This window comes from Acinetobacter sp. ABJ-A23_2, assembly GCF_044538765.1.
Taxonomy (GTDB): Bacteria; Pseudomonadota; Gammaproteobacteria; order Pseudomonadales; family Moraxellaceae; genus Acinetobacter; species Acinetobacter nosocomialis_A.
In genome coordinates this window covers 1-45,964 of the sequence record NZ_JBIUCP010000034.1, presented here as the reverse complement: position 1 = coordinate 45,964, position 45,964 = coordinate 1, and the positions used below count along the sequence as shown (strand labels likewise).

Annotated in this window: 39 protein-coding genes; 15 read left to right on the top strand and 24 right to left on the bottom strand. The window is 38.6% G+C overall.

The features are described 5' to 3' along the window. Positions 1-228 precede the first annotated feature (228 nt). From ACH63V_RS12550 to ACH63V_RS12540, 3 genes are all read left to right on the top strand, one after another. Positions 229-747, top strand: a complete 519-nt coding sequence (locus ACH63V_RS12550; RefSeq protein WP_396463675.1) for a GNAT family N-acetyltransferase — start codon at positions 229-231, stop codon at positions 745-747. Positions 748-824: 77 nt separating this feature from the next. Next, the gene (locus tag ACH63V_RS12545; protein WP_396463674.1) at positions 825-1,598 is read left to right on the top strand and encodes a tetratricopeptide repeat protein; all 774 of its coding nucleotides are present in this window, start codon (positions 825-827) and stop codon (positions 1,596-1,598) included. 155 nt (positions 1,599-1,753) lie between these two features. After that, the gene (locus tag ACH63V_RS12540) at positions 1,754-2,536 is read left to right on the top strand and encodes an HNH endonuclease (RefSeq protein WP_396463673.1); all 783 of its coding nucleotides are present in this window, start codon (positions 1,754-1,756) and stop codon (positions 2,534-2,536) included. Positions 2,537-2,613: 77 nt separating this feature from the next. Here the strand turns inward: ACH63V_RS12540 and ACH63V_RS12535 are convergent, their stop codons facing one another. Next, positions 2,614-3,456: an SDR family NAD(P)-dependent oxidoreductase gene (locus tag ACH63V_RS12535; protein ID WP_396463672.1), complete on the bottom strand. Its 843-nt coding sequence runs from the start codon at positions 3,454-3,456 to the stop codon at positions 2,614-2,616. Beyond that, complete coding sequence (locus tag ACH63V_RS12530) at positions 3,443-4,399, bottom strand: alpha/beta hydrolase (protein WP_396463671.1); 957 nt, start codon at positions 4,397-4,399, stop codon at positions 3,443-3,445. Before ACH63V_RS12530 ends, ACH63V_RS12535 begins: the two co-directional genes overlap by 14 nt. Before the next feature lie 190 nt (positions 4,400-4,589). Between ACH63V_RS12530 and ACH63V_RS12525 the strand changes: the two genes are divergently transcribed. Then, complete coding sequence (locus ACH63V_RS12525) at positions 4,590-5,612, top strand: AraC family transcriptional regulator (protein WP_396463670.1); 1,023 nt, start codon at positions 4,590-4,592, stop codon at positions 5,610-5,612. A 43-nt stretch (positions 5,613-5,655) separates the two neighbouring features. Here ACH63V_RS12525 and adeT1 read toward each other — a convergent pair whose 3' ends face one another. The 3 genes from adeT1 to ACH63V_RS12510 all read right to left on the bottom strand — a co-directional run bounded on the left by adeT1 (position 5,656) and on the right by ACH63V_RS12510 (position 9,595). Further along, entirely contained in the window at positions 5,656-6,651 is a 996-nt protein-coding gene (gene adeT1 / locus ACH63V_RS12520; protein ID WP_396463669.1) for a putative multidrug efflux protein AdeT1, read from the bottom strand. A gap of 817 nt (positions 6,652-7,468) precedes the next feature. Then, positions 7,469-8,569, bottom strand: coding sequence for an ABC transporter substrate-binding protein (locus ACH63V_RS12515; RefSeq protein WP_396463668.1), 1,101 nt, complete (start codon positions 8,567-8,569; stop codon positions 7,469-7,471). Positions 8,570-8,641: 72 nt separating this feature from the next. After that, positions 8,642-9,595 (bottom strand): TauD/TfdA family dioxygenase, encoded by a 954-nt coding sequence (locus tag ACH63V_RS12510; RefSeq protein ID WP_016145301.1) that lies wholly within the window; start codon positions 9,593-9,595, stop codon positions 8,642-8,644. 221 nt (positions 9,596-9,816) lie between these two features. Here ACH63V_RS12510 and ACH63V_RS12505 point away from each other — a divergent pair, with 221 nt between their 5' ends. From ACH63V_RS12505 to ACH63V_RS12495, 3 genes are all read left to right on the top strand, one after another. Then, positions 9,817-10,638 carry a Crp/Fnr family transcriptional regulator gene (locus tag ACH63V_RS12505; RefSeq protein WP_396463667.1) on the top strand — a complete coding sequence of 274 codons (822 nt, stop codon included), beginning with the start codon at positions 9,817-9,819 and terminating at the stop codon, positions 10,636-10,638. A gap of 117 nt (positions 10,639-10,755) precedes the next feature. Next, a complete protein-coding gene (locus ACH63V_RS12500) occupies positions 10,756-12,420 on the top strand; it encodes an arylsulfatase (protein ID WP_396463666.1) in 1,665 nt (554 codons plus the stop codon). A gap of 212 nt (positions 12,421-12,632) precedes the next feature. Then, on the top strand, positions 12,633-15,113 hold the full coding sequence (locus tag ACH63V_RS12495; RefSeq protein ID WP_396463665.1) for a TonB-dependent receptor: 2,481 nt from the start codon (positions 12,633-12,635) through the stop codon (positions 15,111-15,113). Between the two features lie 66 nt (positions 15,114-15,179). Here ACH63V_RS12495 and mgrA read toward each other — a convergent pair whose 3' ends face one another. The 14 genes from mgrA to ACH63V_RS12425 form a co-directional block, all read right to left on the bottom strand. Further along, positions 15,180-16,178, bottom strand: coding sequence for an L-glyceraldehyde 3-phosphate reductase (gene mgrA, locus ACH63V_RS12490; protein WP_396463664.1), 999 nt, complete (start codon positions 16,176-16,178; stop codon positions 15,180-15,182). Between the two features lie 11 nt (positions 16,179-16,189). Further along, on the bottom strand, positions 16,190-17,518 hold the full coding sequence (locus ACH63V_RS12485; RefSeq protein ID WP_396463663.1) for an LLM class flavin-dependent oxidoreductase: 1,329 nt from the start codon (positions 17,516-17,518) through the stop codon (positions 16,190-16,192). A 62-nt stretch (positions 17,519-17,580) separates the two neighbouring features. Further along, positions 17,581-19,776: a TonB-dependent receptor gene (locus tag ACH63V_RS12480; RefSeq protein WP_396463676.1), complete on the bottom strand. Its 2,196-nt coding sequence runs from the start codon at positions 19,774-19,776 to the stop codon at positions 17,581-17,583. 128 nt (positions 19,777-19,904) lie between these two features. Further along, on the bottom strand, positions 19,905-20,972 hold the full coding sequence (locus tag ACH63V_RS12475) for an ABC transporter substrate-binding protein (protein WP_396463662.1): 1,068 nt from the start codon (positions 20,970-20,972) through the stop codon (positions 19,905-19,907). A gap of 51 nt (positions 20,973-21,023) precedes the next feature. After that, complete coding sequence (locus ACH63V_RS12470; RefSeq protein ID WP_396463661.1) at positions 21,024-21,932, bottom strand: TauD/TfdA dioxygenase family protein; 909 nt, start codon at positions 21,930-21,932, stop codon at positions 21,024-21,026. A 119-nt stretch (positions 21,933-22,051) separates the two neighbouring features. After that, a complete protein-coding gene (locus ACH63V_RS12465; protein ID WP_396463660.1) occupies positions 22,052-22,849 on the bottom strand; it encodes a Crp/Fnr family transcriptional regulator in 798 nt (265 codons plus the stop codon). Positions 22,850-23,005: 156 nt separating this feature from the next. Continuing rightward, positions 23,006-23,413: a biopolymer transporter ExbD gene (locus tag ACH63V_RS12460; protein WP_004925095.1), complete on the bottom strand. Its 408-nt coding sequence runs from the start codon at positions 23,411-23,413 to the stop codon at positions 23,006-23,008. Then, positions 23,413-24,147, bottom strand: a complete 735-nt coding sequence (locus ACH63V_RS12455; protein WP_016145292.1) for a MotA/TolQ/ExbB proton channel family protein — start codon at positions 24,145-24,147, stop codon at positions 23,413-23,415. The genes ACH63V_RS12460 and ACH63V_RS12455 overlap by 1 nt, the downstream gene beginning before the upstream one ends. A gap of 36 nt (positions 24,148-24,183) precedes the next feature. Beyond that, on the bottom strand, positions 24,184-25,026 hold the full coding sequence (locus ACH63V_RS12450; RefSeq protein ID WP_005131891.1) for an energy transducer TonB: 843 nt from the start codon (positions 25,024-25,026) through the stop codon (positions 24,184-24,186). A 12-nt stretch (positions 25,027-25,038) separates the two neighbouring features. Further along, a complete protein-coding gene (locus tag ACH63V_RS12445) occupies positions 25,039-25,854 on the bottom strand; it encodes an ABC transporter ATP-binding protein (RefSeq protein WP_004701568.1) in 816 nt (271 codons plus the stop codon). 9 nt (positions 25,855-25,863) lie between these two features. After that, positions 25,864-27,489, bottom strand: coding sequence for an ABC transporter permease (locus ACH63V_RS12440; RefSeq protein WP_396463659.1), 1,626 nt, complete (start codon positions 27,487-27,489; stop codon positions 25,864-25,866). A gap of 319 nt (positions 27,490-27,808) precedes the next feature. Continuing rightward, positions 27,809-29,005, bottom strand: a complete 1,197-nt coding sequence (locus ACH63V_RS12435; RefSeq protein WP_004701571.1) for an LLM class flavin-dependent oxidoreductase — start codon at positions 29,003-29,005, stop codon at positions 27,809-27,811. A gap of 22 nt (positions 29,006-29,027) precedes the next feature. Continuing rightward, the gene (locus ACH63V_RS12430) at positions 29,028-31,358 is read right to left on the bottom strand and encodes a TonB-dependent receptor (RefSeq protein ID WP_396463658.1); all 2,331 of its coding nucleotides are present in this window, start codon (positions 31,356-31,358) and stop codon (positions 29,028-29,030) included. A gap of 252 nt (positions 31,359-31,610) precedes the next feature. Further along, on the bottom strand, positions 31,611-34,223 hold the full coding sequence (locus ACH63V_RS12425; RefSeq protein ID WP_396463657.1) for a TonB-dependent receptor: 2,613 nt from the start codon (positions 34,221-34,223) through the stop codon (positions 31,611-31,613). A gap of 285 nt (positions 34,224-34,508) precedes the next feature. On the opposite strand from ACH63V_RS12425, the gene ACH63V_RS12420 reads away from it, so the two are divergent. Continuing rightward, positions 34,509-36,092, top strand: coding sequence for an ABC transporter substrate-binding protein (locus ACH63V_RS12420; protein ID WP_396463656.1), 1,584 nt, complete (start codon positions 34,509-34,511; stop codon positions 36,090-36,092). A 64-nt stretch (positions 36,093-36,156) separates the two neighbouring features. On the opposite strand, the gene ACH63V_RS12415 is transcribed toward ACH63V_RS12420, so the two are convergent. The 4 genes from ACH63V_RS12415 to ACH63V_RS12400 form a co-directional block, all read right to left on the bottom strand. Continuing rightward, complete coding sequence (locus ACH63V_RS12415; protein ID WP_001018517.1) at positions 36,157-36,561, bottom strand: biopolymer transporter ExbD; 405 nt, start codon at positions 36,559-36,561, stop codon at positions 36,157-36,159. Beyond that, entirely contained in the window at positions 36,561-37,295 is a 735-nt protein-coding gene (locus ACH63V_RS12410; protein WP_174746288.1) for a MotA/TolQ/ExbB proton channel family protein, read from the bottom strand. The genes ACH63V_RS12415 and ACH63V_RS12410 overlap by 1 nt, the downstream gene beginning before the upstream one ends. A 24-nt stretch (positions 37,296-37,319) precedes the next feature. Beyond that, complete coding sequence (locus ACH63V_RS12405; RefSeq protein ID WP_396463655.1) at positions 37,320-38,147, bottom strand: TonB family protein; 828 nt, start codon at positions 38,145-38,147, stop codon at positions 37,320-37,322. Between the two features lie 190 nt (positions 38,148-38,337). Continuing rightward, positions 38,338-39,471, bottom strand: a complete 1,134-nt coding sequence (locus tag ACH63V_RS12400) for an LLM class flavin-dependent oxidoreductase (RefSeq protein ID WP_396463654.1) — start codon at positions 39,469-39,471, stop codon at positions 38,338-38,340. Between the two features lie 315 nt (positions 39,472-39,786). Here ACH63V_RS12400 and ACH63V_RS12395 point away from each other — a divergent pair, with 315 nt between their 5' ends. From ACH63V_RS12395 to tatC, 7 genes are all read left to right on the top strand, one after another. Further along, the gene (locus ACH63V_RS12395; RefSeq protein WP_396463653.1) at positions 39,787-40,860 is read left to right on the top strand and encodes an ABC transporter substrate-binding protein; all 1,074 of its coding nucleotides are present in this window, start codon (positions 39,787-39,789) and stop codon (positions 40,858-40,860) included. 3 nt (positions 40,861-40,863) lie between these two features. Continuing rightward, positions 40,864-41,706 (top strand): ABC transporter permease, encoded by an 843-nt coding sequence (locus ACH63V_RS12390; protein ID WP_396463652.1) that lies wholly within the window; start codon positions 40,864-40,866, stop codon positions 41,704-41,706. Further along, positions 41,706-42,494 carry an ABC transporter permease gene (locus ACH63V_RS12385; RefSeq protein ID WP_000083104.1) on the top strand — a complete coding sequence of 263 codons (789 nt, stop codon included), beginning with the start codon at positions 41,706-41,708 and terminating at the stop codon, positions 42,492-42,494. The genes ACH63V_RS12390 and ACH63V_RS12385 overlap by 1 nt, the downstream gene beginning before the upstream one ends. Positions 42,495-42,512: 18 nt before the next feature. Next, entirely contained in the window at positions 42,513-43,283 is a 771-nt protein-coding gene (locus tag ACH63V_RS12380) for an ABC transporter ATP-binding protein (RefSeq protein WP_396463651.1), read from the top strand. 96 nt (positions 43,284-43,379) lie between these two features. Beyond that, positions 43,380-43,595: a Sec-independent protein translocase subunit TatA gene (locus ACH63V_RS12375; protein WP_005040670.1), complete on the top strand. Its 216-nt coding sequence runs from the start codon at positions 43,380-43,382 to the stop codon at positions 43,593-43,595. Positions 43,596-43,608: 13 nt separating this feature from the next. Next, a complete protein-coding gene (gene tatB / locus ACH63V_RS12370; RefSeq protein WP_272244793.1) occupies positions 43,609-44,025 on the top strand; it encodes a Sec-independent protein translocase protein TatB in 417 nt (138 codons plus the stop codon). Further along, a complete protein-coding gene (gene tatC, locus ACH63V_RS12365) occupies positions 44,022-44,768 on the top strand; it encodes a twin-arginine translocase subunit TatC (protein WP_272288748.1) in 747 nt (248 codons plus the stop codon). The genes tatB and tatC overlap by 4 nt, the downstream gene beginning before the upstream one ends. 29 nt (positions 44,769-44,797) lie before the next feature. On the opposite strand, the gene ACH63V_RS12360 is transcribed toward tatC, so the two are convergent. Continuing rightward, positions 44,798-45,874 (bottom strand): sigma-54-dependent Fis family transcriptional regulator, encoded by a 1,077-nt coding sequence (locus ACH63V_RS12360; RefSeq protein ID WP_000846949.1) that lies wholly within the window; start codon positions 45,872-45,874, stop codon positions 44,798-44,800. Between the last annotated feature and the right edge of the window lie 90 nt (positions 45,875-45,964).

Here is a 45,964-nt window from a genome sequence, read left to right as displayed (position 1 = left end):
CTATTATATACATATATTTTAACTGGATCGTTTAAAGGATAAAATTTTTTCTTCTAAAGTATATAGAAGCCTATTTGTATAAGTTATGGATACGAGAGATTGCCTAACTACTGATTTCAACAACATCTTTGCTCGAAGAGATTTAACTTTTTCCTACCCATGCTAAATTTTAATTAAAGATTGCTAGTTATCCTCTTAAATTTTACTCAAATCACCTTGAGAAAGTATATGAAAGATATTGAAATTTTAGAAGTTAAAGAAATTGATGACCATGAAGAAGGCTTATCACTACTGTTAGAAGATTCTATCAATAGCGGAGCTTCTATAGGTTTCTTAGCTCCCGTAGAAAAGAATGAAGTCTTAAATTATTGGCGTGAAGTCAACCATAAATTAGCACAAGGTAATAGCCATCTATGGATTGCCATACAAGAAGGAAAGGTTGTCGGTAGTGTTCAATTGTCTTTGGTAAGTAAAAAGAACGGCGTTCATAGAGCCGAAGTTGAAAAACTCATGGTTCTGACAACAGCAAGAAAACAAGGAATAGCGACACTACTAATGAATGAACTAGAAAATTTTTCACGAGAAAAGGATTTACGTTTACTCGTCTTAGATACACGTGAAGGCGATGTGTCTGAACTTTTATATAGCAAAATTGGATTTGTTCGTGTGGGTGTCATTCCAAACTTTGCCTTAAGTTCAAATGGGAACTATGACGGCACAGCGATTTATTATAAGAAACTTGTTTGAATTGTTTTTTGGAAATAAGAGGTAATTCAATTTTATTGGGTTTTTCGGCAAAGGGCTCAAATTCAAAAGGAAGTTCAATGATTTTAAAGAAAATTATAATAATGATCTTTTTATTGATGTTTATGAAAAATGAAGCATTTGCTGGTTCGTCTAATGAAAGACTTCTAGCTGAGGGTAAAGATTATTTTGAAGGTATTAATGGTAAAGAACGAGATTACGATAAAGCTTTAGAACTATTTTTAGTGGCTGCAAAACAAGGAAGTCCTTTAGCAGAAGCTCGAATTGCATATATGTATCAAACCGGAACTGGTGTAAATCAAGACTATACCGAAGCTTTTAAGTGGAATCTTAAAGCTGCAAATAATGGAGAGTTACAAGCACAATATAATTTGGCATTGATGTATAAAGATGGTTTAGGCACAGAAAGAAGCGATTCAAATGCCTTTAAATGGTTTAAACAGACAGCACTTCAAGGTGATGTATCCGCTCAAATAGATTTGGGGTTAATGTATCAAAATGGCGAAGGCGTTGATAAGAATGTAGATAAGGCATTCTTTTGGTATAAGACTGCTGCTGCACAAAATGATTTCATGGCTTTTTATTACATGGGAACTTTTTATGAAGAGGGAATCAGTGTTAAAAAAGATGAAAAGCTTGCATTTGATAACTATCGAAAGGCTGCATTATTAGAGTATGGACTTGGCCAATATGAATTAGCTAGATGCTACGAGTATGGTATTGGAACAGATAAGAACATGAGCAAAGCGATAGAGTGGTATGGTAAAGCAGCTAAGAGAGGCAGTGGAGAAGCTATCAAAAAATTAAAAGAACTAGAAAGCAAAAAATTTTAGGTTTTAATCAATCAGTTAACTTATGTTCACTTAAAGCTAACTTCATGATTGATTTTTAAATTTTTCATATATGATATTTACGCCTGATAAGAGTATGATCGATAAAGTTAATTCAATTTTTTTAATATCTTAAATTGAGTTAGTTAGGAATAAAGATGCCAACAGTTATTGTAGAAAATGATATTTCACAGTGGGATGATTTAACCGGTGAGGTTTATCATTTTCCTAAAAGATATAAGGACTTACTCTTAACTGGTGAAAAAGTTATTTATTACAAAGGCAGGATGAAAGATAAAAATTTTGAATCCCGTCGACTAAGTAAGACTCCTCATTATTTTGGTATCGCTGAGGTAGGAGATGTTATTTCCATCAATAAAGACAAAGAACTCTTGGCGGAAATTATTAATTTTAGGCCTTTTGTTCAAGCAGTTGATTTTCAAATAAATAATGAATATCTAGAAAAAATTCCTAAAAATAAGGAAAAGAATTATTGGAGAGATGGTGTACGAAAGATTGATGACGATACTTATAATGCAATTATAAGCCTTGCGAATTTAGGACCTGTTTCAGAAACAAAAAAACTATTATCTAATGAGGATAACCAGAATTTTGAATCTGGAGTAGAAGGTAAACCAACTCTACAAATTACTACTAAGTATGAAAGAGATCAAAAGCTTAGAAAACAAGCAACTTTAATTCATGGTTATACATGTGTTGCATGTGGCTTTAATTTTGAAGAATTTTATGGTGATTATGCGAAAGGATTTATTCATATCCATCACATAGAGCCGCTTTTTTCAGTAGGTGAAAAAGTAGTAAATCCTGAGACGGATCTAGTCCCATTATGTGCAAACTGCCATGCAGTTATCCATCGAAAAAGAGATAAAACATTAACAGTCGATGATCTACAAAAAATGATTAAGAGGAATGTGGTGTAAGTACATACAGACTCAACTTTATGATCAACGAATAAAATAAACACGAATATCCCAACAATATCCGTGTCCGAAAATACTTAAAATGAATGATGCTTTTTCTCTGCCAATTGCATGGTTTGTTTAAGCTGTTTACGATTAAAACCTAGAAACTCAATCACATTTCTAAACAATGCTGGTGCTTTCGCAATCGGGGTATTTATTTTAGGTACAACAGTCATATCTTTACGCCGTTCTATACTTTCAACTACACCCGAGACAACTTCTTCAATAGATACATACTTCCAAATACCAGAGTTACCTTTCCATACAGCTTTACCCGCTGGGTCATTTTGAATACTGTCCATTAATGGTGTTTTAAAGAAAGTTGGATGAAGGCTACCAACACCTATATTTGAGTATTTTAATTCTAGACGAAGACTATCACATAAAGCCCAAACGCCTGCTTTACTCGAAGTGTAGTGCGTGTTTAATGGGGAGTGGACGAAAGCCGCCATTGAAGACACTGCCAGTAAATATCCCTGAGTTTGTTTTACATAGGGTATAGCTGCGCGGAAAGTACGAAATACTCCAGTCAGGTTAATATCGATAGTTCGTTCAAAGGTTTCAGGAGCCATATGTTCTAGTGCTTCCGTTGAGCCTATGCCTGCATTTGCAATTACCACATCAATTTTACCGAAGTGTTTAGCTGCATTTGCCATAGCAGTTTCTAGGCTTTCCAAAGAACGGACGTCGGCAACCCAACCTGCGGCAATGCTTTTTCCACCTAGCTGTTTTGCCTGACTTTCAACTTTGCTCAGGTCTAAGTCTAATAATGCGAGTTTTGCGCCTTTGGCCTGCAATGCTTGAGCAATCGCAAGACCAAGACCACCTGTTGAGCCTGTAATCACCACAACTTTATCTTTTAATTCATACTTCGCCATTTTTAAACTCCTTTAACTTAAGCTTGAGCTGAGCTACTGGAACAGTACGTTTAAGAAAATCAATTTGATTTTTCACCACATGTTCAAAGGCTTGACCTGTGTAAATGTCAAAATGACCGTATGAATAGGTTTTTATTTCTTTGTGAGGTGTACGCTTGGCATGACGTAGTGTGGCTTTTGCAGGAGCAACAGTATCCGTTTCACAAATACAAAATAGAACTGGAGCTTTAATTTTTGGCGTTTTACGTCCCGGGTAATAACGGATAATGTCCAATGCAAAACGTGCTGCCACGTAGTTTTTGTAATTAGGTTCATCTTTAATTATGGACATAATTCCCGAATAAGCGTCTGGAGCAGTCATTAACGCCGTTTCATGCTCTAGTCCTGCAAGTTTGACCATAAGTGGTTCTTTATTCAGCGCAGCCCCTATACGGTCACGCACAGCCAAAGCCGTAAGTTTTGCTGAAGTTATAGGGCTCATGGCTAAACTAGAAGAAAGGCCATCGGTAAATGGGCATTGTGAAACTACTGCGCAAATGTTGGCATCCTGAGCGGCAGTAGCCAACACATGACCGCCAGAAAAAGAACTTCCCCATAAAATAATCTTGTTTTTATCAATATTTGGTAGGCTACGAGCATATGCAATTGCTGCTTTCCAGTCTTCAAGCTGGCTTTGGATATCTAACAATTGTCGGGGTTGTCCTTCGCTATCACCAAAATAGCGATAATCAAACACTAAACAAGCATAACCCTCTGCCACAAAACGTTCGGCAAAAGCAGTTAAACGCATTCTGCGAGTTCCACCCAAACCATGCGCCATTACAATAATTGGTGTAGTGCTCTCGGTGGCTGGACGATATAAATAGGCACTGCATTTCACGCCATTTGAATCAAACTGAATATCTAGTGGTGTTTGTGGCCCATTCTTTAGATTTTTATTCATCGTGTTTCTCTCAATATTTGCTATAACGCTATCATCTGAAAAATAATGAGATAAGGCTTGATGAAAGCCGCCATATTGCTTGACATTTTGCGCCAAAATTTAGATTGGGCAGGTGTTTTAGTCATTTGCTTTTGCTTAAATGCTTTAAGTACACTACTTGATATTTGACGCCAAATTAGAACTATACGAAATGAATGGATTGAATAAGTCGTTGTATAGAAGAAGGATCCCTGAAACTTATGTTCAGTTATTGTTTGAATATCTCGAAAAGCTAGGACATCAGCCAGAAAAGGTTCTTGGTGAACCATGGCCTAAAACAGATTCAAATCATTTGGAAGGCGTCGATATTGATCATTGGGAAAGTCTTCTTGTTATCGCTAAAGATTATTTAAATGACCCTTTCATTGGCTTACATGTGGGCCAAACAATTACAGCTCAACATCTAGGCGTTTTAGGTTCTGTATTTCTTGCGTGTGAAAATTTGGGAGCGGTTTTAGAAAGATTTGAACGCTACCAAAGGCTCGTATATGACGTGGTGCCAGCATCTGTACATATTTACCCAGAGTATGTAGAGCTTTCATGGGATACCACGGACGATCAAACAGTCGGGGGCTTATCTGATGAAACTGGCCGTACCGTTATAGTTCAATTTTGCCGTAGCCTCATTCGAGGAAAAGAAAAACTAAAAGAAATACATTTTATTCATGAACAGCCTGAAAATGTTCAGCCTTATGAGGAGTATTTCGGTTGTCCTGTGCTTTTTGAACAGCCCGTGGCACTTATGCGTTTTGATAAGGAAATGTTAAGTCTACCGCTTAAAAATTCCGATGCAGCCTTAGTCGCTATATTAGAAAAGCATGCCGACAAGTTACTGGCAAGCTTGCCACATATTGATGAAATTACAGATCAAGTCCGTAAACAGATTGCTTACTTACTTCATCAAGGCGAACCAACTATTGAACAGCTTGCAGAACGATTAAATTATTCACGTAGAACTTTACAACGCCGTTTGACCGAAGCAGGCACCAACTTTCGAAAAGAATTAAATATTGTCCGTTACGAATTGGCAAAGTCGTATTTAAAAGATCCTAGGCTACAAATTGTAGAAATAGCCTTACTGTTAGGTTATGCCGAGCACAGCCCATTTACACGGGCTTATAAAGAGTGGTCGGGTAAAACGCCACAACAAGCCCGTGAGGAAATGAATAACTGAGGGTAGAACTTCTTAAAATAAGATGTGCATATGTTTTGAGTGTTTATTCATCATTTAACGCACATTCAAAGTTACTTGGGTTTTCTTTACATCTCACTTTTTTCAAAAAATTCATCATTTTAGGGTCGTAAATACCTGCTTTGGTCAGCTGTATACGTGCCTCGCGCATCATTTTCATATAGTTTAATTGTTCATTTTTAGGAATATCCATCCAGTATTTTGAAGGAATATCACTTTCATATTTGGCAATAATGCCAAACGTTCTATTGAGTTGACTGGCTACCCAAGTTCGTGACTTTTGCCCAAAACCTGCTGGAAATTGGTCTTTACGGATAATGAAGTTGGCTGAAATTTGAGTCAAAGGAAAACGAACGATAGCGCCTTTCTCACCTAGACCCTTGTGTAGCTCAAAAGGTTTAAATGCCACAATAGGAGCGGGTACAATATCAATTTCATGGTTATTAAACTTTGCACCCGCATTGGTGACGTCTACCGATACAGCCTGACCTCCAACATGTTGAACAAGTTTTGGTTGAGCTTCATCGTATTTAAATACCCCAATTTTTTTACCGGCAGCTTTAGCGAGAGTATTGATACTTCTATCATTTACAAATAAATATGCAGGGCCAATTGTGCCTAAGCCTGCAATTTCGTATGGGCCAACCACCATGTTTTTTGCGGCCACCGGTGAGGACAACAGCTTATAGGCATTAATTGCCGTTTTCATATTTGTTAATGCGCCAACGGCATCTAAAGATCCTGTATATTTATTAAACTGACGGCCACGTAAACCGCTAATAATAGCGCCATCACATTTTCCAACTTTCAAATCTTCAGCAGCTACACGTTCATCAACATATGCTTTTAAAGATAGATCAGCTCCCCAATTTTTGGCTTCAAGTGCATAGTCTTTGGCTAAAGCGAAAGCATCTCCCGACTTACCAATGGGGTCATAGACACAGACAGTTTGTTGTTTTGCATAAATACTTGTGGTTAAACATGTGCTTGTAATCAATAAAATAACTTTCAAACGATCCATATTTAATTATCCATTATTTAAATTATAAAAATTATTGTATGAATCTTGGCTAGATTAGATATGACACTTCAATAAAAATTTAAAGAGAAAAAGTCAAAAGATAGCTTTGAGTTGGATCTTATTTTTTTTGTGATTTAGCTATTGTTTAGATAATTTGAGCACTTATCAGTGAGTTAAAATTAAAGAATAGCTGCACACACGTACTATATCAGTTTTTAAGAGCATGTAAAGAGGGTTTTTAAAAATATTTATATAAATTTCAATAATATAGAAGATTTTTTTCGCATTGCAATTTAGCCTAAGCAAATTAATAACTTTAGTAGCCAAAAGGCGATTTAGCAAAAAATCTCTATAGTAACTAGTAACCACAAATGCAGGTCGTAAATTTAGGATGTAGTGAGTAACTCAGATCGCTAGGGCAAATATAAAAGTGTAATTACATTTTGTAGAAGGCTGCCTAGAGAATTATTCTGACTAAAAATAGAAATAGGGTTGTCAGAATAATTAAGAGCGCTCAGGCTCAGCAGACAGAGGCACAAGCTTAATAATTGACCACAGTAAAGAATAAACGGCGCAGCAACAACCTAGAGTAGCAAGAGTCTTATATAGGTAGATTTCTACATATCTTATTTAACATAATATACATTATACGAACAGTTATATAATTCACTATTAAGTCCTTGATTCTGTTGTTGTACGTTTAGCTATACTTGTTGCCTCTACAAAGAATCATGAATTATTTTAGATGCGTATTATGCAATTTATAAAAAAGACCTTTGTTAAGGTCTTTTTGCACAGTTAAATTAATTTCATAATTTTATTTTGAAGAATTCCAATAATTGACGTAATTCAACTGTTGAATCCCTCGTTCTACAAACTCAGCATTTTGCCATTGTTTTACATCAACATCGCGTTTTATCAGCTTGGCCTTTAATGCAGTCTGCACACCTTCTTGTAGATGCCCTAGATAATATTCATCCAAAAGTGGTGAAAAAACTGTTTTTAAGGCTTTGTCTTGTAGACTCAATGCATAGAGTTCTGTTGGTAATCCTGCATTTTTAGTGACAAGTTGAATGGCATTATCACGGTTTTCAGGCTGTGAAACCCAATGTGCTGATTGTAAAACCGTATTGACCAATGTTTGTACGATTTCAGGATGTTGCTTAATAAACTCACTACGGCCCACCAAACCTGATTGAATTGTTCCAGCACCATCTTGTCTCTGCCTAGTACTCAGTGGAACCTCTACAATTTTCTGTTGTTTGAGCGCTAGAATTGGCATTAAACCCCAGCTAGCATCAATTTGCTTCGCTGCAAGTGCTGCATTGGCCGCAGCAGGATCCAAATTAATAATGCGGAAATCTTTTTCAGTAAAGCCATATCGCTCGATATATTGATCAAACGATAATTGCATAGCAGTTCCTTGAAAAATTGCTATTCGTTTACCTCTTAACTGTTCAAGACTGATATATCCTTTATTTGGCAAAACACCCAAATAAGCATCTATGTGCCGACCAGTTGCTACCAATAAAGTAGTATCGATTTGATTCGATTTACCAATAATGGCTGCTAAGTCACCTAAAAAAGCAAAATCTAATTGCTTATTGGCTAAGGCTTCATTAATTACAGGCCCTGCACCTTTAAAAAATTGCCATTCAACCTGAATGTTTTTCTTTGCGAATTCTTTTTCAAGTAACTGATTTAAATATATATAATCAACTAATGGTGTGCCGCTACTGTGTCTTTCACTACTGCTTAGATCAGGTACAGCAATTCTAATTTTTACAATGTTTTCAGTCTGATTTGTTGTTTTTGATGGTGCTGATGAAGATGGTTTGAAAATAAACAGTAGCAAAGCGACAAAAATAAGTGCAGGAATAATCCAGATAAATCGATTACGTTTTGATAGTGTAGCCATATCGTTTTTCTCAACAACATATACAACGTCACTGCTTAACAACAGTGACGTTTTGCATGTTTAAAATAGTCTTTAGTTGGCATTTAAAACGGCGTGAAGCTTGGCTTTTTCGAGTTGTTCTGCTGATAAATCTTTGGGTAATGTGGTTTTACCTTTTAAGCCATGTACACCAGTCGTTACTTCACCGGCAAGCGTAATTCGGCGTACAACGCGATGTTGATCGCCATAATCGTTAACTGCATAGTGCTGTGTAGAGCGATTATCCCAAATCACCACATCTCCTTCCTGCCATTGCCAACGCACTGTATTTTCTGGACGCGTTACTTTTTCTTGTAAAATATTAAATAAAAGCTGCGAATCACTTTGACTAAATCCTACAAGTCGTTTGAAAAAATGCCCAAGTAATAGGCTTTTCTTGCCAGTTTCTGGATGTAATACGACTACTGGATGCTCTGTCTCATACTTGGTAGATACAAAAATTTTCTTCAGTCTTTCGAGTTGTTCTGGCTCGACATTTTGTTTTGGTCCACCATAGTCATATTCATTTGAATGTACAGCTACCAACTGCTCAGCAAATTGTTTTAAAAGCTCTGGAAGATCTTCATAAGCAGTTTCAGTATTTGCCCAAGTGGTATCGCCGCCTGTTTCAGGGATGATTAGGCTTCTCAAGATACTAATTTTAGGATAGGCATCCACAAAAGTGACATCAGTATGCCAAGAATTGGCGCGTGCACCTTTTTGTGAGTCAAGTTCAAAAATAAAATCTGTGCCATCCACCGCTGGTACTGTTGGATGTTTAACGGGTGAACCAAACAATTCTGCAAATTTCTCTTGTTCGGTGTCCCCCAAATGTTGCTGGCCACGAAAGAACAGTACTTTATGCTCTAGTAGCGCATCGTGTATAAACTGAACTGTAGATGAATCAAGCTCAGAGCTTAAATGAATGCCTGATATTTCAGCCCCAATTCGACCAGTTAATTTTTTAACTTGTAGTTGTTGTGCTGGTTTCTGAATAAATGTAGTCATGTTAATTTCCTGTCGTAATATATGACTGAATTTTTATCAGAAACGGCGGCTTATTCTGTTATTTCAGAGACAATCCATCACGTAAAAAATTATTTTGATATTTAAATAATTAATAACACGCACATATGAAAATTAAATATGAAATTATATTTTTTTGAAATTTGAATAAATTTTAACTCTGATAAGCTGTTTAAAATCTTAGTTTATATCTCTGATTTATCATGAAAGCATCATCAATTATCGAGTTTAGGAATCCTATCTCAAAATATCAGAATGATTTTGACGGCGGACAATCTACTGACCATCAAATTATAACGAATGAATTTATTCATAAAAGTATTCGTATTTTAGAAAATTATCAGGTTATTCAATCTTTATCTAATACAGAGAAATCTACGCTTGTTCAGCATTTAAAAATAAGAAAGTATTATCATAATCAAACGATATACAATCAAAATGATCCGTGTACTGATATCAATATTTTGCTTGAAGGCGCGCTTAAACTTGGCTGGAGCACATCTCAAGGTAAATATCACACCGATATTTTTGTGCCCTCAGGTACATTAATCAATATTGTTCCGATCGTAACGGGTCAACCCCTACTTCACGACCATATTGCACAAGGTAGAACGGTAATTGCCAACCTTCCTGGGCAATTGTTTATGGATGTCATCAGAAATAACGCAGATGCTTTATTCATGGTGTTGAAATTAATCTGTGTAAGAACACAGCTAAATCGTGAACAAAATTTCATTTATTCAACTGAAACATTGCAAACTCGTCTCGCTAAAAAACTAGTTTTTCTAGTGGATTATCATTCCTATCAGGACAAAGATAAAATTTTATTGAATCTCAAATTGAGTCAGGAAAATCTGGCAGAGCTTTTGCAGACTTCAAGACAAAGCATTAATAAAGAACTAGCAGCACTTTCGAATCAAAACATCATTGAGGTTAAATATAACCAAATCTTTATTTTGGACTTTGAAAAACTAAGCGATATTGCTCAGACTCATCAGTTCAACAGTACCACTAAGTTTCTTTGATATATCTGCTTTTGTCATAATGATATGATTTTATTAGGAGATAACTGTCAGAATAGAAACAGAATAAAAATTTGTCATATTTACACTAAGCATTTTAGTCGCTTTGTTGGATAAAACATGACAGATGTAAATATCAATAACCAACCTAATATTTTATTGATTGTGGCAGATGATTTAGGCTTTTCAGATTTAGGTGCTTTTGGCGGAGAAATCAATACACCTCATTTGAATGAATTAGCATTAAACGGCTTAAGACTTACTAATTTTCATACGGCGTCAACCTGCTCCCCCACTCGTGCGATGTTACTTTCAGGCACTGACCATCATTTAGCTGGTTTAGGGACCATGGCAGAGGCCCTTACCCCAGAACTCGAAGGTAAAGAAGGCTATGAAGGTGTATTAAATAACAAAGTTGCCGCATTACCAGAGTTATTAAAAGATGCGGGTTACTACACCATTATGTCTGGGAAATGGCATTTGGGTCTAAAACCAGAATATTTTCCAATTAAAAAAGGGTTTGAGCGTTCTTTTGCACTATTACCTGGTGCAGCTAATCATTATCTATTTGAAGCGGATATTCCAGAAGACCAAATTCCACGCTTACTTAAGTCTACAAAAGGGCTCTATGCAGAAGATGATAAGTTTTCGGAAGAACTACCTCAAGGGTTTTATTCATCCGATTATTTTACTACTCGCCTTCTAGACTTTTTACAAGATGATGAAGCACGTCAAGGACGCCCTTTTTTTGCATACTTACCTTTCTCTGCACCACACTGGCCACTTCAGGCACCTCAGGAAGATATCGATCGATATAAAGGACGCTATGCAGATGGCCCCGTTAAATTGCGTGAACAGCGCCTTGAGAAACTCAAACAACTTCAACTGGTAGATCCGGAAACAACGATTCACCCTGTCCTCGCTAGAACTCCATTCTGGGAGAATCTTACTCAAGAGCAACGTGATAAGTCTTCAAGAATTATGGAAGTCTATGCGGCCATGGTAGATCGTATGGATCAAAACGTTGGACGTGTGGTGGAATACCTCAAAGATCGAGGGGAATTGGACAATACCATTGTTATTTTTCTATCAGACAATGGTGCAGAAGGTGCTCAACTTGAAGCTCTCCCCGTCTTTGGCGGCCAACTTAATGAAATTATCGAGCAATATTACGACAACAGTATTGATAATATTGGACGAGCAAACTCATATGTTTGGTACGGAGAACATTGGGCACAAGCAGCCACCGCTCCTGCCCGTCTATATAAAGCACATACTAGCGAAGGTGGAATTAGAACAGTTTCGTTCATTCACTATGCAGGGTTTAAACGCCAAAATCAGATCAGTCACGAATTTTTGACAGTCATGGATTTACTACCAACCCTACTGGATTATTTAAATATTCAGCATCCCGGTCAGGTGTATAAAGGTCGTCAATTGGTACCACTGAGTGGACGTTCGATCTTACCTTATTTACAAGTACAACAAGACCATATTCACAGTGAAGATCATGTCACAGGCTGGGAGTTATTTGGTCAAAAGGCTCTGCGCAAAGGGGAATGGAAAGCGCTCTTCATCCCTGCGCCAAATGGTCCAAATCGCTGGCAGCTATATAACCTTAAAGATGATAAAGGCGAAACTCAGGATTTGGCAAAACAATATCCAGAAAAGCTCGATGAATTACTCAAAGAATGGGCAACTTATGTGAAAGAAAATGGTGTGATTGAAAATGTGCAACAACGAAGACTATTACAGAATGATCAGTTAGAACCGTTTGAAGCATAAAATAACGAAGAGATTAGTCTTTAGATTGAACTAAGCCAGCACCTCATGCTGGCTTTTATATTTGCTGCCTGAACAGTATTTTAAAAGGCCTATGTTTTAAAAAATTACTATTAGATATAAAGATAAGATCATCAAAATATAAACTTAAGTTTGTACTGATAATGACAGTGTTCAATTACATAAAAATTAAAATCATCACAAAGAAAACACAAATGGAGTCATTAATGTCAGTTCAGAAGCACACCTTTCATTTCAAGAGAAAAAGATTAGTTTTAAATAAAATCACGCAAAGTCTGTTTATTTCATTTATAGGGTGTGCAGGATATTCATCTATTGTCTATGCCGAAGACACTTCTTCTACAGCGGTAACGGAAGCCAGTACGTCAAATTCACAGTCAAACAGTAAAGCAGATGATGTCATTCAGCTTGCAGATGTTATTGTGACTACACGAAGACGTGAAGAAAAAGCACAAAATGTTCCAACACCCATTAGTATTTTAAGTGCTAAAACACTGGAAACACAAAAACTCAGTAAACTTGAAGATCTACAACAAGCCCTACCCAGCCTTAATGTTGCTTTCTTAAACCCACGTCAATCGAGTGTAGCAGTTCGAGGTTTGGGTAATAACCCAGCCAGTGATGGTTTGGAAGCTAGTGTTGGGGTCTATCTGGACAATGTTTACTTAGGTCGTCCCGGCATGGTTGTATTTGATTTATTAGATATTGCTCAACTCGAATTATTACGCGGGCCACAAGGGACATTATTTGGTAAAAATACTACGGCGGGCTTATTAAACATTAGTTCAAAACAACCTACCTTCGACCCAGACCATTCTGCTGAAATTTCTTTTGGCTCACGCAATTATTTGCAAGCTAAAGGAACGTTTTCAGATGCTCTATCTGAAAATGTGGCAGGCCGACTCTCATTTTATAAAACAACTCAAGATGGTTTTATTCATAATACCTATAATGGTAAAGATTATAACAATACAGATCGCGAAGGTGTCCGCGGTCAAATTCTCTGGAAACCGCAAGAGAATTTTAATTTACGTCTAATTGCAGATTACAACAAACAAGATGACGATCAAGGCGCGATGGTCGTGTACTACGCTGGGCCAACGTTTAACAGTACCGTATATGGAAATAACTACAATCGTTACTTAGAAAATGCCACACAGTCAGGTGCCAAAAATCTTTATACCAATTGGAAAGATAAACAGATTCATTCAGATGCCCCACAACATATGTCTGTTGGGCAAGGTGGTGGTTCGGCAGAAGCCAATTGGTCACTAGATAGCGGTAAAAAAATTACCTCGATTAGTGCATACCGCTTTTGGAACTTCACTCCAACCAACAGTGATTTTATTAGCTCAAATGCATTGACGAATGCCGGTGTTTCGGTTCGAGATAAACAGTATTCTCAAGAGCTACGTCTAACATCTGCTGGAAATCAAAAAGTGGATTGGGTAACGGGCCTATATTACTTTCAGCAACAGTTAGACAATACGACTTTCTCTTTATATGGAGATACGGCGGACGCATTCTATCTTTACAACGTTCCGAGCGTGAGAACCTTAATTGCAAATGGCCAATCGAATATTTTGAATAATCGAGATTCATATTCATATGGAACAACTGAGACAAAAAGCTCAGCATTATTTGGTCAAAGTACATGGCATGCGACACCGAAGCTAGACATTACTACAGGTGCACGAGTCACCTATGAAGATAAATCTGCCAGTATCTATAGAACCGACCCTATTGGCGGTACCCCAGTTTCAGGTTTAAGTGTGGCAGAGCGTAATTTACTAAATGCCCAGCTTGGCGCATACGACTCGGGTGAACTGAAGCAACATGGTTTAAGTTACTCTGGCTTACTGACTGGCAGCTATCGGGTAAATCCGAGCACACTCGCCTATGCAACGTATTCACACGGCGAGAAATCAGGTGGCTTTAATCTAAGCATTGGTTCTGCACCAGCAGCAGGTGCTAACTCGTTAAAGGTTGATCCTGAAAAAGCAGATAACTATGAAATTGGACTAAAACAAAATTTTCTAAATAATACCTTACAGCTCAATAGCAATATATTCTGGATTGATGTTTCTGACTATCAAACCACAAGCTATGAACAAGTCGGTAACTCTGTCGTGAGTGTATTGGCAAATGCAGGTAAAGTACGCAGCCGAGGGATTGAACTCGATGCAACCTATCAGCCTATTCGTCGCCTTACACTTAATTTTAATGGTTCTCTTAACGATACTACCTATACAGAATATAAAAATGCCCCTGCTCCATCCAATATCAGTATTCCAACAGGTGTAAATACACAAGATCTTTCTGGAGAACGTGTATATGGCGTACCGAAGTGGATTGCAAATTTCAACTTCCGTTATGACTTAGCTGAACACAATAACTGGCAGCCTTATGTTTCAGGAAGTTATGCTTGGCGAGATTGGTCATATGGCTCTTTAGATAATAACCCGTACAGTGTCATTAAAGCCTATGGATTAACAAATGCGAGTTTAGGTGCTCGACATCGTATTGGTGAAAATGAACTGGATGTTGCGCTATGGGTAAAAAACCTCACCAATGAAACCTATGTGACCAATACATGGAATTCTTCTAATGGTATTGTTCTCGCTAGTTTAGGTCAGCCTCGTACCATTGGTGCAACCGTGAAACTTAGCTTTTAACAAATAAAATGCTCAATCATTGCAGCATTGGCTCCTAAAAAGCCATGCTGCAAATTTTGTATAGAGTTATGGCGTATTTAGAATAGCGTCAATCTGAGTCAGCTCATCTGCACTAAACACCGTGTTTTGCAATGCTTTTAAGTTTTCGATGATCTGCTCTGGACGACTAGCACCAATGATTGTCGATGTAATCCGTTCATCACGTAAAACCCACGACAATGACAATTGAGCCAATGTTTGGTCTCGACGCTTTGCTATTTCATTTAACTGCTGTATTTGCTGTAGCTTCAATGAAACGAGATGCTCTGACTGTAAATAGCGACTACCACGCCCAATACGTGAGTCTTCAGGTACACCATTCAGATATCGTCCAGCCAATAGGCCTTGAGCCAGTGGTGAGAATGTAATTACACCAAAACCCTCTTGCTTAGCTGTCTCTGTTAAACCCTGCTCAATCTGACGTTCAAAAAAATTGTAAATCGGTTGATGCAAAGTAAGTGGAACGTGATAGGCCTGAAGCAATTCTATTAACTGTAAAGTTAATTCTGGTGTATATCCAGATGAAATCCCCACATAGAGTGCTTTACCTTGCTGCACAATATCGGCAAGTGTCTTGGCTGTTTCTTCAAGTGGTGTTTCAGGGTCATAGCGATGTGAATAAAAAATATCGACATAATCAAGCCCTAGTCGCTGTAAGCTTTGATCAAGACTAGCCATTAGGTATTTTCGGCTGCTACCACCTTGTCCATAAGGTCCAGGCCACATGTCCCAGCCTGCCTTTGTCGAAATAATGAGTTCGTCTCGATATGGCTTGAAGTCAGTTTTTAAAAAGTGCCCAATATTTTTCTCTGCACTTCCAAAGGGTGTTCCATAATTATTGGCTAGATCGAAATGATTAATTCCATGATCAAACGCCGTGTAAAGTACCGATTTTTGTTGTTGAATTGGAGTGTCATCTCCAAAGTTATGCCAGCAACCGAGTGACAATGGTGGTAATACCAAACCACTATTTTTAATTTTTCGATATTGAAATGATTGATATCGTTCTGAATTTGCGAGATACATACTTTGTCCTTTTATTCGGCAGCAGCCAAGAGGCCGAGGTTTTGTCTTAATGTTTGACCTTCGTATTCTTTGCGGAATAAATTGCGCTGTTGAAGGATGGGAATAACCAGATTGACAAAGTCTCTAATTCCATTTGATATGACGGCAGGCATAATGTTAAACCCATCTGCTGCACCACTAATGAACCACTCCTCAAGCTGGTCGGCGATATATTCTGGCGTTCCAACCAAACAAAAATGCCCTCGTCCCGATGCAATACGTTGATAGAGCTGTTTAATGGTTAGACCCTGCTCTTGCCCGAGTGCCTGAATTAATTTCTGGCGACTTTGCTGCCCTGTTTGGGTTTCAGATAAATCTAAGGAAGCTAAAGGCTGATTCACATCAACATCGCTTAAGTCAAAATTGCCCAACATTCTTCCTAAAAGCCCAAGGCCAATGTCATCATCAACGAGTTCATCTAAAAGCTGTTGCTGTTTCTCAGCCTCTTCATGCGTATGTGCAACAAGCACATATACACCCGGCATGACCACTAACTCATGTTCTTGGCGATCAAAGTCTTCAAGACGTTGCTTTACATCACTATAAAATTGCTGTGCAGCGGCTAAGTTAGATTGCGCAGTAAAAATGACATCTGCCGTACGAGCTGCCAGATTTTTGCCTCGTTCTGAACTACCTGCCTGAACCACTACAGGGTGAGACTGTGGGCTTGGGCTAATATTGAGTGGACCTTTTACCTGAAAAATATCACCGCAATGATTGAGCGTGTGTACCTTATCTGGATTAAAGAAAATACCTCTGGCTTTATCATGAATAGCTGCATCTTCATCCCAACTATTCCAAAGTCCTTTTACCACATCGTGAAATTCTTCAGCACGTGCATAACGGTCTTGATGTTTGACATGTTCCTTTGTACTGAAATTTTTCGCTTCAAGTGCAAAATCAGTGGTGACGAGGTTCCAGCCTGCACGTCCAGCAGAAATCTGGTCTAAAGAGGCAAATTTTCTTGCGAGATGATATGGCTCATTGTAGGTTGTTGTGGCTGTTCCAATGAGTCCAATATGACGGGTTTGTGTCGCAATTGCCGAAAGTAATGTGAGAGGTTCAATCTCGTTACCCCGAATTTTGCCTGATGTTGCAGTTGCTGGATCAACAGCTAAGCTATCGGCAAAAAAAATGGCATCAAATTTCCCCTCTTCAGCTATTTTTGCTGCACTTAAGTAGCGCTCATAGGGGCTTAGGTTTAATTGGCTCGCTGGATGTCTCCAACTGGCCAAATGATGGCCATAACCGTCTAAAAATAAATTAAGGTGAAGCTTTCTTGTAGACGAAGGATTACTCATTTTAATCAGTCCAATGGATGGGTGTACACCTCGAAAAAAACGAGGCGTACTAGACATACTTTTTAGAAATTTTTACGGAATGAAATGCCAAAATAGCGTTCATCATCTCTAGGGACTTGACGAGTAATACGGCTACCATTTGTGCTCAGTAAGGTCGCATATGATTTATCCGTTATATTTCGTACATTCAATGCCAATCGCCAGTCAGAAGCAGTATCAGCTAAAGCAATGCTCGCATTCAAAAGTCCATATGCACCCTGAATGGTGTTTTGGTTTTGGTCGAGACTGAACTGAACTTTGCTTTGCCATGCATATTGGGTTGAAAGTTCAATTTGTTTGTTATTTGCCAGAGTAAAATAGCGATCGAGCTGAGTATTAAATTTCCAATCTGGAGAAAATGGCAGCGGCTTACCATTTACATTTGGGCAAGAGGTATCGGCAGCTGGACATTTGAAGTCATCAATTCGTGCATGTGTATAGGCACCTGAAAAGTTTAATGCCCAATTTGGATTAATCTTATATACCGAATCAATTTCAGCGCCATAGGTAGAGACACTTCCTGCATTAACCAAGCGGGTTATCGGGAAACCATTTGGATCGAGGGTTCTAAAATTTGCCTGATAGTTATCATAATCAGTGTTAAATAACGCCACATTGACGCGCAGACGATTATTCAGCCATTGAGATTTGAGACCAAGTTCGTAAGAGTTAGCCGTTTCTGGATCAATGACCGGTGTATCATTTTGCTGCATATTAAAATAAACGTTATATGCAGGACCTTTATAACCTCTCGAATAGGTAAAATAGCCCAATATATTCGGTGTAAAGTCATATTGAGGTCCAATGCGGCCTGAAACTCCAGTTTCACTGGTTGATCCATCACTGCTAAATGAAGAGCGAATGGCATTTCGGACACCTACACTGCTTGGAACAGTTGAAACTCGACTGTGATCATAAGACAACTCATCTCGAGTAACACGTAAACCAGCAATCCATCTCAACCGATTTGTGAAATGAAAGGTACCTTCACCAAATGCAGCATAGTTGGTGCTGTCTGTGTTATAGATTGCCTTACCAAAATCTACGATATAGGCGTTAGAGGCATTGTTGTACCAAGTTGACTCGCGTTGATAAGTCTCATCGTTTTTGTTCTTTGAAAAATATAGACCCGCGACATAATCAAAAAAACCATGATCGAGCGGTTTAATTCTAATTTCTTGAGAAAATTGCTTACTGTTAACATGACCTAAATCGGCAATTCCAGCAAAATTTGGTGTCGGAGCAGCAAGCTGATCACTGTCACCAATCTGTGTGTTTTTCCATTGGCGAAAGGCTGTAATGGATGATAATTGATGATTGGTTAATGTCCAGTCTGCCGTAAGCGCTACACCCTGATTGGTATCATCAGTCGACGCTTGAGTATTTTCAACTGTACTTCGATTGGTTGGAGATGCCACAACAGGCGATAATGCTGCTGCATAGTTGGCATCAGTATTTTTAACCACAATGCCTGTTGGGGCACTTCCTTTTTTATGCAGATAATCGGCAGTAAAGCCCAACACTAAACTATCGGTAGGCGTATATTCAAATTTGGTTCTAAACCCATAGTTTTTATAGCCATTAACATCTTGATTGGTTGTAAGGTTATCTACATTGCCATCAAAATTACCTAATAGCGCCGAGACATTGGCAGTTAATTTTTCAGGAATTAATGTACCAGATGCTCCTAGTTTAATTCGTTGTTCACTATCGTTAGTGGCATAGGCATCAATATAACCAGAAGTTTCACTGGTTGGATTTTTGGTCACAATATTGACTACACCTGCCGATGCATTTTTACCAAAAAGTGTTCCTTGCGGACCACGTAGGACTTCAATACGATCCACATCTAACAAATCAAGTGTTGCTTGCCCCGGTCGGCTATACACAACACCATCTATCACTGTTGAGACTGAAGGTTCGACACCCGGTGAAGTGGTAACAGTTCCAATACCGCGAACAAATAAAGAAGTATCCTTATTGGAAGCTCCAGCCCGAAAGTTAACACTCGGTACTTGTGTTACCAATGTTTCAAGTGAGTTCCGCTGTTGCTTATCAAGTTCCTTTCCACTAATGACTGAAACGGCAACAGGTACTTTTTGAAGTGATTCTTCACGGCGTGTTGCTGTCACAACAACCGTTTCTAATTGAGCCACATCCTCTGAAGAACGTGCGGTGCTTGAGACTGTTTCTGCATGAGCTTGTCCCCAAACTGACAAGATACTCAGCGAAAGCAGACTTAAATTTAAAATTTTTTGTTTAGTTGCTGACGTGAACGGATCACGCGCTACATTTTTCGAATGTATCGACATTATTTACCCCATAATTAAGTTTTAAAAGACGGCGTTTATTTCACGGATTTCAAATATTCGTACTGCTGAGTTGGTTTCCAGTAGGTCTTTAAATTTGATTGTTCAAGTGCTTGATTTACAAATGACGGATTAATCCAGCTTTTGACGTCAATATTTTTGCGTATCAACCCTTGTTGCGTAGCCAAAGTAATTTTTTGCTGCAATTGTTGGGTGTAATAACCATCAAATAGCGGTGAATATAAAAACTTCAGATTTACACCATTGAGTTCCTGAGCATATATAGATGCCGGATAACCCGATTGGGTAAAAAAGAGTGCGACTTGTGGTACTCGATTTTGCTCATTTGAGAGCCAATTCAGCCCTTTTACAACCTGAGTCACAACTTGTTGTGTTTCATTTGGATGTTGTCGAATAAACGATTGACGACCTAAAAACACACCTTGAGTAGATCCTGCACCATTTAACTGACGACTACTGATAGGCAAGTTAACGATGTGTTTATCACGTAACGCAAAAAATCGAGAAGGTCCCCATGACGCATCAATTTTTTTTGCGGCCAAAGCAGCGTTGACGGCGTTAAAGTCTAAATTGACCACTCGCACATCGCTGAGCTTTAAACCTTGGCTGTTCAATGCACTCACAAATGACAATTCATCTGCTGTTCCTCTTAATAAACCAACGCGTTTTCCTTTTAATTCAGCAAAATTTTTGATCGAAAGATCAGATCTTACCGCTAGATAATTGGTGATGCCACGCGCCGTTGGAACAAGTAATTGGGTATCTAATCCATTGGCTTTAGCAATGATTGGAGGTAAATCCCCTAAAAAGGCGAAATCCAGTTGATTGTTGGCCAATGCTTCATTAATGGCTGGTCCAGCACCTTTAAAGAAATGCCATTCCACTTTGACATTTTTTTTTGCAAGTTCTTGCTCAAGCCATTTTTTGTTGTAAAGCACATCAACAACTCCACCACCCGCGTGTTTTTGACCAGCAGTCAAATCGGGAGAACCAATTCGGATTGTTTTAAGGCTTTCAGCATAACTGGCATGTCCAAAAGCCAATAAGCTCAGCAAGATCAATTTTTTAAAAATTGGTGGTTTCATTATATCTTCCACATTTTTTATTGATAAATCAGCGTCGTATTATTTAGACACTTAAGACGTAGATGGCTTAATTTGCTTACTCGTTTTACCATCGATATCAACAGGAACATCGCCTGCCAACGTAACGCGTCGCATGATACGCAAGGCATTACCATAATCATTGACGGCTAAATGCTGAGTGGCACGGTTGTCCCAAATAGCGACATCTCCGTCCTTCCACGTCCAGCGAATCGTGTTTTCTGGTTTGGTAATACGATCTTGAAAAATTTCAAACAGCTTGTTGGACTCTTTAGCAGTCAGACCTACAAATCGTTTAAAAAATTGACCTAAAATTAAGGTTCGTTTACCTGTTTCAGGGTGCACTCTGACCAATGGGTGTTCTGCCTCATAGACCGTTGAAGCAAAGATTTTTTGATGTCGTTTTACGACTTCATCACTTGCAGAAGGCCGAAAACCACCATAATCAAAATCATTGGTGTGAATCGCACGGAGCTGATTGGCAAGAAGCTTTAGCGGCTCTGGCAATTCATCATAGGCTGCTTCTGTATTTGCCCATGTGGTATCGCCCCCTCGATTGGGCGTAGTTACCGCTCTTAGAATGCTAATTTTTGGATAATTTGATACAAAGGTGACATCGGTATGCCAAACGTCTGCACGACCGTCATGACGGGAATCAAGCTCAAATATATAAGTCGAACCCTCTGCCACAGGAACAGTAGGATGAGAAATAGGTTGCCCAAGCAATTCTGCAAACTTTTCCTGCTCTTGATCGGTTAAATGTTCCTGATTACGGAAAAAAATAACTTTATGTTCCAGCAATGATTGCCTGATTTGATTCAAGACCTCAGGGTTAAGGTTTGAAGATAATTCAACACCATTGATTTGCGCACCGATACGACCCGCTAAAGGAATTACATCGATTAACTTACTCACTGGTTTTTTTATTAATAAATCTGCCATATCATCGTTCTCGTCATTGATGATATGAGTTTAGAAATTACACCTTTTAAATTCTGCAACAAAAATTACATAGCATTTCTGCATTTATGAAAAATTATTCATAATTCGTCATAATCTCTTTAGTGCAGTAAGGCTTTTAATTTGTCGATGTCTTTGACGGAGATATGATTGTATTTTGTTTCTATAATGCCTTCTTCAACAAACCACTGAATTTCCTTTCTGATACTTTGTCTCGATATTTTTAAAAGCTCAGCTAGATTTTCTTGTGAGAGTTTTAATAAAACCTCAATGCCTTTTTGAGTTTGGGTCGAAAAAAATTCGATTAAATAGATGAGCTGTCGCGCAATTTGTACCTTTAAAGGTTGTGTAGAGGTGTGATAGATATCATTGTCTAAAAGACGTGTTCTCTGACATACCAGTTTTAAAACCTGATATAACATGCGTGAATTGTGCTGTATGGTGTGCTTAAAGATATGTTCTGGAATGGTCGCTATCACAGTTGCTTCGTGTGCAACATATTCATGCTCTAGCGCAGATTCAGAAATAAGATAGACAATATTTAATAGTGCGCCTGTAGGGATAAAACGATGAATAAGATATTTCCCATCGTATGAATTCCAGCCTAACTTGAGTACACCGCTTAAAACAATGATCAGTTCACGACAGTCTTGATTTCTCGAATATAGCACTTGCCCTTGATAAAGGTGTTTTATCTTAATTTGATTAAATAACTTCTGCTTTTCTTCAAGCGAACATGCGTCCATAAATTCACATTCTGACAGCATTTGTTCAGCCAGTTTTTTATATTCAAAGGTAATGTTGAAATCTTGATAACGATTGATATGAGTTTGATCTAATAAATCTAAAAAATGATCATAGTTATTTCTTCTTTTATCGTTATAAACAAGTGTTGTCATTCGCCATCTCACCATCAAATTGAAGCTCTAAAATAGACCATACAACCTAATCGTGAAATTCAAGTTTAATATAAATTTAGATTAAACAATTATATGAAAATCAAGATCTCAAATTTGGATCTTGATTTTCTTTCGTCTCGTTTATTTTGATAGAACTTAAGACTTAGGCGATGTAATGACTGATAGTTTATCAACGCCTACCCGTTCTATGCTGGCCAGTAACTTGGCAACCGTACCATATGGAACCGTCTCATCTGCATTCAGGTTCAGAGCCAGTTTAGGATTGGCTGCTTTACGCGTTTGAATGGCCTGTTCGAAGTGTTCAAGAGTGACTTTATCTTTATCCAGATAAATTTCCCCTTTTGGATTAACACTAATGACTACTGCCTTGGTCTGATCTGTCACTTGTGTTGGGGCAGCCTTAGGTAAGTTTACCTTAACAGTATTGGTCAGTAAGGGTGCCGTGACGATAAATACAATCAACAGAACCAACATCACGTCCACTAGAGGGGTAATGTTGATCTCGCTGACGACATCATCTTGTTCCGATGTTGAAATGGCCATTATGCATATACCTTTTCTTTATTGTGGGTATGGCTTAACTCGCTGGCTGGAATGCTCGTATTTGTTGTTTTTGCCTTGACTGTCTTAAGCTGGAAACCTGATTTTTGGTTTAGGCTGACAAAATCGGTCGCAAAGTCATCTAGTTCTGCCCCGATAGTTTTTACTTTACGCACGAAATAGTTATATGCCAGTACCGCTGGAACAGCCACTGCAATCCCGATGCCTGTTGCAACTAGTGCTTCACCAATCGGCCCTGCAACGACATCCATACTGGCATTACCCGAATGAGCAATGGCCTGTAAAGCATGGATAATCCCAAAGACTGTACCAAATAACCCAATGAAAGGTGCATTATTACCAATTGATGCGAGCAAGGCAGAGCCTTTTTCTAGCTGGCGACGTTCAGACAAAATTTGTTTGCGTAAATGACGCTCAAGTAAATCTTGACGACTCCAACTATGTTGTAAATCTTGATGAGTATCATCGTCTGCATCGGCAAGTGTTTTAAAACCAGTATTTGCAATGCGTGCCACTGGTCCTTGCCCTACTTCCGATTTTTGAATCGCATCTTGCAGATTTTTGGCACTCCAGAATTCTTCTGCAAAGGCTTTGCTTTGGCGGTTGGCTTTTTGGGTTTGAACCAGTTTAATGACAATCAAACCCCACGTCACAACTGAAAAAGCAACCAATAACCAGATAGTTCCGTCGTGGATCAGGGAGTTTATATCACTCATGTTAAAATTCCTTATAGATCAATATTAAGTTAAAAATTATTTTGGGAGCTGATAGTGAATAGGAACATCGACCCAACCTTCGACTGGTGTCTTCCCTTTTAAGGCGGGTGAGAATTTCCATTGTTTTACGGTTCTCACCGCTGCACTATCGAGTATTTTTTTGCCACTGCTCTGTTTGACTGTCACACTATCAGGGCTGCCATTTGGCAAGACTTTTACCCTTAAGATGACTGAACCTTCCCAACCTCGATCGAGAGCCTGTTCAGGATATTCAGGCGCTGGATTACTTAAATAACCCGCATAGCCTTTTGCTTCTGTAACAGGCAAGTTGTCATCAGCAGCTTTCGCAGGTGCTTCAGCGGGTTTTGAAACGGGTTGCTGAACAGGAGCCGCCACCACGTTTTTACTTAAGGGTTCCGCTACAGGTCGTGGTTGCTCTACTGCCTTATGCTGTTCAACAGGTTTAGGCTGCTCAACGTGTTTCTGTACTGGTTTTGGTGTCTCTATTTGCTTTTGTACAGGCTCAGGCTTTGGACTAACAGGCGGTATCTTTGGCTTTTGCACCACTGGAGGGATTTTAGGTTCAATCACCTTAGGTGGTTCGGGCGGTTTGACAATCTCTATCACCACAGGGTCAGGTGTTTTAACATCAAGCTGAGGTGTAGGAAGTTGTTTGGCGATATACCAGATTCCCAAATGTGCCGCAGCAACGGCGACAATCGCAATTGCCAAAGCATTCTTTTTTGGCCCAGCAGGATCATTTCCAACATCTACGTTATGGCTAAAAGGATCATTAACTGTCGTTGTATGGGAGACCTGATTGGATAATTGCTCAAATAAAAATGCTTTTCTAATCGAGCCTTGACTAAATTCACTCATCAATAACTCCTATTAACCAATTTTGTCTTCGGTCAAGATCCGAAAAATCTGTTCTTTTAATTGATGCAATTCAAAACTTGAACGATTTCGGGGACGCGGCAAGTTGACAGGAATAATCTGTTCAACACGACCAGGTTTAGGTTTTAAAATCACCACACGATCTGCCAGAGTTACGGCCTCTTCCACATCATGCGTAATAAAAACAGTGGTCATTTTTTGTTGAGATTGAATACGTAGCAATTCATTTTGCATTTGATGCCGTGTTAATGCATCCAAAGCACCAAACGGTTCGTCTAACAGAAAAATGCGTGGTTGCACAACTAGGCTGCGTGCAATGGCTACACGTTGAGACATCCCACCAGATAGCTGATGTGGGTACGCCTTTTCAAAGCCATTTAAGCCAATTAACTCAATTGCTTTCTGGACCAGAATATCCTTATCACGTGAAGTTAACGCCTCATTTAATAAACCCAGCTCAATGTTTTGCTCAACGGTAAGCCAAGGAAATAAGCGATGTTCTTGAAAAACTACCGCTCGATCGCCGCCAATGCCGCTTACATCGGCACCATCAATTAAAATTCGACCATCAAAATCTTGGTCTAGTCCTGCCAAAAGACGTAAGAGCGTAGATTTACCGCAACCACTGCTACCTACAATCGCAATAAACTCGCCTTCTTTAATTTCTAGATTAAAATCGTGAATAACTTTGACAGGTTGTTGATTGACGACAAAAGACTTATGAACATGATGAAATGCCACACGTGTTTGAGCATTAGATTGAAAAGACTGGTGATGTTTTTCAGTATTTGTATTAAGGGTAATTGTCATGGTCTGACCTCAATTTTTTCGCCAAGATGTTGCGTAGTTTTCAGTTATTTTGCCCAGCCATGCCAGAATCGCCCCTAAACCAGCGACCAAAACGGTTGCTGCTATCACACGCTCCATTTCAAAGTTTTGCTGTGCTGCCATCATGTAGCTACCTATACCAATTCCAGAGCCCATCAAGTATTCAGCTCCAAAAGATGCCATCCACGAATAGAGTAAGGCCAATCGAAACCCAGCAAACATTGATGGTGCAATACTCGGTAAAATCAAAAGCGTTAAGCGTTGAAGCAATGTCATTCTTAAGGTGCTCGATACCTCAACAAGCTGCATTGGAATGCTCGACATGCCTTTCCATGTCGCAATAAACATTGGAAAAAATGTCGCTATTGAAATGAAAACAATTTTTGATAAATCTTCGAGCCCAAACCAAGCTGTCAATAGCGGAATCCAAGCAAAAATGGCAATGAGACGTAATGTGTTGAGTGTAGGCGCCAACAGATTTTCAATAGGTTTAAATAGCCCTACTACAATTCCTACTGATGCCCCAATTAACCCGCCGATAATCAAACCCAAAATTGCACGATAAAGGCTGTAATACATGGCAGTAGTGAGTGAGAAATCTTGAATGCCTGACCACAGTGCTTCTAATACTTTCCACGGCGCGGGCAAAATTTGACTCGAGATCAAGTTAAACCAACTGCTCACTGCCCAAAGCACCACTAAACTCAAAGGTAAAACCCATGATTTGAAAATATCTGTTCTGCTTTTTTTGTGAAAAGTATGAGCACTTAAAGCAGCATGTGGCCAGAACACAAACTTACGTTCAATTCGATGCAGGATAAAATCGAAAATAATTCCTACGAACGCAATCACAAAAATCGTGACAAAGACAATATCAAGCTGAAATAGCTGACGACCTGTCACCATCAAATATCCAATGCCTTCCGATGAAGCCAACAACTCAACAGCAATTAAGCTCGTCCAACCTGCTGCAACAGCTAGTCTTAAACCAGTAAAGAAATATAGAAGTGTGGCTGGCAGTACAAGTTTTGTGAGTAAGGTTAGACGATTGAACTGTAAAATTGCTGCCATTTCTTTGAGTTTAGGTTGAATGTCACGTACGCCTGCCTGAGTATGTAAGGCAATCGGCACCATCGTAGCCTTAAAAATTATGAAAATTTTTAAACTATTCTCGATGCCGAGCCAAATCATGAGTAAAGGCAACCAAGCTAGTGTTGGGATAATGACCAACGCATAAAACGTTGCAGAAAGGTATTGTTCTGCAATGCGGCTATAACCAAGTAAAACACCTAGAAATACGCCGCCTAACACACCTGATAATAGGCCAAGACCAAAGCGTTCAAGACTGATCGCAAGCTGTGACCATAGATCTTGAGATGCGATTTCAACGAAAGAATGCCATGTGTCTTTTGGGGTAGGTAAAATTTGGGCAGGCATCCATTGCTCGTTTGACGCTACCCACCATAGTAAGAATAAACAAAGAGGTACAATCCAATAGATCGCAAGCGAGTTAAAATACCCAACAGAAATGAACCATGGTTTCTTGGTACTTTTCCAGACAATGCCGGATGAATTTTTTTGCGAAATTATTTCTTTCATATCTCGATATATATCCATACATTCTGCTGTTATAGATCTCTCAGAATGTTTAACTAAACCTATACCTGATGATCATTTATCCGTATCATGCAGATCTAATATGAGACGTGTTGTGATCAACTTTGGTGTTATGCTCTGGATGAGTGTAAAGAGAGATGTTTTGTTTAACTGTCTACACAGGTACAAAGATCAGAAAATATTTATATTTATAAATAAGAGATAAAGATAAGAATTCTTGTATAGACCTTTTATAAAAGATCAAACGCGTAAAAGGAACAAAAAATTTAAAAAGCCCAACTAGCTTACTAATCAGGCTTATTTAAAGAACATTTAAACTTTAAAGCGCAATATCAAACTCTGGGCTAGCTACTGTAGGCTGTAATCGAGCACGTTGCTTTTTAAAGTGTGGAAGAACGTGTTCACCAAGACGGTATGACTCTTCAAGATGTGGATAGCCTGCAAGAAAGAATAACTCTATGCCAATGCTATTGTATTCTTGAATACGCTCAATAATCTGTTGATAGCTCCCTACCAAAGCAACACCAGGTGGCACACCAATATATCCAAACCCTGACCAAACATTTGGATGGATGAAAAAGTCGCTAACATTTTTACTGCCATCTTTTTCGGCATACTCTTTTTCGAAGCTTAATACGCGCGCTGAGCGTAAACCCGCATGGGCTGCTGCCGCGTGTAAACGTTGCTTTTCAGCGGCTTCATCGAGAAAGCGCTGTGCCTCTGCCAATGCTTCTTGTTCAGTACGGCGAGCAATGGTATCGATTGATAGACCAAATTTTATATTTTCACGACCATATTTTTTTGCACGAGTACGTACGTCTGCAATCAATGCTGCAATTTCTTCTGGTTTTTCAGCTCGCATTAAATAATAGTCGGCATGTTTTGCTCCAAACTCGCGAGCAGCTTCCGAAGAACCTGCTGTGCAAATAATTGGAAGACTTGCTTTATTCAGTGGATATTTTAGACCACCGCCTTCTGCCGAATAGTACTTCCCTTTATAGTGAAATGAAGGATTATTCCAATATCCTTTTACAACATCTAGGAACTCAGTAGCACGTGCATAACGTTCATCGTGAGGTAAGTCATCGCCTACTTGACGTTGGATTACTTCCGAGCCGCCATTAATAATATTCCAAACCAGTCGATTACCCGTTGCACGCTGATAAGTTGCCGCAGTTTGTACAGCATTATATGGACTAAAATGATAAGCCTGAAATGCAGTCACAAAGTTAAGTTTTTTGGTTTCTCTTGCTAGCAATGAACATACTGTCCAAGGCTCTTCACCCGTTGGTGCGTTCACCATGAGTGCACCAGCAAAACCATTAATTTCTGCTGCCCGCGCTACCTGACTTAAGTAATCAATATAGGTAAAATCGTCACCTACTTCATAGTTCGAAACCGCTCCAGTATTTTCAACATTTTCAATATTGGCCCAATCACCACGATTACGTGGGTCACCGGGTAAAAATTCTGTTTCGCCATGAAGCGGTAAACGTGTAAAAAATTCAATTCCCATTATTTTCTCCTTAAAGCAAAGCTTAGAATTTTGCAGTGAGAGAAACACCAACTTGACGTGGGTTTCCATAGGTTAAGACATATTGTCCAGCAGGACCATTTGGTCGCCCATGAACTTGATATTCTTCGTCTAGCAAGTTTTTAACGTAAGCATTAACTTGGTATTTATTATTTGCGCTGATATATCCAACGTTCGCGTTCCATAAGGTGTACCCTTTTTGACTCAAGATTGGGTCAACAGAATAATCTTGACGATTGACTAAGAAAAACTCACGGTCACGATATTTTGCATCTGTGCCCACAATAACTCGTGCTCCACTATCAAGATTAAAGGTATATTCACCCCCTAAACCGATGGTGTACTTTGGAGAACGAACCAAGCTGTTACCTGTATTGTCAGCATTTACGACATTGGTTACTGGGTTTTTATCAACAAAGTCGGTGTATTCACTGTCTAAATAAGCGCCTGCAAAACGTAGGCGTAAGTTATCAGTCGCTAAATAATCTAATTCTAATTCGGCACCTTTTACTTCTGCTTTAGGACCATTTGCCAGAACTGAGGTTACTCCTCCACCTTGTCCTTCTGTCGCAACCAATAAATTTGTTTGAATATCTTTGTAGTCGTAATAGAAAATATTGGCATTGGCCGTTAAATTGCCTTGTAACAAGCTAGACTTCAAACCTAGCTCATAGCTATTTAAATATTCAGGATTAACATCTGCTAGTTGAGTCAGGCTACTAGAAAGTCCAGTGTTAAAACCGCCTGAACGGAAACCTCGAGCAAAACGGAAGTATGTGTTGATATCAGGAGTGATTTCATATTCTGGCGTAATATCGTAGGTCAGCTCATTCCATCTCTTTTTACGACTTGTTGAACCATTCGCATTTGGCGCTGGGTTATAGACCGCATTGCTATACCCATCCTTTTGCCACCAACTGCCTTTGGTGTAATCGCCTGAAGTAATTTGAACAAGATCTAGATCAATGTCTTTTTCTTCACTTGTCCAACGTAAACCACCTGTTACTTTAAATTTATCGGTAAATTTATAGGTGCTGTTACCAAATAAGGCAAAACTTTGTGTCGTCTGATTATAGGTAATATCTCTGAAAGCTGGGGTTCCCGCCGTTTGAGCTGGAGCGCCATTCGGTAATGTTTTATTTACTCGCGCACTTACGCCTGTTGAGTCTAAATCTTCATTAAAGAAGTGAAAACCTGCGATCCAACTGAGTCTTTTTTCAGCATCAGAAGAAACACGAAACTCTTGGCTATATTGGCGCCATTCATTATCGCTATAGCTTCTTGCTACATCGTAAGGCGTATAGTCGCCATCAGAAATAGATTTTTGAGTGGTTTTATCAAAAGCTGTAATGGATGTAAAAGTATGACCGCCGCCTAAATCTCCTGTTAATGTGAGTGAAGCGCCATCATGTTGGATTTTATTACTTTCAGGTAAATCTAAATTTGTATCACGGCCTTGTGGTCTTTCATAAACACCCCAGTATTTTCCAATACTTAAAGAGCCATTATTACCAAGACCATTATAAGTTTGGCTATGTAGATTGACTAAAGCATTCCAATCATCATTAATTTTTCCTAATATCTGGAAGCGGAATGATTTTTTATCTACATCCCCGTAGTTTTCACCATTGGCTAAATTTTTTGCATAGCCATCGCGATCTTCTGAATAGAATGCTCCTCGTACGGCAATGTTATCTGATATAGCCCCGTTCACGGCGCCTTCAAAAGTACGAAGATTATGGTCGCCTATACCTATTGTTCCATAACCGGTCGGTTTATCTGTAAAAACAGGTTTTCGTGAAATGTAATTTACTGCACCAGCCGTGGTGTTTTTACCGTAAAGCGTGCCTTGTGGACCACGTAGAACCTCAATACGTTCTAAATCGAATAAATCTCCAGCACCAGCAACAGGCGCATTTAAATAAACCCCATCTGCATAAATACCAACTGGAAAAACTGTAGAGGCTGCAACATCGCCAGTTCCTAAACCACGAATATACCAACGTGGTCGGCTATCGCCATCAGGGTTTTCAGCTGCTGCATTGGGCGTATAAGTTAAAACATCGCCAATAAATGTTGAGCCTTTTGCCGCCAAATCTTTGCCTGAAACTGCTGTAATTGCAGTCGGAACTTTTTGAATGTTTTGTGCACGATATTGTGCAGTAACGATGACATCGCCTAATTTTTTTACATCTTTAGCATTTACCACTTGAGCTTGTTGCTCAGCAGGAATTGCATCAGCATCATCGTTCGCTAAAGCTAATGTCGAAACACTCGCCGTTACTCCCCACATAGCAGTTAAAATACTCTGCCTAATTTTTGTAACCTTAAACATGGTGACTCCATTTAAATAAATCTATTCTTATATTGGCAACTTCTATGCCACTTAATTTATTTAAATAATTTCAAATGCTTAAGAAAAATTTAAAAATAAAAATGATTCAATGCTGCTGATAGATAGACAGTCTGAAAGGTATTATTGTTGTTATTTCAACATTCACGATTTAACGTGTTTTATATCCCGTATTAATAATAAAGCCATACAGACGTATGGCTTTTTAAGATTCTTGGAAATGATTGATTGGTTTTAAAATTTATAACTAAATTGGCCTTGTACAGTCAGAGGACGCATTGGTTGTAAAAATTCACTATTCGACCCTGCCAAACCATTCACAAAATTTCGTTCATTGGTTAAGTTAAGAATGTTAAGACCCACCGTCCATTGTGGCTGGCGATAATAAAGACCTAAGTCCAGATTATAGTTATTCGGTACTTTCACGGTTTGACTTAAGTTTGTGTACCAGTAGCTTGTCCACCATCCTGAAAGGTTGACGCCAAAACCAGACTGATGTTGGTAATCTACATAAGCACTTGCAGAGTACTTGGGAATTCCTGCTGCATCATAACGTCCGGCTTTACGTTGGTTTAAAGCGTTATTGTCTCCCCAAACCGTAGCATTGTCCGCATGAAAGCCAAATGGTGAAAAACCAGCAGGTACAATAGAGCTGTATTCAGCATCTAAATAAGTGAAATTGCCCCCGATCGCTATATTTTTTTGAACTTGCCATCTTAATGATGACTCAATACCTTTTATTTCAAAGCGAGCCATATTTCCGTTCGTATCGGGCGATAGATCTCGTTTTTGTTCAAATCCACTTAGGGTTAAAAATAACTGGTCAGTAATAGGTTCATATTTAAATCCTACTTCTTTTAGCTCACTTTGACTGTCAAAAGCTAAAGGATTGAGTTGATTTCCTGCGCCCCAAATTAAGAAAGGTCCAAATACTCCCGTATTTAATGCAGTGCTTTTGTCATAGGTAAAATAAAGTGTGCTTTTCGCAGTAGGCTTAATAAATGTACTCAGTTGATAGCTCAATAGACTATATTTATCACTCGAAGAACGGACATCTGTTGGGGTTAAAACAAGCGGGTTTTCAAGTTTTGCTCTTACAGAACTATGGTTAATGCCTAAGTTAATACCGAATACATCGTTAAAGGTAAAGTTTTGTTGAGTGAACACACTCAACGTATCCCAAAAACCAGAGCCCGTATAGACAGCGCCTCCTCCATTCGGTGGAAAGCCACCTTTTTCAGCATATAAACCATTTCCAATTGGGTACATACGCGGTAAATTTAAATAACCAAAATATTGAGAATATTGAGGTACTCCAGCTTGTCCAATCCAACCTCCTGTTGAACCGCTATTGTTAATCAATCCCAGTAAATCACCAGGGTTCTTCTGCGATGGATCATTTGTTAAATCATAAGGATTAATATTAAAACTATTATTTGCAGCTAAAGAGGTAAACTTCTCATGACGATATGTTCCTCCGGTACTGCTTTTATTATTAATTTTTACGCCAGCTATTTCAAAATCATAGTCACCTAAAAATTCTAGTCGGTTATCAATTAACTCATGATCTAAATCTGTAAAGAAGCTCCCAACAGAGTCGCCTAAATCTTTGTTATTTTGATAGAGCGTACTGTTTGCAATAGACCAATGTTCATTTAAATCTTTAATGACTTTTAATTGAGTGCTAAATCGCTTGGCACTATTTTTATCTTCACTACGTCCTGAAACATTATCATCTAGCTTGACCAATTCATTACCAGGAATTGATGGATCATAGACCCAACCTTTAATGGTTCCTGCTTGATCAGCAGTTGAGTTCGGTAACGGCGTGGTCTGAACTCCACCAACAGCAACATATTGGTTTTTATCGTTCTTCTGACGAGTTTGCCAACCAATCACTTTAGAATTTGCCGCACCCGATTCAAATACAGGAGACCAAAAAGTCGAACCGTTTTGAATAATAGGCGTAGCTCTACCTTTGTAATAAAGGCCATTATCAACCGATTGTTGCGATGCTCTATTCCAGCCATGCGTCACATTAAAATCGTAATAGTCATCGTAACTGATATTCCAATCTACCCTTAAACGATCATTTGGACGCCAAGCAAGTGCTCCATAAAATGCATTAAAGTTATTTTTCACATTGTCATAATAGTCATCTGTCTTTTGAGCTGTTGCGCTCACACGAAATGCCAATTCTTTTGAAATGGGCGCTGTATGATCAATACTGACAGAGAAATTAGGCTCTGCGCCTTTACCTGAGTAAATGGAACCTACAGTCCCAGAGATATTGGTTTCGGCTTTATTAAAATTAGGCTTTTTGGTCAGGTAGTTAATATATCCGCCAGAACCTGAAGTCGGCGCAAAAATTACACCTGTTGGTCCTGCCACAATATCGGCTCCTTCATAAGCATTGAGATTGGTTGGATGGCGAGTACTGTAAATGCGTTGGCTATCTTGAAAAACTTCCGAGTTCTGTCCACGAATTTGTGGAGCAAAGTTAGCATTTTGTCCCCCGCCTCGTGTAATGCTAGGCGCATATTTGACGAGATCATCCGCACTGCGAATAACATCTTCTCTAAATTGTTGTTCTGATACTTGGGATACTACACGCGGGGTATCCAATACAGAGCTATCCGTTCCATAAATTGAGGTAACTTTGCGTTTAGGAACTACGGTAGTTTTCTTGGTTGCTCCAGTAACGACTACATCGGACAAAGTAATTACATCACTTTCAGAATCACCTGCTTGTTGTGGCGTTTCTTCGGCAAAAACATATAACGGTAAAGTTGCCCCTAATACGCTAAGCGCAATAACTAAAGGTTTTAATTGAAAAGGCTGTCTCATATCACACTCAGTAAAGTAAATTTACAATGCGTTACGCAAAGCCTATGCCAACCATTAAATGCCCAAATAATTTACCCTAACCTTTTGATTCAGTTGTTTTTAATTTCTCATTGTTTACTTATCAATTCTATTCATGTTTATTTTTTCAACAAAGCTGTTGAAATAGAGACACTCACCAAAAACAATAATTATGTAAGTATTTGATAAATATATTAAAATTATATAAAAATATTGGCATTTATTCTGCAATACCTTAGAAGATGAAGATCTAATCAGGTATTTATAATGACAAATCAAACATTTCTGTTATCACGTCGAAAATTTTTAACGCAAAGTCTCACGGCGCTAGGTGGCGTCTCTTTATTGGGTAGTTTATCAGGCTGTGGTCCCTCTCCAGATAATAGTACCGAATCAAAAAGTGCCTCTTCTGCAACGCCAAAGCATGGAGGAGTTATACGCTTGGGGCTAATTGGAGGACAACAATCAGGCAGTCTAGATCCTCATCTTTCAGCATCTGGAAGTGGTATTACACGAGGTTTCGCTATTTATAATAAGTTATGGGAATGGGATGAAAATATGCTGCCCCGACTTGCTTTGGCGGAGTTTGCCGAACCTAATCACAATGCAAGTGAATGGACCATCCGTTTACGCAAAGGCTTAGAATTTCATCACGGTAAAACCATTACCGCAGATGATGTGATTTTTTCAGTGAAACGCCTAACAGACCCTAAACTCGCTTCACCATTTCGTAATTTGGTGCAGTGGATTGACCGAGATCGTATTCAAAAACTAGATGAATATACGGTTCGTATTCCCTTTATTAGTACCATTCCCGGCTTTGTTGCATTGCCCGAAACTTGGGTAAACTTTGGAGGAATTGTACCGACTGACTTCGACCCTATTCATAATCCAGTCGGAGCTGGTCCATATAAAGTTAAAGAGTTTATTCCGGGGCAACGTTCTGTTTTTACTCGTTTTAATAACTACTTTAAAGCAGACAAACCTTATGCAGATAGTTTTGAAGTGATTGATTTTAAAGATCAGGTCTCTCGATTAAATGCTTTGTTGGCTGGACAAATTGATGTCGCAAATGCGATTTCACCTGAATATATTAAAATTTTGGAGCAAGCAAAACACATTCAAACTATACGCTCTGCGACCAATACGCATAATAGTTTTGACTTTAATACTCAACAAGTGCCGTTTAATGACCCTAGAGTGCGTCAGGCATTTCGTTTGATTGCAAACCGAGAGGAGTTGGTACAGCGAGGCCTAAATGGGCAAGGTCGAATCGCCAACGATCTTTATTCACCGCAAGATCCTGCCTTTCTCAATTTGCCGCAGCGCCAACAAAATATTGCCGAGGCAAAAAATCTATTAGCCCAAGCAGGTTTCAAGGATGGTTTGAATGTAGAGCTTGTTACCCCAGTAAGTAGCGCTCAACCGGCATTAATTTTTGCCGAGCAAGCGAAACAAGCCAATGTGAATATTCGAGTTAAACAAGTGGATTTTGCAACGTTTAATGGCCCTGACCGCAGTAAGTGGCAGTTATCGAGTAATGCGACCAATGTCGGTACACCTTATTTATCGACGGCCGTTGTTAACGATGCCCCAATTTCCACGACCAATCGTGTGAATTTTAAAGACCCTGAATATAGTGAGTTATTTTTTAAAGCACTGGCAGAGCCTGATTTAGCCAAACGCAAAATCCATTTAGCGCAAGCACAAAAAATTCAACATGAACGTGGTGGAATGCTCATTTGGGGATTTAGCCATACGATTGACGCAGCAGCTAAGAATATTGGTGGTTTAGCTCCTGAACATACGATTTTTCCGACATGGCGTTTTGAAAAACTCTGGAAAGCTTAATACTCATCTGTAAACTCTCCATAAAAAAAAGCTGCCGAAGCAGCTTTTTTTTATGGAGGTATAATTATTTAGGCACTGTAATCACAGAAAGTTTATCTACGCCTACACGTTCAATACTTGCCAATAATTTTGCAACTGTTCCATAAGGTACGGTCTCATCAGCATTTAAGTTTAATGCTAATTTCGGGTTACTGCTTTTGCGTGACTTTATTTCTTGTTCAAAGTTCGCAAGTGTAACCTTATCTTTATCAAGGAATATTTCACCTTGTGGATTTACACTAATCACCACAGCTTTGTTTTGATCTGTCGATTGAGTTGGAGCCGCTTTTGGTAAGTTTACTTTCACCGTATTTGTTAACAAAGGAGCTGTCACAATGAATACAATAAGTAAGACCAACATGACATCGACTAGCGGCGTAATATTAATTTCACTGACGACATCGTCTTCTTGAGAGGTAGAAATTGCCATTATGCAAACACTCCTTTCTCTTTCACTTCTTTAGCAGAATTATCTTTAAGCGCCGTATTACCAGTCGTACCTTTTTTAGCAGTTGATAGTTGGAATCCTGCTTTTTGATTTAGACTCACGAAGTCCGTTGCAAAATCATCAAGATCTGCGCCAATAGTTTTTACTTTACGCACAAAGTAGTTATAGGCAAGCACCGCAGGTACAGCAACTGCAATACCAATACCTGTTGCCACCAGCGCCTCTCCAATTGGTCCAGCCACGACATCCATGCTTGCATTACCTGAATGAGCAATTGCTTGTAATGCATGAATAATCCCAAATACTGTACCGAATAGACCAATAAATGGTGCGTTATTTCCAATAGAAGCCAGTAAAGCTGAACCTTTTTCTAATTGGCGGCGCTCAGTTAGAACTTGTTTACTTAAATGGCGTTCTAATAAGTCCTGACGGCTCCAACTGTTTTGTAAGTCTTGATGCGTCTTTTCATCTGCTTCAATTAAAGTCTGAAAACCGGTGTTAGCCACTCGTGCTGCTGGGCCTTCACCAAGTTCAGACTTAGTTACTGCATCTGATAAGTTTTTTGCTTTCCAAAACTCTTCTACAAAAAGCTTACTTTGTTTTGTCGCTCGTTGTGTCTGGACCACTTTAACCACAATCAACACCCAAGTCACAATTGAGAAAGCAACTAATAACCAGATCGTGCCGTCATGGATCAATGAATTAATATCTGACATGAAAATATCCTCTTAATTTAAATTTTATTTCGGTAATTGATAATGAATTGGAACATCGACCCAGCCTTCTACAGGGGTTTTCCCTTTTAGCGCAGGTGAAAATTTCCATTGCTTTACTGTTCTTACGGCAGCACTGTCTAGAAGTTTTTTGCCACTACTTTGCTTGACACTGACTGTATCCGGGCTGCCATTTGCTAATACTTTGACCCGTAAAATGACTGAGCCTTCCCAACCACGCTCTAAAGCTTGTTCAGGATATTCAGGTGCAGGGTTACTGAGATATCCGGCATAACCTTTGGCTTCAGTCACAGGTAAATTGTCATCTGACGCTTTTACAGGCTCAGCAACTTTTTTAACCGGTTCTGCGACTACTTCTTTTGTGACCACAGGTTCTGCAACTTTTTGTGGAGTGGGTTCAGCCACCGCTTTTGCAACTGGCTTAGGTTGCTCCACACTTTTTTGGACAGGTTTGGGCTGTTCAACTTGTTTAGGAATTGGCTTGGGTTTTTCCACCACAGGGGGAACTTTTGGTTTTTCAGTAATCGGTGGAATTTTAGGTTCAATCACTTTAGGTGGTTCAACCGGTTTTACGATTTCAATCACCACAGGTTCTGGTTTATGAATATCTAAAGCTGGTGTCGGCAATTGTTTTGCGACATACCAAATTCCAAGATGTGCTAAAGCAACCGCAATAATTGCGATTAAGACTTTATTCAACTTCACTGGAGCAGGTTGAATAACATCTTGATCATGCCTTGCAAACGGATCTGCAATTTCAGTTGTGGCTGCAACTGTCGCAAATTGCTCAAAGAGCAAAGCCCGCTTATGGGGATTAAAGATTTGATCACGCATAAAAATTTAAACTAAAAATAAAAGATTAAGTGGTAAATTGCACAAGCCATGCCAAAACTATAAGTTATTAATTTTTATTAATTTAATTTGTATTTTTTAAATGATTGATACAAAAGATGTTGGTTTTCAGACAGTGTTATGCTGTTCAAACAACAAGATCCCTTTGATATCGCAAAGGGATCTAAGTTTATTATTTTAATTTATATCCTACTAAGGGTAAGACTTCTTCAGCTACTCGATATGCTTCTTCTAAATGCGGGTTACTTGCTAAAATAAAATGTCCCACCCCAATATCAATATATTCTTGCAAACGTTCTGCGACTTGCTCATAGCTCCCGACTAAAATACAGTTTGGGCCACCTCGTACATTTGACATTCCCGCCCATACATTCGGACTCACAAATAAGTCTTCAAAACGGTTGCCTTGTGCTAAGGCTTGCTGGCGCTTCGCTCCTACAGATTCAGTGTCTTTGCGTTCAAAAGCATTACTATCGACAGCAATGGTTTCATACATTTGTTTAAGCTCTTGGAAGGCTTGTTCTTGGGTTGGTCGCGCTAAAATATCAATACGCATGCCAAATTTAACTTTTCGTTCTGGCGAATTTTGTTCAAAGAAATTTTGAGCCTGTTCGATCACTTTCTTCTGTTGTTCAACAGGTTCGCCCCAAGTTAAGTGGATATCTGCATGACGTCCTGCGACTTGTAAAGCCGCATCGCTTGCGCCTGCTAACCATAAACGTGGAACTTCATATTGATTCATTGGGTATTTCAGGCCGCCCTGTTCAACATGGAAAAACTTTCCATCGTAATTGAAAGGTGCATGGTGCGAATAACCTTTCACAAATTCTAAAAATTCATTGGTCCGTGCATAGCGCTGATCATGTTCAATAAAGTCCCCATATGCGCGTTGTTGTGCACCGCCTCCACCTGAAATCACATTCCACTCTACTCGTCCCTGACTTAAGCGCTGCAAACTTGCAGCCATTTGACTTGCATAGGCTGGATGAATAAACCAAGGCTGAATTGCGATGAGCAAACGAAGTCTTTTAGTTTCTCTTGCCAGTGCAGACGCTAACACCCATGGTTCTTCAGTATGCGGAAAAGCAGGAATGAGTGCGCCATGGAAACCAACAATATCGGCTGCTTTCGCCACTTGCTCGACATAGTCATAGTAAGCAAATAACTGATCTTCATGTTGCGGTGCAACACGTTGTGGAGATTGAACTGCTGGAGTTAATTGATTCCATTCACCGCGTGTGTGTAATTGATGTGCTCGACGACCATCCCCATGAACAGGGATTCTCCATAAAAACTCAACTGACATAATGAATCTCGATAATTTAAAGATTTGACGATATTTAATTCGTTAAAAGTCTTATGAGCAGGAATCATGCCGTTATTTTTTTAAATTAATTTTTAGCTATGCTGCTGTTTTATATGGATATTAAAAAATCGAGTTTAAAGGCTGTGTTGATATTTCAACACTTAAACGCTAAAGAGTGTCCCAATCACAACACAACGGCGGCATTTAACCTCAATAATAATTCCAAAAAATTATAATTTATTGATTTATTTAATATAATTTTGTTGGCGTGGTTTTTGCTCAATACCCCTATATTTTTTTAATTCTTATGATGATATGCGTATTTTTCCACGTCTACTTTTAGGTTTTAGTTTTTTGGGTCTTGTTGCTTGTGGCGCACAAAAAACAGAAGAGACCACCCCAAAACAATCTGAACAGCAACAACTCCGAATTGCTGTTGTTGCCAATCGCACTTCGGGTAGCTTAGATTTCATTGGTGTGCCACAACTTATTTCACAAGATCAAATTTTTCTAAAAGCATTAAAGCAAAATCACATTGAATTAAAATGGGAACCTGTGACCACTGCTGCTGTAGCAACTCTGGTTAATGAAAGTTTTCTAAATAATAAAATCGATTTTGCTTTTTATGGAAACCTCCCTGCTGTAGTCCTGAATGCCACAGGTGTTAAAACACAAATTGTTGTACCCGGAGGTATTGGTAATAACGTCTACCTTATTGTTCCAGAAAACTCACCTATTAAATCTATTGAAGAATTAAAAGGTAAAAAAATTGCATTACATCGTGGCCGTCCGTGGGAAATTAACTTTGGGCAACTCATACAAAGTAAAGGATTAAGCCTAAAAGACTTTCAAATTGTGAATTTAAACCCGCAAGCTGGGGCTGCTGCTTTATCTGCCAAAAGTGTAGATGCCTTTTTTACCTTAAGCGATGCGCTTACTTTACAAGATCGCCATTTGGGTAAAATTATTTGGTCGTCACAATCTTTGCCCGCAGATTGGAAAATGCGTGCCGAACTCTGGGGGAGCAAAAGTTATATTGAGCAACATCCAGATACCACGCAATTACTTGCTGATGCGACAGTACGTGCAATGGATTGGATTGCGCACCATCAAGATGAGTTTCAGCAAAGTCAAACTAAGTTTGGCCAACCTCTTAGTGTGATTCAACGTGAAAGCCAGAATACGGCAAGCACATGGCAACAAGACTGGTCTCCAGACTATCAAGTCGACTTTTTGAAACAGCATTATTCAAAAGTCATTGATCACGCAGTGAAAAATCAGCTTATTCAAACTCCAATCAAAGCAGATGAACTGTTGAATCCGAAGTTTACCCGTCAAGCGATTCAAAATTTACAGACGAATCATGCTTCAAATAAGCAAGGAAACTAGACAATGAAAATACTACTAGTAAAGCCACTTATTGAGCAAAATAACGTTTTATTTAAAACCCCACTCCGTAAGAAATTTTCTTCTAAAAAGGTGTATGGGCTGCTCTCTGTGATTTCACCCTTATTAGTATTCCTCATTTGGCATTTGATTAGTTCTTTACAGATTTTCCCAACCCAAATTTTGGTGCCGCCTAAAACTGTCTGGAATACTTTCATTGCGTTGTTACAAAGTGGTGAGCTTCAAATGCATCTCAAAGATAGTCTTTCTCGTCTGTTTTTGGGATTTTCTATCGCAGCAATCAGTGCAATTGCTTTTGGTATTGCCTATGGAGCAAATACTCTCTTTCGTAATTACACCTATATTTTATTTAACGTTTTTTATCAAATTCCAATCTTTGTCCTTATTCCTATTTTTATTTTAGTTTTTGGGATTGGTGAATTATTTAAAATTTTACTGATTATTAAGGCCTGCTTTTTTCCAATAGCGTTAGCAACAGCCGATGCAGTCAAAAATATTCCCAAAAAATATATTGAACTAGGACAAATCTACCAGCTTAAAACACGAGCTTGGCTCAGGTTTATTATTCTTCCATCCATACTCCCGCCGTTAATTGGTGGACTACGAATTGCACTTGGTCGTGCATGGCTGATTTTAGTTGCTGTTGAACTACTGGCAGCTGGAACGGGTATTGGGCAAATGATGGAACTAGGACGTCAAATGTTGCGCTTAGATGTGGTGATGGTTGGTGTGTTTATCACAGGCGTGGTCGGGTTTGGTTTGGATAAAGTTTTACGTTTAGTGGAACAACGCTTTATCTCGCCTGCGCTTAGTTCGGGGGAGAAATAATGTCTCAGCGTTCATTTACTTTAAAACAGACATGGCAACGGCCAATCATTTTAGTACAAGGCTTAGTACTACCATTATTGTTATTAGGCTTATGGCAATACAACTCAAGCTTAGGTGCCAGTCATGCCTATGCATTTGTTCCTCTACAAAACATTTATTTCGCATTTATCAAATTGCTTGAAACAGGTGAATTGTGGCTAAACACGTGGGGAAGTCTTAAAAAAGCTGGAATTGGATTTATCTTAGGTTCGATAAGCGGATTAATTTTAGGTACTTTGCTTGCCTATTCAAAAGTTTTAAATGCTTTAGTTTCTCCACTATTTAACAGTATTCGACAAGTTCCATTACTGGGTTTAACACCTTTAATTGCCTTATGGTTTGGTAATGGAGAAGAAGCAAAAATCTTTATTATCGCGCTTGCCTCATTTTTTCCATTAGTCATTAATACATTTCAGGGCCTTAGCCACAATGATGCAAAATACGATGAAATCGCACGTATTTATCAATTTTCATTCTGGCGAAAATTTAAAAAAATACGCCTTCCCCAAGCCCTACCCCATATTTTAACTGGTCTAAATTTAGCGGTGCCCTTTACTTGGATCACCACTACAGCAAGTGAATTGCTATTCAATGCGGGTGCGGGACTCGGAAACTTAATGATGAAAGCCGAGATTAATGCCGAAATGGATATTCTGTTGGTTTGTGCCATTACGGTTACCCTTTGTGGGGCCTTTATGACGGCAGGTATTCATCTTATTTCAAAACGCCTGCTGCAATGGCGTACCTAATTTGTCTTTTAAAAAATATTGTTAGGAATTTATATGTCGTTCTCACTACTTTCTATTAAAAAACTCAATAAATCTTTTCAACGTGATCAAAATACTTTGACCGTTTTAGATGGTGTTAACCTCAACATTGAGCAAGGCGAATTTATCTCGATTGTTGGCAGTAGTGGCTGTGGAAAATCAACACTATTACGTCTTATTGCTGGATTAGATCAAGACTATGACGGTGAAATTTTACTGAATCAAACTCAGATAAAAGGTACAGATTTAAAACGCGGTCTTATCTTTCAAGAACACCGATTACTTCCATGGCTTACTGTTTTTGAAAATATCCATTTAGCACTTGAAGAGACTCCACTCACCCGTGAAGAGAAAAACTTACGGGTAAATGAACATATTGAAATTGTCGGGCTGAAAGGTTTTGAAAAGGCTTATCCACATGAGCTTTCGGGTGGCATGGCGCAACGTGTTGCAATTGCCCGTGGACTCGTCAATAAACCCGATATTTTACTTTTGGATGAGCCTTTTGGCGCTTTAGATGCCATAACACGGAGTCACTTACAAGCTGAGCTTCAGCGTATCTGGCAACACGAAAAAATCACCATGATTTTAGTCACTCATGATATTGAGGAAGCTGTCTATCTTGGAGACCGTGTCATTGTGATGTCAGCCCGACCAGGAAAAATTAAAGAAATTATTCACGTTCCACTGACACATCCTCGTCATAAAGAAAGTGAACTTTTATTTGGTTTCCGTAATCAGGCACTTAATATGCTAGATCATACAGCATAATTAATTTGAATATTGATCGATATTAATATGATTTAGAAAACAGATAATATCGTGATATTAATATTCTTTACACTTAATTAATATAGGATAGAGAAAATGGGTTTATCTATTTGGCATATTTTACTGTTTGCAGTGATTGTTATTTTATTATTTGGAACTTCAAAGTTAAAAAATCTAGGTAAAGACTTAGGTGGTGCAATTAAAGATTTTAAAGATTCAGTTAATTCTGATGATCAAAAATTATTGCAAAACCAGCAATACAAAGATATTAGTCCAGTTGAATCACATAATGAAAAACAAAATAAAATATGAGTGATTTATTATTATGTTTAATATCAGCTTTGGAGAGTTATTAGCTTTTGCAATTATTGCGCTTATTATTTTAGGACCTGAAAAACTTCCTCACACGTTAAGATCAGTTCTCCTCAAATACAGAGCAGTTAAAAACCAAATTAGTAAAATTCAAAATGATATTGAAAACGAACTTGACCTCATCGAACTTAAGAGAGTCATGCAAGAAGAGCTGCAAAAAATAAAACAAAATGAAGAGCAGCTCAAACAACAACTCGCTCTTATGCAACAAGAAATTGAAAATGTACAAACATCTGTTTTTACAGAACAAAAAACCAAAGCACGGCGCATCAATGACTATATCTATACCCTCTCACAAGATGAGTTAAAGACACCATTTTTAGCTCATTTTAAAACAGCCAATAAATTCAGTGAGGATCAAGCCGCATGACGGAACATATTGTCAGTGAAAGCCTCACTGAAATGAAATATAGCGAACATTTAAAAGAATTAAGAAAACGGCTGATGTATAGCATTGGTGCAGTTTTAGCGATTTTTTTATTATTACTTCCGCTTGCTCAGAAGAACTACCATTTTCTTGCTCATCCTTTAATTTCATTACTTCCTAGCAACTCCACCATGATTGCAACAGATGTGATGAGTACATTTTTAGCGCCATTTAAACTTAATATTTATTTTGCGATTTTATTAAGTATTCCCTTTATTCTTTATCAATTTTGGCAATTTATCGCTCCCGCACTTTATCAAAAAGAAAAAAGGTTCGGTATAGCACTCGTGATTTCGAGTAACCTTTTATTTTATTTAGGAATTGTGTTTGCCTATACTTTAATTTTGCCTCTCGCTTTAAAGTTTTTCGTCTTGGCATCGCCCGATAATGTGTTACCTATGACGGATATCAATAGCTATCTAGATTTTTGTTTAAAGCTTTTTCTAGCTTTTGGTCTGGCATTTCAAATTCCAGTTTTAACTTATATTCTTATTTTTATTGGTCTTATTTCTATTCAACAGCTAGAAGCACATCGCAAGCACATCATTGTATTTTTCTTTTTTATTGCAATGTTTATTACCCCTCCTGATGTTTTTAGCATGCTTGCTCTTGCAGTCCCAATGTGGTTGTTATTTGAATTGGGTTTATGGGTCACAAAATTCACAACGCAAAAAAACATCCATTAAAAAATGGATGTTTTTTCTATGTAAAACCCTTAAGCAATTTCATTTTCATTCTTATTAGGTAGTAAGTTATATCTTGATAGAAGATTACGTAAAACATTACGCGATAGGCCTAGCATTTTTGCTGTCTTGACCTGATTATTCCAACAACTTGAAAATGCAGTATTTACTATTTTATCTTCAATAATATGCCATGCTTCCCCATCATATTCTTGAAAAAGACGCTTCAAGATACTTTCAAACTCTTGAATAAGATCATTGTCTGGTAAAACCGCTGAGCCCGTTTCTTCAGAAAATCTTAAATGCTCAAGATCAATTGTTTTACCTCCACTCACCAGCAAAGCATAGTGAATATTGTTTTCTAACTCACGAATGTTGCCTGGCCAGCTATAGTTCAGCAGCGCATTTCTTGCTCTATCACTGATATTTGGCTTAGTCGTAATGAGCTTCTGAGAGTATGAACTTAAGAAGAAATCAACCAGAGGTAAAATATCTCCTTTACGTTCACGCAGTGGCAAAATATTAAGCACAACCACGTTCAAGCGATAATATAAATCGAGACGAAACTTATTTTCTGCTACCGCTTTACGTAGGTCAACGTGTGTCCCCGATAGAATACGGACATTAATTGGAATTGGTTTTCGACCACCCACGCGTACGACTTCTTTTTCTTGCAACACCCTTAACAGCTTAACTTGTAAGGATAGAGGCAACTCACCTACTTCATCTAAAAATAAAGTACCCCCATCGGCTGTTTCAAAAATACCAGCTCGAGTTTTGTTTGCACCCGTAAAAGCACCAGCTTCATAGCCAAACAGTTCAGACTCGGCAAGAGTCTCGACCAAAGCACCACAATTGACCGCAAGAAAAGGCTTATTTTTACGATCACTTTTCAAATGAATTTCGCGTGCAATTAACTCTTTACCTGTCCCAGACTCTCCTTGAATGATGACACTAGCAGAGCTTGGAGCAATCGTTTCAACTTGATTTAATAATTTACGGGAGTTCTGATCTGAAAAGATAATTGCTTTTGCTCTTATTGGTTTTACAGGAACACCATTATCAGGCAAAGTAATTACTTTATAATCATTATCTAAAAAGGTCTTCATAATTACCCCATAAAACTTATGATATAAGCATTCTAAAAGGCTATATTACATTTCAGTGTGTTTTTTAATAAATAACAAATAAATATATTT

Coding starts and splice junctions, on each gene's coding strand:
- ACH63V_RS12550 (WP_396463675.1), top strand. CDS start 229: ATGAAAGATATTGAAATTTTAGAAGTTAAAGAAATTGATGACCATGAA.
- ACH63V_RS12545 (WP_396463674.1), top strand. CDS start 825: ATGATTTTAAAGAAAATTATAATAATGATCTTTTTATTGATGTTTATG.
- ACH63V_RS12540 (WP_396463673.1), top strand. CDS start 1,754: ATGCCAACAGTTATTGTAGAAAATGATATTTCACAGTGGGATGATTTA.
- ACH63V_RS12535 (WP_396463672.1), bottom strand. CDS start 3,456: ATGGCGAAGTATGAATTAAAAGATAAAGTTGTGGTGATTACAGGCTCA.
- ACH63V_RS12530 (WP_396463671.1), bottom strand. CDS start 4,399: ATGAATAAAAATCTAAAGAATGGGCCACAAACACCACTAGATATTCAG.
- ACH63V_RS12525 (WP_396463670.1), top strand. CDS start 4,590: ATGAATGGATTGAATAAGTCGTTGTATAGAAGAAGGATCCCTGAAACT.
- adeT1 (WP_396463669.1), bottom strand. CDS start 6,651: ATGGATCGTTTGAAAGTTATTTTATTGATTACAAGCACATGTTTAACC.
- ACH63V_RS12515 (WP_396463668.1), bottom strand. CDS start 8,569: ATGGCTACACTATCAAAACGTAATCGATTTATCTGGATTATTCCTGCA.
- ACH63V_RS12510 (WP_016145301.1), bottom strand. CDS start 9,595: ATGACTACATTTATTCAGAAACCAGCACAACAACTACAAGTTAAAAAA.
- ACH63V_RS12505 (WP_396463667.1), top strand. CDS start 9,817: ATGAAAGCATCATCAATTATCGAGTTTAGGAATCCTATCTCAAAATAT.
- ACH63V_RS12500 (WP_396463666.1), top strand. CDS start 10,756: ATGACAGATGTAAATATCAATAACCAACCTAATATTTTATTGATTGTG.
- ACH63V_RS12495 (WP_396463665.1), top strand. CDS start 12,633: ATGGAGTCATTAATGTCAGTTCAGAAGCACACCTTTCATTTCAAGAGA.
- mgrA (WP_396463664.1), bottom strand. CDS start 16,178: ATGTATCTCGCAAATTCAGAACGATATCAATCATTTCAATATCGAAAA.
- ACH63V_RS12485 (WP_396463663.1), bottom strand. CDS start 17,518: ATGAGTAATCCTTCGTCTACAAGAAAGCTTCACCTTAATTTATTTTTA.
- ACH63V_RS12475 (WP_396463662.1), bottom strand. CDS start 20,972: ATGAAACCACCAATTTTTAAAAAATTGATCTTGCTGAGCTTATTGGCT.
- ACH63V_RS12470 (WP_396463661.1), bottom strand. CDS start 21,932: ATGGCAGATTTATTAATAAAAAAACCAGTGAGTAAGTTAATCGATGTA.
- ACH63V_RS12465 (WP_396463660.1), bottom strand. CDS start 22,849: ATGACAACACTTGTTTATAACGATAAAAGAAGAAATAACTATGATCAT.
- ACH63V_RS12460 (WP_004925095.1), bottom strand. CDS start 23,413: ATGGCCATTTCAACATCGGAACAAGATGATGTCGTCAGCGAGATCAAC.
- ACH63V_RS12455 (WP_016145292.1), bottom strand. CDS start 24,147: ATGAGTGATATAAACTCCCTGATCCACGACGGAACTATCTGGTTATTG.
- ACH63V_RS12450 (WP_005131891.1), bottom strand. CDS start 25,026: ATGAGTGAATTTAGTCAAGGCTCGATTAGAAAAGCATTTTTATTTGAG.
- ACH63V_RS12445 (WP_004701568.1), bottom strand. CDS start 25,854: ATGACAATTACCCTTAATACAAATACTGAAAAACATCACCAGTCTTTT.
- ACH63V_RS12440 (WP_396463659.1), bottom strand. CDS start 27,489: ATGGATATATATCGAGATATGAAAGAAATAATTTCGCAAAAAAATTCA.
- ACH63V_RS12435 (WP_004701571.1), bottom strand. CDS start 29,005: ATGGGAATTGAATTTTTTACACGTTTACCGCTTCATGGCGAAACAGAA.
- ACH63V_RS12430 (WP_396463658.1), bottom strand. CDS start 31,358: ATGTTTAAGGTTACAAAAATTAGGCAGAGTATTTTAACTGCTATGTGG.
- ACH63V_RS12425 (WP_396463657.1), bottom strand. CDS start 34,223: ATGAGACAGCCTTTTCAATTAAAACCTTTAGTTATTGCGCTTAGCGTA.
- ACH63V_RS12420 (WP_396463656.1), top strand. CDS start 34,509: ATGACAAATCAAACATTTCTGTTATCACGTCGAAAATTTTTAACGCAA.
- ACH63V_RS12415 (WP_001018517.1), bottom strand. CDS start 36,561: ATGGCAATTTCTACCTCTCAAGAAGACGATGTCGTCAGTGAAATTAAT.
- ACH63V_RS12410 (WP_174746288.1), bottom strand. CDS start 37,295: ATGTCAGATATTAATTCATTGATCCATGACGGCACGATCTGGTTATTA.
- ACH63V_RS12405 (WP_396463655.1), bottom strand. CDS start 38,147: ATGCGTGATCAAATCTTTAATCCCCATAAGCGGGCTTTGCTCTTTGAG.
- ACH63V_RS12400 (WP_396463654.1), bottom strand. CDS start 39,471: ATGTCAGTTGAGTTTTTATGGAGAATCCCTGTTCATGGGGATGGTCGT.
- ACH63V_RS12395 (WP_396463653.1), top strand. CDS start 39,787: ATGCGTATTTTTCCACGTCTACTTTTAGGTTTTAGTTTTTTGGGTCTT.
- ACH63V_RS12390 (WP_396463652.1), top strand. CDS start 40,864: ATGAAAATACTACTAGTAAAGCCACTTATTGAGCAAAATAACGTTTTA.
- ACH63V_RS12385 (WP_000083104.1), top strand. CDS start 41,706: ATGTCTCAGCGTTCATTTACTTTAAAACAGACATGGCAACGGCCAATC.
- ACH63V_RS12375 (WP_005040670.1), top strand. CDS start 43,380: ATGGGTTTATCTATTTGGCATATTTTACTGTTTGCAGTGATTGTTATT.
- tatB (WP_272244793.1), top strand. CDS start 43,609: ATGTTTAATATCAGCTTTGGAGAGTTATTAGCTTTTGCAATTATTGCG.
- tatC (WP_272288748.1), top strand. CDS start 44,022: ATGACGGAACATATTGTCAGTGAAAGCCTCACTGAAATGAAATATAGC.
- ACH63V_RS12360 (WP_000846949.1), bottom strand. CDS start 45,874: ATGAAGACCTTTTTAGATAATGATTATAAAGTAATTACTTTGCCTGAT.